The following is a 52,104-nucleotide window of genomic DNA, read 5'->3' as shown; positions in this document are numbered from 1 at the left end:
TTTGAAAACATCCTGACGATTATTCCCTCTTGTTAAGATGTGATAAACATTTTCTTTCGGCGCTATCCTTGCTGTTCTCGGCATGCACAGAATCTATCACATTACATCCTTCTTGTCAAGAAAATAGAACCGTCCCATTTTCTATTCTCATTTTCTATTTTCTACGCGAACGCATTTTCTACGACGAACTGCATGAAGACTATATCATCCCCAGCGGATTTGACAGAAAGGTTGTCTCATCAGTAGCGCATGCAGTTGCTGAAACGGCAAAGAAAACCGGGCTTGCCAGACATTAGAAACTTTAGTTTTTCTTAACAAAAAACTAAAGCAGCCCTGACCTCTCCATTATCTCAGGCACTTTGTCTTCCATGCCGATTGCCATTATATGAACACCATCGCATATTTTTTCTTCCTTCAACTGTTTTATATGCCGTACCGTGATGTTCATGCCTGTGTCAAGCGCTTTTTCTTTGCCTGCCGCCTTAAGCTCATCAATCAACACTTGCGGAACCCTGATTCCGGGAACATTGTTATTAAGGAAGTTCGCCATGCCCACAGATTTCAGGACAACAAAACCCGCAAGAATTTTCACGGGGAATTTCCTTGCATGCTTCATAAAATCTTTGAACTTCTCAATATCATATATCGCCTGTGTCTGGAAAAACTTTGCGCCTGCCCGTATCTTCTTTTCGAACTTTATCAATTGCGGTTCAATCGGGTTTGCCTCAGGCGTTACAACAGCGCCCTGAAAGAAATCAGTTGAGCCTTTCATTTCATTGCCTGACATGTCTTTCCCGTTATTCAATCCGTCAACAATCTTAAGAAGCTGAACTGATTCAACATCATAAACAGGCTTTGCGCCTTTATGGTCTCCCGCTGAGACATGGTCTCCTGTCATGCAGAGCAGATTCTTTATTCCAAGAATGCTTGCGCCAAGCAGGTCTGACTGAAGCCCTATCCTGTTCCTGTCGCGGCAGGTCATCTGGAATATCGGCTCAAGCCCGTGTTCCATTGCAATCTTGGATACAGCCATTGAGCATATACGCATAACAGCGGACTGGTTATCCGTAACATTAACAGCATCCACCTTGCCCTTAAGAATCTCCATGTGGTGTATCATCTCTTTTATATCCGTGCCTTTTGGCGGGCCTACCTCTGCCGTTACAACGAACTTGCCTGAATTCAATATATCTTTAAAGCTCATTTCTTTTTCTCCTCCCTCGCTGTAAGCGCCCTTGGCTTCTGCGATGCTGACCAGTCTTTTGCCTCTATTGTAACCTCACAGAATTCCTGAAGCTTGTCAAGCTTCTTCATCCTCTCGTATATCCTTACCCAGGCGCATTTAATGTCAGGGCTTATCTCGCAATTGCCATCCTTGCAGCCGCCGCAGGGCCCGTTTAAGAGTCCCTTTGGACACGCTGTAATCGGACATATACCGCCTGTTTTGTCAAGAATGCACTTTCCGCACAATGAACATCTCTCATCAAAGAACTGAAGCCTTGTCATATTCCCGAGGAAAAGGCTGTCATTCGAAGGGAAAACAGCTTTGTCCTCATATAAATCTACAGCGGTCTGCGTGCCTGCTCCGCATGACATGACAATAATGCAGTCCGTTTTATCCAGCGCCTCCTTGAACGGCTTTAACTCCACTTTTGTGCCGAGCACCTGACAGCCGGTCTTTGCGACAAATGTTCCTGTAACAGCTTTCCCTTCTGCCTCAAGCGCTTCTTTCATAGCCTTAAGCTCAGGCTCTCCGCCTGTTCCGCACAGTGTTGCGCACTCAGAGCATCCAATCAGGAAAAAACTCCTGTAGTTTTTTACGTTTTCCAACAGATCTTTTAAATCCCGCTTCTTTGTGATAATCATTCTTCCTCCCTGTTACTGCGTGTTACGTTAATTCATAGTCATCCAAAAGGCAGTTTATTATTATAACGGGAATTTCGGGCAAAAATAAATAACTTTCTGCAGGATCTTTTACTCGAATCTTAGCGCATCTATGGGGTCAAGCAGAGAAGCCCTGTATGCAGGGTAAAAACCAAAAAATATTCCGACTAATCCTGAGAAACAAAACGCAAGCACAACATAAAACGGAGATATGATTGTGGGCCACTCTGCAAAAGCAGAGAGTATTTTCGAGCCCCCTACGCCTATGATAATCCCTATAACACCGCCGATTAGTGACAATGTAAGCGCCTCAATAATGAACTGTAGCCTTATGTCCCATGTCCTTGCGCCCACAGCCATTCTTATCCCAATCTCCCTGGTCCTTTCTGTAACCGAGACCAGCATGATGTTCATAATCCCGATTCCTCCTACGAGAAGAGAAACCGATGCAATGGCGCCAAGCAGCAGGGCCATTACCTTTGAGGATTGTTCCTGTGTCTGCATTATCTGCGTAAGATTCCTGACGGTAAAATCATTTTCCTGCTTTGGCCCTATGCGGTGCCTCTGCCTGAGCAATTCATTTATCTGTTTTTCGGCAGCGGCAAGGTCTTCCGTACTCTTTGCCTTAACATGAATTATCCTGACCATGCCGGGAAACTGGGTTCCGAAAAGCTGTTTCTGAGCAACTGTAATAGGGAGTAATATGGTATCGTCCTGATCCGCTCCTGTAAGAGACTGCCCCTTCGGTTCAAGTACACCAATCACAGTAAACGGAACCTTTTTTATCCGCACAACCTGGCCTATCGGATCTATATTGCCAAAAAGGTTGTCCACAACAGTCCGCCCCAGTAAACATACCTTTGCTCCGCTCTTGACCTCCTGCTCGGTAAAAGGCCTGCCTGATGCGAGCTGCCATTCCCTTACATTCAGCATATTGGGTGTTGTGCCCCTTATGCCTGTTGCCCAGTTCTGGTTGCCATAAATTACCTGTGCAACCCCGCCATGCTCAGGAGCAACATCAGCAACTGCAGGGGATTCCTTAAGAATCGCCTCCGTATCGCCCATAGTCAGTGTTGGCAGGGTACCTAACCCCATCCTCACCCCTCCGGGAGAAGTTGAGCCCGGCAGTATTATAAGAAGGTTGCTTCCTATGCTTGCTATCTGGTCTGCTATTTTCTGGCTGGCGCCTTTTCCGACAGCAAGCATCGCAATCACAGCACCAACTCCGATAACAATGCCAAGCATTGTAAGGGCTGAACGCATCTTATTCACCCTTAATGCCCTGAATGATATTTTAAAAGTTGAAGGTATATTAATCATGGTCTTTAACTCTTATTTTTTTATTTGCCTCATCAGTCACAATACAGCCGTCGCGGAATTTTATTATCCGTCTGCTGTATTCCGCTATATCATGCTCATGTGTTATAAGTATTATAGTGATATTTGATTCGGCATTCAGCTTTGTAAAAAGCTCCATTATCTCAGCGCTTGTCTTTGTGTCAAGATTGCCTGTCGGCTCGTCTGCAAGGATTATCGGCGCATTATTCACAAGCGCCCTCGCAACAGCTACTCTCTGCTGCTGGCCTCCGGAAAGCTGATTGGGGAAATGATGCTCCCTTCCCTCCAAGCCGACGCTTTTAAGCGCAGACATTGCCTTCTGCCTTCTTTCTTTTGCTGTGACTCCGTTATAAAGCATGGGAAGCTCAACATTCTCAAGAGCGGACGTCCTTGAAAGAAGATTGAACCCCTGAAAGACAAAACCTATCTTCTTGTTTCTTATAGCAGCGAGTTCATCCCTTCCGAGACTGCCGACATCAGCGCCTTCAAGAAGGTACCTGCCGCTTGTAGGCTTATCAAGGCATCCAAGTATATTCATAAAGGTAGATTTCCCTGACCCTGAAGGGCCCATTATTGCTATGAATTCTCCATTTTCAATACTGATAGAGATTGCACAGAGCGCCTTGACTTCAACATCACCAAGCTGATAGATCTTGGTAATTTCTTGTACATCAATAATCGACATATTAGAACATTCTCGGTGTAGTGGCAGACTTTTGTTTTGTCTTTATCAGAGATTCCACTATCACTTCCTGGCCTTCCTTTATTTCACCTGAGATTAGCTCGGTATAACTTCCGTCACTTACACCAGTAGATACAGATATGCGTTTTGGTTTTCCATTTTCAAGTATCCAGACGTCCGCGCCTTTTTGCCCTGTGCCCTTTTGCTGCGCCTTTTTGCTTTTGTCTTTATCCTTATCAGGCATGGTGAATCTCAAAACAGCATTGGGTATTCTGAGGACCTCTTTCTTTGCCGATATAATTATAGAAACATTTGCCGTCATGCCGGGCTTGAGTTTAAGTTCCTGATTGCCGACCAGAATTACCGCATCATACGTAATAACATTCTGAACATTTATGGGAGCGTTCCTGACCTGCGATACCCTGCCTTTAAAAATAACACCGGGATAAGCGTCAACATTGAACTCAACGTCCTGCCCTTGCTTTACCTTGCCCATGTCAGCCTCGGCCACATTCGTATCTATCTGCATCTTTGTGAGGTCCTGCGCAATAGTGAAAAGAGTCGGCGTCTGAAAACTTGCGGCAACAGTCTGCCCGACATCCACATTCCTTGAAACAACTATGCCGTTAACAGGCGAAATAATTCTTGTATATCTTAGATTGGTTTCTGCAACCTTCAATGACGCCTCTGACTGGGCAATCTGAGCCTTTGACGCATTTATCTGAGCCTTTGACGTCTCATAATTTGTCTCTGCTGTGTCAACCTCGCTTCTGGCAATAAGATCCTTTGAGAAAAGCGCTTTATTCCTCTCCATGGTCCTCTTTGCATCAATAAAAGACGCATCAGCCTTCTCCAGATTTGCCTTGGCGGAAAGCAGATTGGCCCTCGCCTGCTCAACCTGAGCCTCAAATGTCGCAGGGTCAATCTGCGCTATAAGCTGTCCCTTCTTAACAGGCGAATTGAAATCAGCATAAATAGTCTTTATGGTCCCTGAGACCTGAGTGCCGACAAGCACGGTGGTCACCGCATTTACATTCCCTGAAGCAGTAACCATCTCGACTATATCACCCTTGCTGATTTTTTCGGTTCTGAAGTTTAAACCGTTTTCTTTTTTCCTGAATGCAAAAAAGGCAACAATGCCGAGCACAATAACAATTGCGATGCCGATAATAATCTTCTTCATTATCTAACCCCCATTGCTTTTTCAAGGCTTGCAATTGCAACATTGTAGTCTGAGAGAGCCTGAATATGCGACGTTTTTGCATTGCTGTATGCAATCTGAGAGTCCGTAACTTCCACGGGATTCCCCAGTCCTGCCGCGTATCTGCCGTTTGCAAGCTCAAGGTTTTCCTGCGCCTGCCTTACAATAAGCTGTGCAGTGGAAATCCTCTCTTCAGCCTCCCGCAGATTAAGATATGCCTGCTGAACTTCAAGAAGAACACCCTGCCTGAATGATTCCTCCTGAGCCTTAACCACATTCAGCTTGGCCCTTGCCTCCTGCACCTGATAATCGGTCAGATAACCGCTGAATATAGGCAGCGTAATGGTCACGCCTACATTCCAGCCGTCCTGAAGCGGAAGTTTTTCCCCTGACCAGTCATAACCGGCATTGCCTGCCAATGTGGGATAATATCCCTTTTTCGCAAGTTCTACGGAGGACTCCGCAGCAGCCTTCTTTGTGATTACGGACTTAAGATCCGGCCTATTCTCGTATGCCTTATCAATCGCATCCTTGAGCGTTATATTGTATTTCTGATATAGAAGAGCGTCTTCAATCGTGTATTCAGGAGCATTAGGCATGCCCATCGCATTGTCAAGAACAACCTTTGATATCCTGAGGGCATTTTCCGCCTTTATAAGATTAAGCTTTGCATTGCTTAAATCCACATCCGCCTTTGTCACATCAAATTTCGGTTTTGTGCCGGCTTCATAAAATCCTTTTGCCTGCTGAAGGTGCTGATCAAACTGTTTAACAGTCTCCATGGCAACCTCCCTGTTCTGTTTTGACTGTAATAATCCGTAATACGCCTGTTTAACATTTAAGACTACCCTTTCTTTTATATTCCTGAGGTCTGAAGTTGTCGCCTCGCGGTTCAGCGTCTGGATGTCCACTTCGGCTGAGGTCTTTCCAAAATCAAAGATGTTCTGTTTAAGCGTTGCGCTGCTCTTATATTCATCAAGGGAATTATTTGAGGTCTTGGAAACAGGCGAATACTTTTTGTAGCCTGATGACAGGTCTACCTGCGGATAATAATTTGCCTTTGCCTGGCCGATCCTGCTCTGATTTACCTCCACCTCGCCTGTGGCAGCAACGATGTCAGGGTGTTTTTGCAGGGCGATTTCAACACACCTTTTTAAATTGAGAACCTCGCTCGTTTTTATGGCCTCCTCAGCCCCTGCGCTGTAAGGAAGAACTAATAATAGGAGCCCCAATAATATCGGGGCTAAAATAACTCTTCTCATATTTTACCTCCTACCTTTCATGACTGCTGTTTCCATCTTTTTATTTTAACCCAAAAAATACATTTTTATTTAATGCATATCTCCGTGAACTAAACCTCCCTTTGCAGTTTTCATAAATAATACCAGTGGAAGCGTGCAGACCAAAAGCACACCCAACAGATAAAAAGCGTCATTGAAGGAAAGCATGGAAGCCTGCCTGAGCAATTGATGATAGATGGCGCTCAGTCCCGCATCAGCGGACTCGGACGCCGGAACGCCTCTATACTGAAACAATTGGGCTGCCTTTGAAGACGCCGCCTGATAAGCAGTATCAAATGGTGTAAGATGTTCCACTATTCGCACCTGATGAAACTGCGCTCGCCTTGCAATCATGGTTGTGATAAATGCAACGCCGAAGCTTCCGCCAAGATTCCTGAGGAGGTTATAGATAGCCGATGCATTTGCCATATCCTCCTTTTTCACATTTGCCATTGTCATTGTTGTAAGCGGAATAAAGAGAAAACCCATCCCGACGCCGAGCACCACCCTCGGCCATATGATTGTATTGAAATCCGCATTAAGATTAAACAAGGACATTAAATGAGTGGAATAAGCGGCTATGATTATGCCGGAACCGAGCAGTATCTTAGGATTCATCTTTGTCACAAGCATTCCCGCCACGGGCATCGCTATAAGAGTTGCGATCCCTCCGGGACCGAGCACCACTCCCGCAAGGGTCGCGGTATAGCCCATGAGTGTCTGGAGGAATATCGGCAGAAGTACAATGCTGCCGAAGAGATTGAAAAACGCAAAGAACATGACAACATTCCCGGCGTTGAATGAAATGTTCTTGAATGCTCTCAGATTAACTATAGGATGCTCTGCAAAGAACTCAATTATCACAAAAAGAATGAGCGATGACACAGATATTATCGTAAGCCATGTAATAAACCCTGATGAAAACCAGTCCTCCATCTGGCCTTTATCAAGCACTATCTGGAGGCATCCAAGTCCGATTGCAAGAAATGCAAGCCCCCAGTAATCTATCTTCATCTTCATCCCCTTCATATAAGGCGGGTCTGTTATAAAGAATACAGTCATAAGGATTGAGACTATGCCTATGGGTATGTTGATAAAGAATATCCAGTTCCATGACCAGTTATCAGTAATCCAGCCCCCAAGCAAAGGGCCGATAATAGGGCCAAACATTATTCCCACGCCGAATATTGCCATTGCCATGCCGTGCTGCTTCTGCGGAAAGGTCTCAAGGAGTATAGACTGGGAAATAGGCTGAAGAGCGCCGCCGCCGATGCCCTGAAGGATTCTGAAGAACACAAGGCTCTGAAGACTCCAGGCAGAACCGCAAAGCAGGGAACTCAGGGTGAATAATGATATAGAAAAAATCAGATACCTCTTTCTTCCAAAGAACCTGCTGAGCCATCCTGTCATCGGTATTATTATTGCGTTAGAAACAAGATAAGATGTTATGGTCCAGGTTGATTCGTCTATGCCTGCGGAGAGGCTTCCACGGATATGATCCAGGGCGACATTAACAACCGAGGTGTCGATAATCTCTATCAGCGTTGGAAGCATTACTGTCAATGCAATAATCCACTTATTCATTTTTCCACAATTATTGTCGCTTCAACAGACATCCCTATCCTTAAAATGCGCTCCGGGTCAGTCCCCTTATCAAGAATAATTTTTACAGGTATCCTCTGCACAACCTTGACATAATTTCCTGTTGCATTCTCCGGCGGGAACAGTGAAAAGACAGCGCCTGTGCCGGCCATAATGCTTTCAACCCTGCCACTGAATTTTTTGGCTGTATATGTATCAACCTTAATCTCAACCTTCTGGCCCACCCTCACCTTTGCAAGCTGAGTCTCTTTATAGTTTGCCGTAATCCATATATCATCAAGCGGCACAACAGCCATCAAGGGCTGTCCTGCCTGAATATGATTGCCCTGCTCTATTGATTTCTTAGTCACATAACCGTCAGCCGGTGCAATAACCCTTGTATAACTCAGGTTAAGCTCTGCAGTTCCAAGAGACGCCTCTTTCTGTTTTGCCAATGCCTTTTGCGGCTCAATAGAAGCCTCCACCTGTTTTATAAATGCCTTCTGTGTCTCAAGACGAGCCTGCACCTGGCTGAGTTCTTCCCTGGCAGCCTTTACCTGCGCAAATGTAACATCATATCCTGTTTTTATCTTCTCGTATTTTTCTTTCGGAATAATATCTTCTTTGAGGAGATTCTCCGCCCTTTTTAAATCCGTATCTGCCTGCCTCATGTTTGCTTCCTGAAGCTCAAGGTTAGCTTTTGCAGCTCCAAGTGCTGCTTTAAGCTCTTCGAACTGCTGTTTTGCTGTTTGAAGCCTATATTTAATTTCAGATATCTTTGCCTTTTCAGCGTCAAGTCCTGATAATGCCTCTTTTGTACGCAGACCGTAATCTTCAGAATCTATCTCAAAAAGGATATCCCCCTTCCTTACAAGCTGGTTGTCATTGACATATATATTCTTTATTGTCCCCTGCACCTTAGAGGATATGGTATGAATACGGCCGTCAATAAAGGCGTCATCTGTTGTGATATGAGCGCTCTTATATCTGACATAAAAGAAACCTGCGATAATGCATAGGATTAAAATCCCGGCAAAAATAAAGGCGGCAATGGCCTTCTTTTTGTGATTCCCATTTGGTGATATTTTGCCCTCTTCCATTTTTATCCTCTGTAATTCAGTTTACGCTGTGGAGAATCTCTTTATCCTTATTCCTTTTTCTTCCAAACCAGCCGGAAATATTCTTCTGAAAGGCCTCCATGTAAATGTAAAAAACCGGCGTTATATAAAGCGTCATAACCTGTGAAAACAAAAGCCCTCCGACAACGGCAAGTCCGAGAGAACGCCGTGATTCCGCCCCTGCGCCGAACCCGATTGCTATTGGCAGCGTACCCATAAGCGCCGCCATTGTGGTCATCATGATAGGCCTGAAACGGATAACGGCTCCTTCGTAAATGGCGTCCATCGGCTTTTTCCCCTCGTTTCGCTGGGCCTCCAGCGCAAAATCTATCATCATGATTGCGTTCTTCTTCACTATGCCGATAAGCATGATAATACCGACAAAGGCATACAGGTTGAGGTCTTTGCCAAATATTAAGAGAGTGATGAGCGCTCCAAAACCGGCTGACGGCAGGCCTGAGAGAATGGTCAGAGGGTGGATGTAACTTTCGTACAGGATGCCGAGCACAATGTATATCACAACAATGGCGAGGATGAGAAGCATAGCAAGCCCTTTGGTCGAAGCCTGATATACCTGAGCAGTTCCCTGAAAGCCGGTGGTAATGGATATCGGCAAGGCTTTAGCCTCTTTCTCTATTGCTGTCACAGCATCACCCAGCGGGGTGCCGGGCTTGAGGTTAAATGAGATAGTAACGGCATTGATCTGTCCAAGATGGTTAACAGACAAAGGGCCGAGACCTTTTTTGAGAGTCGCCAGCGAGTACAGCGGAACCAGCTGCCCTGTATTCGCACGGACATATAGCAAGCTCAACGCTGGCGGATCCATCCGGTACCGGGGCTCTACCTCCATAATCACTTTGTACTGGTTTGAAGGAGAGTATATTGTTGAGACCTGCCTTGCGCCATATGCAGAGTACAGGGAGTCCTCAATCTGTTGTGCTGTGACGCCGAAGGCTGCTGCTCTATCCCTGTCAATCTCAAGGTTAACCTGCGGATTCTTTATCTGCAGGTCGCTGGTCACGTCCTGAATCATCGTAAGCCCGCGCAATTTCATCTCAAAGTCAGAAGCATGTTTATAAAGTTCATCTGTCTCCGGGCTTTGAAGCACAAACTGGTACTGCGCCTTTGACAGAGTCGCCTCAAGCCGGATAGGCGGCGGGTTCTGCATAAACATCAAAACACCCGGGACTCCCATCACCTTAGGCCGAAGCCCCTGGATTATCTGGTCAGCATTAAGCTTGCGTTCGTGGCGAGGCTTAAGTTTAAGGAACATGAAACCGCTGTTGGAGCCGACACGCATTCCGCCCGCTCCGGCTGACGACATGAAAGCCTCAACATTAGGATCCTCCAGCACGATTTCCGCCAGTTTCTGCTGGTGCCTCTTCATGTCCTCGAATGAGATACCCTGCGCGCCTTCTGTTATGGCGAATATAGCGCCGATGTCATCAGACGGAAGAAGACCGGTAGGCATCTTCGTGAAAAGCCAGACCGTCAGTACTGCCATGACCACGGTAATTACCATCACGGCACGGCGCCGGGCAAGCACTATCTTTAGGGTCTTCTCATAAAAATTGCGCATACCTTCGAAAAACCGCTCCATAATATTGTACAAACGTCCATGCCGCTTTTCGGTTTGCGGCTTGAGAAAACGGCTGCAAAGCATTGGCGTGAGAGTTAGGGAAACAGCGCCCGAAATCAGTATTGAAACCGTGATAGTCACGGCGAACTCATGCAACATCCTTCCAAACATCCCTGCCATAAAAAGAACCGGAATGAAGACCGCCACCAGTGAGAGTGTCATGGAGATGATAGTGAACCCTATTTCCTTTGAACCCCTGAATGCCGCATCCATCGGCTTTTCGCCGTGCTCCATGTGGCGCACAATGTTTTCGAGCATGACTATGGCGTCGTCTACAACAAAGCCCACCGACAGCGTCAGAGCCATCATGGTTATATTGTTAACCGAGAATCCCAGTCCGTACATTGCCGCAAACGTACCGATGATCGAGAGCGGCAGGGCAAGGCTTGGAATGACGGTGGCCGACAGGTTGCGAAGGAAAAGAAAAATTACCAGAATAACCATGGCAATTGTAAGCACCAGAGTGAATTTGACGTCCGCCACTGACGCCCGGATAGATTCCGTGCGGTCGAAGAGAATGTTAAGCTGAACGTTACCCGGCAACTGGCTGCGAAAACCGGGGATTTGATTCTTTATGCTGTCAACAACCTCTATAGTGTTCGTGCCCGGCTGCCGCTGGATAGCTAGAACAATAGCCCTTGTGGATTTACCTCCGGAGCTATACCAAGCCGCAATTTTGTCGTTTTCCACACTGTCGGTGACCTTGGCTATGTCCTGCAGACGAACAGGCGAGCCTTCACGGTACGTTATTATCATCGGCTTAAAAGCCTCTGCATTGTAAAGTTGGCCTATAGCCTGTATGGTGAATGCCTGCTTGTCTCCCTGAAGCCCGCCTGTAGGCAGGTTAATGTTCCACCGTGCCAAAGCGTACGAAACCTCATCTATGCCTATCTTACGGTTCGCGAGAGTCTGAGGGTCCAGTTGAACCCGCACTGCATACTTTTGCGAGCCGTAAACAAGAACCTGCGCCACACCATTTATCATTGATATACGCGGCGCGATAATTGTATCGGCAAACTCATTCACATCCGACAGAGGAAGGGTCGGAGAGCTGAGCGCCAGATATAAAACAGGCTGGTCAGCAGGATTCACCTTGTTGTAGGAAGGCGGACTCGGCATATCCTGTGGCAGTTGGCGCGCAGCCATTGATATTGCCGCCTGGACGTCCTGGGCAGCGGCATCAATGTTGCGCTCCAGAGCGAACTTTAGCGTGATAATCGAGATCCCCTGACCATTGGTAGATGTCATTGCGTCAAGGCCGGAAATCGTCGAAAACTGGCGCTCCAGCGGGGTTGCGACAGCGCTGGCCATAGTCTCAGGACTCGCTCCCGGCAGATTGGAGGTAACCTGTATAGTTGGAAAGTCTATGTTAGGCAGGTCGTTGACCGGTAAAATCCTGTATGCAAAGATTCCGAAAAGCATCACTGCCAGCATGACCAGACTGGTCATAATAGGGCGTTTTATAAACAGGTCTGAAATATTCACTTCACTTTATCTTTTGCAGGATTTGAGATTTTTGAAGATTCTTTCTGACTATTGCTCTTTTGCCCCTGAGCGTTTTTTATCTCTACCTTTGCTCCTGGCATAAGGCGCATTTGGCCGTCAGTAACCACCTCATCACCTGCTGATAGTCCCTTTTCGATAACCGTTACATCTTCATATGTGATGCCCGCGGTAACCGGTCGAAGTTCCGCTGTTCCATCTTTCACAATAAAGACGAATTGCCCCTGCTGTCCTGTCTGTATTGCCTGTGTTGGAACGACTACCGCATCCTGTATGTTTGACAGAGTCATTCGGACCGTGACGAATTGCCCCGGCCAAAGGGCTTTTTCCTTATTACTAAAGGTTGCCTTAAGCTTGATTGTGCCGGTTGCGGTATCCACTGTGTTGTCCATAAAAGACAAAACACCATGAAAAGATTTTTTGTCTTCCTTTGACAAAAATACCTCAACATTTAATTTTCCTGCTGACATGTATTTTTTAATCTCAGGCAGGTATTGCTCAGGCACTGAAAAATTAATATATACAGGCTGTATCTGGTTTATGATTACCATCGGCTTATCGTCATTTGCCTTAACCAGATTCCCTTGATTCACTAAGAGACTGCCTGTTCTGCCTGCGATGGGGGCGTATATTGTGCAGTATTCAACCTGCAAGCGCGCATTTTCTACAACCGCTTTATCCGCCTCCACAGTGGCCTTAAGCGCCTCAGCATTGGCAAAAATCTGTTCATACTGAGAACGGCTGACCAATTCATCGCGTAACAGCTCGGTATAGCGGCGTAAATCCTCATCGGCTTTTTTAGCCAATGCCGTATCACGAACCAGATTAGCCTTGGCAGAGTCAAGCGCCGTCTTATAAAGCCGGGGGTCTATCGTGAAAAGCATATCGCCTTTATTAACATCCTGACCCTCTCTGAAATAAACATGCGTAAGATCGCCCCCAACACGCGCCTTTACAGATACTATTGAATATGCCTCAACATTCCCTATTGCGCGGATCTGAACAGGAACCGTCTTTTTAATCACAGCGCCGACTGTCACAGGCACTACGGGCTTTTTCTCCTGTTGTTGTTCTTTCTTGCTTGAACATGCAGACAAAAAAAATAAACAGTAGACAGTGGACAGCAAACAGCATAATAACAGTATTTTTTTCATAACTGAATCGCTCCTATACGTCTATAGAATAGCTTCCTCACTTCTTCCTCCTGTTTGCTGTTTACCGCTTACTGTCTTCAACAGTATTCCCGCCGCACGTTTCAGCCTTAAATCTGACAACTGATAGTTATATCCTGCATCCGCCAATTGCCTCTCTGCTGTGACAAGAAGTGTGTTTGCATCCATAACATCAATGCTGTTTGCAAGGCCGAATTCAAACTGCTTTGAAACAGCCTTATAGTTGTCCTCTGCAAAAGTTAGCTGTGCCCCGAACTTTTCCATGATTCCCTTTTGAGTTATCAGTTCGAGATAGGCGCTTTCAACCTCGATGTCTATCGACTTCTTTTTATCCTCATATAAAAGCGCTGCCTGTCTCTGCTTTGCCTCTGCCTCTTTTACTTCTGCATCCCTCAACCCTCCCTCAAAAATCGGAATGCTTATCTTAAAACCGCCGTATGCGCTTTCTTTATTGAGAGTTGAAGCAGCAGGGTCTTCGTCTTTTCTCGAATAAACGCCTTCTATTGAAAGCGTGGGCCAGTGAGAGCCTTGTGTATATTTAACCTGTTCCTGTCCGATTTTTTTCTGAAGTTCAAGTCCTTTAAGTTCAACCCGCTCTGACAGAGCGATTGTTTTAAAACAGTTCATTGGTTCCGGCTGGCAGCTAACAGTCACTAAGTCCGGTTCCGGAGACAATAGGTTGTCACCTGAAGGCTGCCGGCTGTCTTTTAAAACAAAATCCCTCGCAATGCCGACAATCCTTGCAAGAACAGCCCTTGCAAGTTCCAGTGCGTTTTTTGCCTTTATCTCCTCGGATTGCGCGCCTGACAACTCTGCCTCTGCCCTCAAAAGCGCAGTCTTTGTCAGCTCACCAACTTTTAATCTTATACTTGCAGCATCCCTGTGCTTTTTTAATCTATCAACGCTTGACTTTGCAATCTCAAGAGCCTTCTTTGCCTTGAGCACTCCATAATAGGCGTCCGAAACGCTAAGAAGGTATTCCTCTTTGACTGCATGGAGGTCATATCTGTTTTTCTCAATATTTCCCTTTGATATATTAAAAGCGGTAAGCTCTCTTCCGCTCAGTGAAAATGACTGGTCAAGTCTCACTCCCCATGATTTCGAATCTTCAGGCTGAATAAGCGTGTTTGAAGAAGAATATTTATCTTCCGTATATCTCGTATAATTTCCAAAACCTGAGAGCTTTGGCATAAGCGCTGCCACCGCTTTATCCTTCCCTTTCTGCGCAATGAACAGGTCTTCCTCTGATATTTTTATTCTCTCAGAACGTTCTAATGCAATTTTATAGAGGTCTTCAAGGCTGTATTCAACTGCATAACAATTTACAGCCGATAAAAAAATAAACAACACTGAAAAAACAATCTTTTTCATGTTTTACTCCTTTTTCAGAAGGCCGTTAAGCAGCAGCTTGCTGCACTCTTCAGGCGAAAAAAGCGCATCAGGCTCTACAACGATACTCAAAACAAAACCCCTTATGACACTGAAGATTATTCTGGCAGTTTCCGGCACATTTACCTTTCGGAATATGTCTGATCGTATCCCCTGCCTGATAATATGCTCTATGAGTCCTCTCTGCTTTTTGAAAAATTTTCTCTTCATCTCAAGGCCGAACGTAAAGCCAAGCTCCCTGCCCTGAAGGAGGATAAGCCCTTTATGTTTTTTTGCATAATTAAGGGTCATCGCCATGAAGGTGCTTATCGCTTCTGCGGGGTCTGTAATATCTTTCACCGACTCCATTGTCTTGACGGCAAAGTCATCCATTTTGCTTTTCATTAGAGTCAGGTAGAGGTCTTCCTTGTTTTTAAAATAAAGATAAAGCCCTCCGATGCTTATATCGGAAGCCTTTGCTATCATCCTCATATTTGCCTTCGCATAGCCGTACTCGGAGAACACCCTCATCGCGGCGTCAAGGATTCTCTTTTTTGACTCTATACCTGAACGCTTGTTCATGTGAACCTATGTTCAGTTTATGGCAAAAAGTATTTTTCTGTCAAGAGAAATTTTTGAGGGGATAGGGAGGCTGAGGTTGGATTGAGGCAAGATTCACGGGTCGATCAGAATAGGGGCTGAAGTCGCAATGAAATGGAGCGAATAGCCCCGCATGGGAACTCAGAACGGCTTAATATATAGCACTGCCATCTTCATTTTTATAAAGGTAGTTTAAGCTTGCCGAAAGACAGACACGGCCTCCTTAGTTAACTGTATTTTTCACGATAACTATTTTCCCAGTTCCATGCAGTCTTAATTATATATTCAAGGTCCTCATATTTAGGCTTCCAGTTAAGTTTCTGTTTTATTTTTGTGTTATCAGCAATCAAGGTTGATGCGTCTCCTTCTCTCCTGCCGGTTTCCTCAACTTCAAAGTCAATGCCGGTTACTTTTTTAGAGGCAGCAATAACCTCGCGAACAGAATATCCGTGTCCATATCCGCAATTAAAGACTTCACTCTTGCCTTTGTCTAAGAGATATTTGAGGGCGAGGATGTGAGCATTCGCAATATCATCAACATGGATGTAATCCCTTATGCAAGTTCCGTCAGTAGTGGGATAATCTGTCCCGAAGACCTGCAACTTCTGAAATTCTCCCTTGGCCGTCTTCAGAGCCCTTGTAATCAAATGCGTTGCTTCTTTGTATGCCTGTCCTATTCTGCACCCGCCATCAGCGCCTGCGGCATTAAAATACCTCAACGATACATAATTAAAATCATTGTCCGCCAGATGCATATCTCTCAAAATCTTTTCTACCATCATTTTTGATGAGCCATAGGGATTAATAGGATTCATCGGCGCACTCTCATTAACCGGCATTGTCTCCGGTATCCCGTAAACAGCGGCAGTAGATGAAAATATAAAGTTTCTTGCGCCGCATGCTATCATAGTTTCCAGAAGATTCAGGGTATTTACAGTATTATTTTGATAATATTTAAGCGGCAATCTGACACTTTCAGGGACAACAATGGATGCGGCAAAATGCATAATGGCATCCGGCTTGAATTTGACAATTGTTTTCTTTAACGTTTCTTTGTCGGAAAGGTCAGCGGCTATCAAGTCACCATATAAAACAGACCACTTGTTACCGGTGGAGAGATTGTCATAGGTTAATATCGCATGCCCTGCCTCTCCCAATGCCTTTACAACATGGCTTCCGATATATCCCGCGCCGCCTGTAACGAGGATTTTCATCTTGGAAGAAATAGTTTCAAATTCCGGCATCACCCAGATCTACTTAACCCTTACAGCCCTGTTCCCTGAATCAAGGATGACTATCCTGGGCTTGAACTTTCTTATGTCCTTGTCTTCAAAGTATCCGTAGCAGAATATTATTACCCTGTCGCCGACAGCGCCCTTTCTTGCCGTAGGCCCGTTCAGGCATATCACGCCTGAATTTTTTCTGCCGGGTATTACATAAGTTTCAAACCTCTCGCCGTTGTTGAGGTTGCTTATCATGACCTGCTCATAGGGAAGGATTCCGGCTTTCTTGAGTATAACCTCATCTATGGTGATGCTGCCCTCATACTCGAGATTTGCCTCTGTCACACTTGCCATGTGTATCTTCGCCCTGAGCATGCACCTTAGCATAATGCCTCCGGCAAGTGAAAAGTTAAAAGTGAAAAGTTAAAAGTTAAAAAACTTATAACTCTTAACTTACAACTCTTAACTCTCAACTCTAAACTCTTAACTTTTTTCATTCTATTATCCTTGGCACCCTGTAAAATTTATCCGTACGGTCAGGAGCATTCGCAAGCGCATCTTCCCTTGATATCGAAGCTCTCTGAACATCGTCGCGCATTACGTTGCTTAATGATACTACATGAGAAGTCGGTTCAACATCTTTTGTATCAAGTTCATTGAGCTTTTCCATATAACTCAGGATACCCTGAAGCTGCGCGCTAAAAGCCTCCCTTTCTTTCCCGGAGACTGACAGCCTTGCAAGTTTTGATATGTATTCAACAGATATTTTCATATCTTCTCAAGGTTTGCAAATCTGAGAGCCAGTCTCTTTACTCCTATAACCGGGAAATTTACCATGACTTTCTGTTCATCTCCATCCCCGTAACATTCCCTTATAACGCCTACGCCCCATTTGGGATGCTTCACCCTGCAGCCGACAACATACAACATCGGTTTTTTAAACTGAACAGTTTTCCTTACCGCAACTGTGAGAGGCTGGGGGCTTGCCGATTTCTCTATGCGCTGGCAGCACTGCTGCGGTATATCGGCAAGAAATCTCGACGGCTCCTGTTCCTGCACCTTTGTGTATAACCTTCTCTTTTTCGTGCCGGTAAGCCACAGCACATCCTTGGCACGCGTCATGCCCACATAGAATAATCTCCGCTCCTCGGATATCTCATCTTCATTCTGAAGCGCCTTGAAATACGGCATTAGGCCGTCTTCAAGCCCGACAACGAAAACAACAGGGAACTCAAGTCCTTTTGTGCTGTGCAGTGTCATGAGCGACACGGAATTCGCTGCATTAACATCATCCATAGCGGTCAAAAGCACGGCCCTGTCGCTAAAACCACCTATATCTTTTCCCTCCGCAGATGCAATGAGTTCATGTATGTTATGAGTTTTATCTTCCTCCATAAAACCCATATATCCTGTTTTTTCAATTATCGCTTTCAGCATGTCAGCGGCTGACCTGTATTCATCAGAAGTGATATGCTCTATGATCTTGACAAATCCGTTGAGTTTTTCCCTTACAGACAAAGCAACGCTGTTTGCCTTTAATATCGTCTTAATCGCAGCAAACAGGCTTAACGATTTATTTTTTGCTTCATGCTCTACCTTTGAAAGCGTTGCAGCGCCTATTCCTCTCGGAGGGCAGTTTATTATCCGTCTGAGGCTTACATTGTCGTCAGGATTCACGGCAAGCCGCATATATGCAATAATATCCTTTATTTCCTTCCGCTGATAGAAACTTATTCCACCCATAACACGATACGGGATCATTTCGTCTTTAAGTGCGTCCTCTATGGCCCTCGCCTGAAAATTTACCCTGTAAAGAACGGCAAAATCCTTATAGCGGCATTCGCCTTTAAGGTAAAGTTCCTTTATCATAGCTGCTATATGTTTTGCCTCGTCTTCCTCTGTATTGAACCAGCAGTGATAGACCTTCTCGCCGCAGCCCCTCTCGGTCCATAACTTCTTTGCCTTCCTGTCCTGATTCCCTGCTATCACAGCGCCTGAGACATCAAGTATGTTCTGTGTTGAGCGATAGTTCTGTTCAAGCTTTATGACCTTGGCCCGCGGGAAATCATTTTCAAAGTTAAGAATATTTCTGACGTCAGCGCCCCTGAATTTATATATGCTCTGGTCGTCGTCGCCTACAACGCAGATATTGTCCCTTGCAGCCAGTAATTTTAACAGGCGGTATTGCGCATAGTTTGTGTCCTGAAATTCGTCAACCAGAACATAATTAAATATAGTCCGGTATTTTTCAAGCAATGCAGGGTTCTCCTCAAAAAGTTTTACCGTGAGCATTATAAGGTCATCAAAATCCAGCGCATTGGACCTCTTGAGTTCATCCTGATATCTCACATACACCTTCGCAAGTTTTTCATCAAAACCGAAACCGTCCGTCTTTGAAAGGAACCTGCTCGGGGTTACGAGTGAAGACTTCAAAGAACTTATCCTGGAAGCAACCCCTTTATACATCGCCTCGTATATCCTGAACTCCTTCAGTATATGCCTTATAAGATTACAATGGTCATCAGCATCGTATATTAAAAAATTATTATTGTATCCTATCGCCTTTATCTCTTTTCTGAGTATCCTATTGCACTGCGAATGGAATGTGCCTATCCATGAACCGTCCATATCCTTTCCGATAAGCAGGGCTATTCTGCGCTTCATCTCATCGGAGGCCTTGTTTGTAAAAGTGACAGCAAATATTGAATGCGGAGAAACCTTGTTTGACTTTGCATAGTACGCAAACTTATGAGTAATGACCCTCGTCTTGCCGCTGCCTGCGCCGGCAAGCACAAGAAGCGGACTTCCTTCATGGAGCACCGCTTCTTTTTGCCTGGGATTCAGGTCGTTCAATAAAATCTCTTTTGACATTACGTCTCCTTCGCTCGCAATGACAGACGAGGAATCCTCGCAATGACAACTTTCTATGTCTATTTTTCGGCATACTGCTTCTAAAACGGATATCACTCAACGGTTACACTTTTAGCCAGATTTCTGGGCTGGTCAACATCGCATCCTCTCAGCACTCCTATATGATACGCAAGAAGCTGCAGCGGAATTGCCATTAAAATTGCCGACAGAAAAGAATTAGTTTCAGGTACAGAAATGCAATAATCGGAACGGCTGCATACCTCTTTATTGCCCTCGTCAGTTACTGTTATGATCCTGCCCCCCCTGCTTCTTACTTCTTCTATATTAGATAGAACCTTATCATAAAGTCTACCCCTCGGCACTAAAAATACAGATGGAAGGACCTCGTCAACAAGCGCTATCGGGCCATGTTTCATCTCTCCTGCAGGATAACCCTCGGCATGAATATAAGATATTTCCTTGAGCTTAAGCGCGCCTTCAAGCGCAATGGGATAATTTATTCCCCGCCCCATATACAAGAAATCATTAACCGTAAATAGTTCTTTTGCTATGCGTTCAATTACATTATCCGCCGCGATAACCTTCTCAACCAGCCCCGGAAGAAAAAGGAGATCCCTGAGCAATCCCATAGCTGAATCACTGTTTACAGTTCCTTTAAGCCTGCCGAGCCCCACTGCAAAGAGATAAAGCCCTACTATCTGCGTGGTGAATGCCTTTGTTGATGCAACGCCTATCTCGGGCCCTGAATGAGTATAGAACACCGCGTCAGCCTCTCTTGATGCAGTGCTGCCGACAACATTGCATATGCTCAGCGTCTTTGCCCCGAGCCTCTTGGCTTCTCTTTGGGCTGCAAGCGTATCTGCTGTTTCTCCTGACTGCGTTATAGCGACTAAAAGGCTGTCCTGCCCAATCACCGGGTTTCTGTATCTGAATTCTGATGCTATATCAACCTCTACAGGAACCCTTGCCAATTCCTCTATCATATATTTTCCGATAAGGGCGGCATGCCATGACGTGCCGCAGGCAACAATGAAAATTTTTTGTGCCTTTCTCAGGTCTTCCTCTTTTATGCCAAACTCATCCATATTCACCTGGCCGCTTTCAGGATAAAACCTCCCTCTTAAGGTATCTGCTATTGCCCTGGGCTGTTCATATATCTCTTTAAGCATAAAATGCTTATAGCCGCCTTTTTCAGCCATAGCAGGGCTCCATGAAACAGAAACGACTTCTTTCTGAACAGGCGCACCGTCAAGGGTTGTCACAACCACGCCGTCACCTGTCATAACCACCATCTCTCCATCATCAAGATATATCACATCTCTTGAATAATTGAGAAAAGCAGGCACATCAGACGCAAGGAAAAATTCTCCGTCGCCAAGACCGACAACAAGCGGGCTGTCTTTTCGTACACCAACGATCTTGCCGCGTTCTTTTTCATTTATCACTGCAAGCGCATATGCGCCCCTGACCTCTTTAAGCGCTTTTCTGACAGCATCTTCCAAAGGATAATCAGCGGCGTATTTTTCTATCAGATGGCATAGAACCTCTGTGTCGGTCTCTGAGGTAAACTTATACCCCTCATCAATCAGTTTCTTTTTAAGCTGTAGATAATTTTCTATTATCCCGTTGTGCACAATTATTATCCCGCCTGACTTGTGAGGATGCGCATTTTCTTCTGAAGGCTTTCCATGAGTCGCCCATCTTGTGTGTCCTATGGCGGTAGTGCTGAACGGTTTGTCGGAGTCTATAATCGCGTACAGGTCTTTAATCTTCCCTGTGCACTTCCTGATCTCTACGCCTCTTTCATTAAAAAATGCAATTCCCGCAGAATCATAGCCCCGGTATTCAAGGCGCTTGAGCCCTTCAAGTATTATTGAAACCGCATTTCTTTTGCCTGTATAGCCTATTATCCCGCACATATCACAAATTATAAAAGTTAAGAGTTAAAAGTGAAGAGTTTAATGAAAATCCCATATTATTTTTTCCTTTTTTTATTAACTTTTAACTCTTAACTCTTAACTTTTTTTTAACTGCCCATCCCTCTATATTCCTCTGTTCTACCCTGCTCACTGAAAGCGACATGGCAGGAACGCATTTGGTAATCGTAGAGCCGGCGCCTACATATGCGCCTTTGCCAACTTTTACAGGCGCAACCAACTGAGTGTCGCTGCCTATAAAAGCGCCGTCTTCTATTGTTGTCCTGTTTTTCTTTTTGCCGTCATAATTGCATGTTATGGTGCCTGCTCCGATATTGACGCCCTTTCCTATAGAAGCGTCACCGAGGTAACTGAGATGAGACGCCTTGGTCCTGTCGCCTATCACAGATTTTTTTATCTCAACAAAATTCCCTATCTTTGCCTCAGATCCGATATCGCATCCCGGCCTTATATGAGCAAAAGGGCCGACCACTGCTTTAGCCCTTACAACAGACCCCTCAATCACAGTAGAGTCCTTCACTACAACTCCATCCTTGATAACGCTGTCAACAATGCGCACATTCGGATATATAGTGCATCCTCTGCCTATTTCGGTCCTGCCTTCAAGACAGACATTAGGATAAATAGTCGTATTCCTTCCTATCGCAACATTGCCTGAGATAAAAATTGAATCGTGGTCAAGAAATGTAATGCCTTTTTTAATCCAGGCATCAGTCAGTCTTTCCCTGAATATTTTTCGTGCCTTCATCAGTTCAGGTATTGTATTAACTCCCATCAGTTCATCCTCAGAGCCTATACAGTAGGCGTTCATTCTATAGCCCTTGTTTCCGGCGATGCCGATAACATCCGTAAGGTAATACTCGCCCTTTGCAATATTAAGCGGAATTTCTTTAAGCAGGGATAATATGCCGGATTCTATGGCATACACTCCGCTGTTAACCTCATTGATTTTTCTCTGAGCCTCTGTCGCATCCTTATCCTCTACGATTGAGTTAATACGGCTATTTCTGTCCCTTAATATTCTTCCGTATGAAGCAGGATTTGCTGCAGCAAAAGAGATAAGAGAAATACCATTCCTGCCTTTTCGATGCAGACTCAGAAATTTCTTCAATGTCTCTGATGTGATGAGGGGGACATCGCCGTTTAATACGAGTATCGTGCCTCCATGTTTGGTGCCTTTCAGCAATGTCTTGGCCCTTAAGAGCGCATCGCCCGTTCCCTTGGGTTTTTTCTGTATTGCAAATAAAATGTTTTCCGGCTTTATTGACTTTTTAATCTCTTTGAAGTTTTTTCCAACCACAGCGATGATTCTGGACGGCCTTAGCTTCTCAGCGGAATCAATCACACACTGCAGCATAGGTTTATCAAAAATCCCATGCAGAACCTTCGGCAAGTGAGAACCCATCCTTTCGCCGCGTCCTGCCGCAAGGATAACCACTGCAAGTTTCATTCCTTTGACTCCAATATCCTGGACGGCGCTGCAATACCGCCTGAAAGTATTATCTTAATACCGTCCTCTATAGGAATATCCGTATAGAAAACATCACCCTCCCCAAGCAAAACTATCTCACCGAGATACAGATTATTCGTAGGAACATAAACTGCCCTGAGGCATGATTCCTTGCCGCTTCTGGATGCTTTTATCGTACACTCTTTGGTCAGGAAGCCGAAGGCATAGGCTCCTTGCCTGGGATACTCAACTATCACAAATTTTTTGAATGAACTGTTGTTTTCAGGCGAGAATGCGTCGACAAGCTGCTTTATTGCCGCATAAATACCCTTGAATACAGGTATTCTGACAACAGCCTTTTCAAAAAACTCTATTAGCTTTTTACCGAATACATTTGTTGATATTATTCCGATAAGAAATATCAAAATTACCGCAGAAATGAATCCGAGGCCATGGACATTGTAGCCCAGTACCTTGTTGTAAAGGGGGCCCAATATGCCGTCCACAAACTCAAAAAACCATACGATGACTAAAACAGTAATTACCGCGGGAATTGAGACAATCAGCCCGGCAAGAAATTTTCTTTTAAGGGTCGCACGAATAGAAGTTACCATGTCGTTGTTTATAATAAATCCACAGGCATTGATATTGCAAGAGTGTTATACATCCCAAATCCCGATTTAGACTTTTCGATGCCTTGTTTTGTCTGTCATTGCGAGAACCCGCAGGGTTTGCGGCAATCTTGTCGTAATAGGCGAGATTGCTTCGCTTCGCTCGCAATGACAATTTTCTAAATCGGGATTCGGGCACATCATCAACCCCATTCATTTATCTTTTTGCAGCCATGCCAAAACCATTTTGAGCTTGCCATAGGAGACGATTTCAGTCCCAAGTAATCGGGATTTTATACCGGACAGTTGAATAAAATCTGCATTTGGAGGAAAGTATCCGGCAATTTTATTGACTTCTTCCATAGACATTAATTCCTCAATGTGAACCAAACCATATTTTATCGCCTGCGCAAAATGCCCTTCAATAGTGCTTACTACAAGATTTCTTTCCCTTGCAATTTCCTCTATGCTTTTGCCCTGTTTGAAATGTTTCAGGGTTTCTTCTACTGTGGTTGACTTTTTCTCTCCCGGAGATTCTTCTTTGAAAATCTGTTGCGGCTCAAGATTATTTTCAAGACAGTATTCGCGTACCAACCCTAACACTTCATCCCCATACTTTTTCACTTTTGCTTTGCCGAATCCTTTTACTTTCAGCAATGCGTCCTTGCTGCCCGGTAAACTCATACACACATTTTTAATAGCATTATTGCTGAAGATGGTATAAAGTGGAAGGTTAGTGGCACTTCCGATTAGCCTTCGCATTTCAGCAATTCTATCATACAATCCGGAGTGTTCTAATTCTTTTGAACTGATATTCCTTATTTGATTCTGAGCATAAGAACTTTGTATTTTTCCATCCCGATATATCGGGACAACTTTTTTCCCGTTCTTTAAGTAATCATTCAGTAAAAAACCGTTTTTGCAGTGATTTATCATACCCAAAATTTCATGGACAATAAAATTGATTTCATTTAAAGAAGTATCAATTTTGCGAGCGGTCTTTTTCGTGTCTGTTGAGAGCGGATGATTAAAGAATTTTTCTTTCCATTTCATAATCTCCGCAGAAAAATAATTTGCCGCATCTTTTATTCTCTTCTGGAGCGGTTGATTTTCTTCCACAACAGGATTTTGATTGCACAGGTCAACCATGCGCTCTTTGAATTTAACAGCCGCCTCGTCCAGCGCCTTTTGCTTTTCGGTCAGTTCCGCAATCCACGAAAAACATTCCGATGGCAGATTCTCTTTCTGTTCATTCAGAATATCATTTAGTTCGCGCAATTCATAAAACCAGTTCTTCCATGTAAAAATATTTTGTAATTCCTGCTGAATATGCTTTTGTCTTGATTCATGAAATTTCTGCTGCAGATTTTTTTCATCATGATTTTTTTCCTGCCAGTCCTTCAGATTCTGATGCGCACCGAGGAACTGCCGGTTAACATGGGAAGTCAGAATCAACCCTTCCAGTGAAGTGCAGCGGCTCAACGCCACATAAACCTGCCCGTTGGCAAAAGCATTTTCCGCATCAATAATCAGTTTATCAAAAGTAAGCCCCTGACTTTTATGAATTGTAATCGCCCAGGCAAGGCGCAGCGGGTATTGCAGGAAACTGCCCAATTCTTCTTCAGTTATTTCGTGCGTGTCAGGATTGAGCGAGTAGTTCACATTTTTCCATTCATGTTTTTTTACTTCTATCTCCTGTTGCTCTCCTTTGCATTTTACTTTTATCATATCCTCGTCAAGCTCTGTGATGACGCCGATTTTTCCGTTAAAATATTTCCCTCCTTCCACATCATTTTTCAGAAACATTATCTGCGCTCCTTCTTTGAGTTCAAGTTCCTGTCCGGCAGGATATAGATTTTCAGGAAAATCACCTTGTATCGATGCATGGTAGGTTTGTGAGTGTGCAGACAGTTTTTGCAGCTTTCTTTTGTTTATCTCATCGGCTTGGTAATTATGGGTTGTGAGCGTAATATATCCTTCATTATCAGCAGGAATAAAATTCCGTTTGAGCCGCGAATTCAGTAAACTAAAATTTTCATTCGTGAGATTGTTATTCCTGATTTCATTCAGCACTTCAATAAAAACATTGTCTTGCTGGCGAAAAATTTCTTTTAGTTCTATCATCACCGGAACATTTTCTCTCAGCACTATGCTGTCAAAGAAGAAAACGGAAGGATAATAGTTTTTCAAAAACTCCCACTCCTGATTTTTCACCACTGGCGGGAGTTGATGCAGGTCGCCAATAAATAAAACCTGTGTGCCGCCAAACGGCTGTTGATGTCTTCTTCTTATGCTTCTTAAAATAGTATCAATCGCATCAACGGTATGCGAAGCCACCATGCTCGATTCATCAATCACAAGCAATTCAAGATTGCGAAGCAGGTTGAGTTTTTCCTTACTATAACGAACCCGCGACAAAAGCGAGTGGCTGTTGACCCCGACAGATGTCGGGGCATTTGCCTGCCCGACTTCGTCATTCAGGCGGGCATCTTTTGACGGGATGAACGGGGCAAACGGCAATTGAAATAACGAATGAAGGGTAACGCCGCCGGCATTGATAGCCGCAACTCCCGTAGGCGCAGCGACAACCATTTTTTTAAAAGAGGTTTGCCGCAAATATTTCAGAAAAGTTGTCTTGCCCGTTCCGGCTTTGCCCGTTAGAAAAATATTCCGATTAGTTTCGGTGACGAAACGATACGCCAGGTCAAATGCTTCGGTATGTTTTATGTTCATCATCGCAGCGGAAGCATATCAATATATTTTAAAAATTGCGGGATCGTATTCTTTTCCGGAATCAAAGATACTTAACCTAATCACTTTCCGATTTTCTCCGCGGCTTCGTCAGGAATATCAAAATTTGCATAGACATTCTGGACATCGTCATGGTCCTCAAGCGCGTCCATAAGCCTAATCATCTGCTCTGCCGCCTTTCCGTCCAGCGCTACATAGTTTTTGGGGAGCATGGTTATTTCAGCAGACTCAACAGGAATATTTGCCTTCTCAATAGCAGCCTTAACATTATTGAAGTCCTCCGGCGCTGTTACTATCTCAAAGTTTCCTTCCTCAGGGTCGTTTTTCATATCCTCAGCCCCTGCATCAAGGGCCGCAGACATTACAGAGTCTTCAGCCGCCTTCGCCTTATTAACCAGAATATAACCCTTTTTATCGAATATCCAGGAAACACATCCTGTTTCACCGAGGCTCCCGCCGTGTTTTGCCATCATATGTCTTATTTCAGGGACGGTTCTGTTTTTGTTATCAGTCAGGACCTCAATCATTAAGGCAACGCCGGAAGGGCCGTATCCTTCATACATGATTTCCTCATATGTAACTCCGGGAAGTTCGCCTGTGCCTTTCATGATAGCCCTCTTGATATTATCATGAGGCATATTTACCTCTTTTGCATTTTCTATGGCAGTGCGCAATCTTGGATTGCCGTCAGGGTCGCCGCCTCCGAACCTTGCCGCAACCGCTATCTCTTTGACGATTTTAGTAAACGCCCTGCCCCTTTTTGCGTCCGTATGAGCTTTTTTATGTTTTATCTGAGACCATTTGGAATGTCCTGACATTATAATCCTCCGGAAGGTAATATTTTATCTTTTTCAATGTTACTTCTTTTGACTATTTTAGCATGTTGTCTGCCGCTGTGGGCAAATTTCTTTTAATAGTCGCTGACCCTATTTTTATTTTCTCTATTTCTATTTTAAGCTCAGTTAGCAGGCAATTTCTCTTTCACTTCGGGAACAAGGTCTGCAACATATCTGTAATGGTTTCGTTTCGGTCTTTCTGTTTCAGGTAAAGTGACTATTCGTGTTGGGTATGGCATTTTGTCAATAATCGCCAAAGCTACCATTTTTTCAATGAAAGTAATCATATTGTAAAGTGTAACATTTAAGTAAGCTGCAAGATTGATCGGTTTTTCGCCTTGTGATTTAATGACGACCCTGCACCTTTCGACATGACAACTCGCGTCTCCCTCGGATTGGAGGACGTCGAATGGAAGTATTTCCCAACGTTCATGCTCGATATAACCACGTATGTCATAAAGCTCTTTTATCCAATTGTTGTCGTACTCGAAAGACTTGCTGTCTGGGTGATCTGCTGGTAGCAATTTGGCAAGATTATTTACAAAAGTCTTGCCTATGTTAAAGGTCTCGCCTCTGATGATACTAATTACCTCTGGAAATTTACGGTAGGCTATGATTATGCGAATCAAAACCTTTTCTGCGATCTCTTTGAGAGTATGGGTCGGATTTTTGTAGATTAAAGCATTCTTCTGGGGCGTTATACCCTTAGGATCATGGTATTGTGAAACTGCGGCATCCTCTGTCTCTACGTAATCAAGAAATGCCTCTTCTGCCTTGGACAAATCAAGAGCTATTTCGATTAATGCTGCGATAGCTTTTTCTTGGATGGGCTTATCTAATCTAAGAAGGCTAACAATATCTTTGAACTGCAAGGCTATGCGCTCAAACAGAGGGGTTTTTGAGCGCCTACCCCATATTTCACCGCCTTTCAGTTTGAACTCGTTTGTTTTTTTATCTCTCTTTAGCTCATGAATACGCTCAACAACACCATTATCATCCTTGGCAGTCCCTATAAAGAGACTGTCTCCAAGTGTGATCATGAAACAAGTCTTGCCACCACCTGTGTCTAGTTCAAACGAATTCCATGCCATATTGTGATCTCATATCCTATGAGCATAACGCCTGAATTCATCCGCCTCTGGCGGAGCGGCTATCAGCATATGCTGGACAGACTCAATCGGCCTTGTTGGACATCAGCTTTGCTCTTATCCATTGCCAAAGCTTTTTTAAATCAAGTGAAATGCCCGATATACTGGGCTTAAGCTCCAATGCGTCAGACAGAGCTGGCGTAGGTGTGGTTTTACCAGACGATAGTGTAGCCTGATTTGCATAAGCGTCGACTATATTCTGTATTTTTTGATCTATATGTTTAATTCGCTCCTCTACATTTACTCTATTAACAGACTGCGGGAAGCCTTTGCCTCTCAATTTTTGATCTATAGCCGACATTCTTTCAAAAACCTTTATCACTACGTCAGCAATACAGTCACGACAGTCTTTAACAGCATCGGAGACTGACGCGTCCATATCAATCGCTTTCTTTCGCGCCGATTCTATCAAAGTCAGAGCAAAAGCAATAAATTCATCGTCAATGTAACCATCCCAGAATACAAGCCTGACTGTTCCACTAAATTCCACCCCTGCAATTGTAATCCTCTCACCGTTACATTTTTCGATATCAACACCTTTTACATTAAAAAATTCCCATGGACTCACTTTTCTTTTGATAAAGTCGTCGCCCGCTCTTTGGACGTCGACTTTAATCAGTTCGTATATTGGAGAGTTGGCCATCTTAATTATTACCGAAAAATTCATCTGCGTCTGTCAGCCGCCCGCATCCATTTTTTGTTTATCTCTTTTTTAAAACTATTTGCAATCCCTTGCACCCATTCTCATTCCCCATATCACAAGCCTTTTGGAAATCAGATATAGCCCTGCCCATATTTCCTTTCATATAATAAACAAGCCCACGACCGGTATAGGCTAAAGCAAGATTTGGATTTATAACAATTGCCCTGTTATAATCCTCAAGCGCCATGTCGTATTGCCCTTTTTTATCATAAGCAGCTCCACGTCCAATATAGGCAATGTAGGCTAAAGCATGATTTGGATTTATAGCTATTGCCCTGCTATAATCCTCAACAACCATGTTATATTGACCTTTGTTTTCATAAGCAAGCCCACGATTATAGTAGGCTTCGGCATCATTCGGATTTATAGCAATTGCCTTGTTGAAATCCTCAATCGCTCTATCAAATTGTCTTTTATTATTATAAGCATTCCCACGATTATAGTAAGCGTCAGCATCATTCGGATTTATAGCAATTGCCTTGCTGAAATCCTCAATCGCTCTGTCGTATTGGACTTGGTTCTTATAAGCAACTCCACGATTATTATAGGCTTCAACAAATTTTGGATTTAGGGTTATTGCGCTTGTATATGCCTCTATTGCAGAATCATGCTCATTTTTCAAAGAATGCTGGTATCCTTTCTCAAACCACTCATTTGCCTGAAATAATCTCTCATCATCAGAAATCTTTGCCTCTACCTGTTTCTTCTCCTTCTCACCCTTTGCCTGTGCTAATTGTTTTTTTAATTCCCCAATCTCCTTCTGGCTCTTGTCATAAGCCTCCTGAATCTTTTTGTAATCATCAACAAATGATTTGTCTTTAGCCTTAACCTTATTTGCCATCGCTTTAATATTATCAGGATTGACCCTTGCCTTTATCTTTACCCAGAAACGAAAGCCGTCGCCGACAATAGTCCTTTTCTTATCAAGTATCTCAACCTCCATAATCCCTGATGACAAAACCTGTATCTCATCTTCTGTTACCTGCATATTCTCCACTTTTGTATAGCTCTCAACATAAGTCCCTGCCTGCTCAAGGGCAACCCGCTTTGCATTAAGCAAGGCCCTGCTCTCTGCAACAGTCGGCGTCTCGCCATCGCCCATATTGTATGCCCCTTCTGAAACAATCTCCTTAACCTGTGTAAAACCATGTGAGGGGTAAAACAAAAGCAAGGCAATTGCAACTACACAAAATAGAGATTGCTTCGCCCCGACTTGTCGGGACTCGCAATGACAGACACGACTAAAGATTGTAAAGATATGTCTCATATCTTTTTCCTCCTTTTTGAGAAAAGCAGTTTTGTACAAATAAATCTGTTTTTAAAAAATTCTATTCATCTATATGATATTCTTTAATCTTTGTCAAAAGCGTTTTGTAACTCACCTGCAGGATTTCTGCCGCCCTGCTTTTATTTCCCTTTGTCTCTTTCAGCGCCTTTATTATTCTCTGAGTCTCAGCAATCCTTAAGGCCTCTCTTGCCGCGTCTTCAAGCGCTCCGTCCATCGGAAGATTCTTCATGTACGATTCAAAGGATAAAGGCCTCAATGATATATGTTCAGGCATTATCACTTTACCGTCGCATAATATTATGGCCCGCTCTATTGTATTTTCAAGCTCTCTGACATTCCCCTTCCACGGATACTCAACCATCATTTCAAGGGCTTCGGCAGAGATAGTCTTCAAAGGCGTCTTGAGTTCGGCGCAGTATTTGTTAAGAAAAAACTCTGCCAGCATAGGAATATCTTCGGCCCTTTCCCTGAGCAGAGGAATCCTGACAGGGAATACGCTTAACCTGTAGAAAAGGTCTTCCCTGAAGGCCTTTTCTGAAACAGCCTTTTCAATATCCCGGTTGCTTGCAGCGATAACCCTTACATCTATCTTTATCGTTTTCAGGCCTCCGAGCCTTTCTATCTCCCCTTCCTGAAGAACCCTTAGCAGCTTAGCCTGAAGCGCGGTATCCATCTCGCCTATCTCATCAAGAAATACAGTGCCTTTATCAGCCAGTTCAAATTTGCCGATTTTTTTGAAATCAGCGCCTGTAAATGCTCCCCTTTCATGCCCGAAAAGTTCTGACTCCAATAGTTCCCTCGGTATGGCAGAACAGTTTATAGGGATAAACGGATATTCCTTTCTCGGGCTAAGGTAATGAATCGCCCTTGCGAACAATTCCTTGCCTGTCCCGCTTTCACCGAGAATCAGGACAGTTGTCTTGCTCGGCGCAACCTTCTGTATCTGCTGGGCCACTTCTGATATTTTTTCGCTTTTGCCTATTATCCTCGGCAGTCCGAGCTGTGATGAAAACTCCTCTTTCATAAGCATATTCTCTGTCATCAGCCTCTGAGTCTCAAGCGCTCTCTTCATAAGCACAAGAAGATGGTCGGTATCAAAAGGCTTTGTAATGAAATCAAATGCGCCTTCTTTAATTGCAAGCACAGCAGTCTCAACAGAGCCAAAAGCAGTCATTACAATTACCGGCATCAAAGGATTATCTTCCTTTGCGGCTATTAATACATCTATGCCGTTTTTTCTGGGAAGTTTTAAATCAGTAAGGACCAGGTCAATCCTGTTTTCTTTTATTTTTTTTATGCCTTCCGGCCCGTCTTTTGCCGTAATAGTCCTGTAGCCCTCAGTCCTGAGGGTCTCCTTAAGCATATCTGACATCGATTCTCTGTCTTCAACTATAAGAATGGTATCCATGTGAAAAGCTATTGCTCCTAACAGTTCTCTACGCTGTCATTGCGAGGGACAATGTCCCGAAGCAATCTCAAGACGAGATTCCTCGCTTCGCTCGGAATGACAAATTAATAATATTTTATCACATCTTTGCATTCGCAAGGGCGTCCTTACACATGCAGTTTCTTGTATGAGGGATGTTGACAAAGGTCCTTTCTAAAAGAGCCTTCACCACTTCTGCGGATTCTGCCATGGTCCTTACGACCTCGGTTGTGGTAAGCCTGTTGCCTGAAATGCCGGCAGCAAAATTTGTGATAACACCTATTCCGGAAAAACATATCGCAAGCTCTCTTGCCAGAGACGCCTCCGGCATGCCTGTCATTCCAACCACATCAGCGCCAAACAAAGAAAACGCCTTTATTTCCGCGGCAGTCTCGAGCCTCGGGCCGTTTACACATATATATGCGGCATCCTCCTTAAGCGCAACCCCTGCCTTTTTACCTGCCGTGAGTAATGCTGTCCGCAGCTCAGGGCAATACGGCTCGGTAAAGTCCACATGCACGATTTCTTCTTCATCATAAAATGTTGATGCCCTGCCCTCTGTCATGTCAATAATCTGATTAAGAATGACAATCGAGCCCGGCTTAAGCTTGGGATTTATTCCCCCGACCGCATTCACGGAAATAATCCTTTCTGCTCCGAGTTCTCTGAACCCCCAGATATTCGCCCTATAGTTAATCTTATGCGGAGCAATGTGATGAGGAGAGCCGTGCCTTGGAAGAAATGCAACCTCTATTCCTGATATCCCGCCAATCCTGTAAGAATCGGAAGGAGCACCAAAAGGAGTTGAGATTCTTTTCTCCTCCTTGATGACAACTCCATCAATCTCATAAACCCCGCTTCCGCCTATAACGCCTATCATATCTTCTCCGGAGACAGCTTTGAAATGCTAATGAAATTTTAACATATAAGGACAATATCTATCGATAAGTAAACGGCATATAGGATTCGAGAGAATTAAGGCTTTTTGATTATATCGTGGGTGCCGACTTTGCGGAGGACATAAAAATCATCTTCTACCTCAAAGGTAAATCTATAATGATAATCAATGTACCCTTCCCATATTCCGTTTGTGCCTCTGATTTGATGCAGATTTAAAGATGGATGTGCCGGGTTCTCCAATAACAATTCTAACTGCTTGTCAACCTTATCCCTTATTACAGCAGGAAGTTTTTTATAGTCTTTTTTGAAAGCGCTGAGGATTCTCAGCTTCTTAGCCACTTCACAGCCTCGTCAGTCTTTTTGAAATCCCTGAACTTCCCCTTCTTCTTCGCCTCAGATGCCTCCCTCTCTCCTTTCTGCCATTCATCTGTCCAGAAATATGCCTGAGACTTGTCAATTACTAAAACTGGTTTTATAACCAAAACGCCGTCTTTTTCCTCAATTTCGAGAGTATCGCCTATCTCGACCTTGAGCTTCCTCCTGACATCTTCTGGTATGACTATCTGATATTTATTTTTTAGCTTGACCAATGACATCCTGTCCTCCTGTTAGAAAGTTTAACTGTTGAACTTATGATACTAAGATTAATAAGATGGAGTCAAGGGAATATTTTACAAATCAGATACCCTTTCTGCACAGTATTTTTTTGGGCAGACATGCAAAACGTCGCCCTCTGCACTTCAGATAATATGCCTGTTCACCTTTTTGTTATGCAATGAGCTTAAGAAAAGAGTCTTTTATTTTGGAGATTATAATGGCAGGGCGCTTTTTCTGCGAAGTTAAATCTGTAAAAGGTATGGGGATGAGAATAATATCGCGCTGTTTAAGCATTATTCCAGATTGCATCATCTACAGGGTTATCCCAGAATTTAAGACTGCTTTCCGCTGCCCGCATCATTTCAAGAGATTCTTCTTCCGGCAAAATTATCACTTGAATCCTTGAACCTTTCGGCAGAGGGACGGAAGGCAATTTAATTGTGCCGTTTTCTTGCACTACAGAATGATATTTTAATGCGTTCATAACTTGCCTCCTTTTAATGTTATTTTACCACAGAAAGACCTTATTCATCTTTTCCCCTCCACTCTATGAGTCGTAGACAATCTCAATCTCCCGCCCTGTGAATGAGGGATGATGTACAGGCTCCTTTTTTTGAAAAACACATGAAAGTATTATTCTTCTAAATATTTTTGTGGCGTCAGTATCTTAAGGTCAAAAGGCAAATTCTTTATATCCAGAAGGTCTTTATCTCCAGTGATGAGAATCTTTGCCTTTGCTGTATGGCAACATTCAAGAAGCATATTATCGTCGGTATCTCTACAGAGTGATAATTTTACAGATGGATAGACAATTCTTGTGTTTGCAACAAAAGAGGCTATTCCGGAAATTAATGCCTTTAACTGGATATGGCTTATCTTCCCCTCGGTTTCAAGTTCCAACGGGGTATCACGATACTCTTCAAGAAGGGCTGGGGATACATATATGTCTGCCTCTTTAAATGCCTTTCTGACAGATTTCTCAGGCACACCGCCAAAGGCAAAGGCAGAAACAAGCACGCCTGTATCAATAACTATCTTACTTCTTTTTTCCGTAGATTCTTCTCCTCACGGTTTTAGCTGCTTTATCAATGTCTTTCATTGTCAATGTGGTCTTTTTAAATGCCTCGCCTGCAACTTTGAAAGCAGCGTTAAGCCTGTCCTCAGGAGAAAGCGCAGAGAGGATAAAATCTTCAGGATTTATTTTTTTTGCTGTAGCAGTGCCCATTTAAACCACCCCCTCACTTTTGTTTCTATATTCTATAATATCACAGTCTATGCTTTTTCTAATCTTCCAACCCAATTCCCCGCCCTCTGCACGCAGATAAGGATTTTATTAGTCTTTGTAATTTTCGTCAGCTTTCCAATTTAAAGAATTGTTGATAATGTATTCTCTTATTTTATTCAATTCTATTTCACTGCGGATAATGTGTTCGTAATAATTTCGCTGCCAGACGGGAATGCCGGAGGTATTTCGCATTTCATTAATACGTCGTGATGAAAATGTTTTGAATGCCCTTATAATTTCTGACAAACCGTGTTGTTTTGGCGTAGGGGCAGGTTTAAAACCTGCCCTGCTTGTGTCCATTTTTTCGGATATTATTTGGGCGGGTTTTAAACCCGCCCCTACATTATTAATCACGATAACCCCATGCATATGATTGGGCATAATGACGAATTCATCCGATTCAATATGTGAATAATGATTCGGCAAATCATCCCAACATTTCATTGCTATTTTCCCATAATCGTTTAAATGCATTTTACCGCCGGCCACAGCCCCCAACAAACATTCTTTGTCTTTTGTGCATATCGTCACAAAATACGCGCCTGCCTGTGAATAATCATAATCCTTCAATCGTATAGAACGGCGGTGATGTATTTCAGGGGTATATTTCATCCTCTCCCTTCCACAACCTCAATCTCCTCCGGTGTGAGGCCGTAGAGGGCGTAAATCAAGCTCATTCACATGCTCCTTGCCTTTTCGAACTTTTTTTCACTGGCTTCATATCGCTGTTGTCTATGATTTTCTTTGGTGATCATGGCGTTTTATTTGCATTGGCTTTCTCATTATATAATTTCAAAAACATTTCTATTGATTTTCTTTCTTCATCTGTCAAAGAACTTTCGTTCTTGAATTTATCAGCTATTCTTTGAATTTCATCGAGATTATATGCCCGACCCAATTTATCTAAATTAAAAGTCATCTGACCATCTGAAATAATCGGACTTTCTCTCAGATGCATAAGAAACACGAGAAATTTCTTAGCGTCATCCCTGATAAGCGCGAAAATATAGTTGTTTACGATTTCTTTATTGTCATCTGTAAATGTCATCCAGTTTGATGCCCATTGGTAGAGAACAAAACCCCAGTCTCTCTCTTCCGGCAGCTCATTAAAAATATCCTTTCCCCCATCGATAAAATGTTCTTTCAATCGTTGTGACACTTTACTCTGTAGTTTTTCAATATCTATAGAATCATAAACACTGAAGATCGAGCCTCCTCGTTCTTTCCGACAAGATAGAACCAAATGAACAGCAAAAGGAAGATTTGGCGTGTTAGTTACCGCTTCCTCTAACATGGCATGAATTTTATTTTTTTCTGTCCTATCATTAATTAACCATAATAAGAGGCTTTGCGCTTTATCATATTCAGAATTCCATGAATCTTCAGTGCCTTTCTTAGAAAACCGACCGGCATTCTTATAAATTGCTCTTACTATGTCATGAATTAAATCTTCGGGTATCTTGTTCATAAATACGATAAGCCTTTTAAAGAATTCCAAGAGCATATCTTTTTCTTGAAGCCCAAAAAGTGTTTTTTCGATAGCACCTTCTTTTTCATCTCTGGCTGTTGAGAACCATAAATCCAAAGTTGTTTCTACAAATCCATCAGATATATCTAAAGGAGAAACTTTTAACATAAAATATTTCCTAAAAGACTCAGGATGGGTAATCCGTTTTTCAGCCCTGTAACTGCCTGCAACATTGTCATGCCCCATTTTACTGGTGTCTAAGGCATTCTTTACTTCAACGAAAAATATAGTCTTCAATAACTCCTTTAGGGTTTCTGCTTCGTTTTCGCTCTTAATTATATCTTCAATATGCTCCTTAATCTTTGAATGCTTTTCATTTTCATCGGAAAAATTAAATGGGGATAAAAAATAAGTTATATCGCTCCACTTCAAAGGGATATAGAACCACGGGTTCCTCCAAATGTCATTATAGACTCGTGGATAGAAGACTCTTATGACTTCCAGAATAAAGAAGTCGTACAAGTGGACTTCTGCCTTGATTGGAGGGAGTGTTGAACGCAAACCGTTCAAATATCTTTTAGCATGACGAAGAGTCTTAAATAGCTTTCTGATTTGCGTCTGATATGTGTAAGGAAACTCTTTCTCGAATTTTTCTATTGTATTTTTGGGGATCTTCATTTCCTTAAAAAGATTATCAATATGAACATCTAAAAACCTATCCACATCTTTTTGTTCAATTACCGGCAAAGGGACAGGCTTTTGAACAATTTTTTCCAAAAATGCAGGGTTGGCATTCAAATCATCTTTGAGATAATTTTGAACCACAACAGGGTCGAAGCTTAACAGAAATATTGTGTTCAGGAATTTTGCATTGAGCCGGACGAGTTTAAAAATGAGCAATGCTTCTTCCGGTTGAAGTCTGTCAACATCGTCGATAAAAATAATAATTTTTTTACCGGTTCTTGATATATATGATTCAACTCTCTGTTTAACTTTTTCTAAAGATTCATCGGAAAACAGAAGGTCAATTTTAAACCCCGCTTGAGACAGTCCCAAAGAGATAAGTTTTTGATATTTTATAAAAGTTCTTTTAATGCCCGAAAAAATATATCTCTCACTTAGAGCATATTCAATCTGGTTATAGAAGGAACTTAAAATAGCTTCCTCATCTTTGAAATACCAAGGGTCATAATTTACAATTAAAAAATCTATATTCTTTTCAACTTTATTTCTAAGCAAGTTAATAACCGAAGATTTGCCCTCACCCCAACTCCCGTAAAGACCAAATACAAAAGAATCGCTAAAAGGAAGATTTGTGATTTCTTTGTATAAATCCTCTGTGAATTTCTCTCGCCCTAATAAATCTTGCTTGTCTGATGATATAGGCTCATCAGACAACGAGTGGATATCAAAATCTTTCGCATCATCGTTTTTTACCTTGTTTTTCCTGATGAAATAACTCGATAAAAACCATCCCAGAAGAACCATAAGATTAATACTTGCGAAAACTTTGAATCCTACTGAAAGACTTGGGACTGACTCGGTTTGAAATAATGCGATCAATAAAATGGAAAAAAAGATAAACAAAGATATGTAATCAGGATAAACAATTTGCGGCGTTTCTAATCCCCAGGTGTTTTTATATTTCTCCCATAGACTTCGTGCCCATCCCCATGAAAATATAGCGCAAAATAACACAAAGGCGGTAATAGCTATAAACGGCTCCTTTGCAGTAGTATTGGAAAAGGTTTTTACAAATTCCAGACTCATTAAGGCAGGAATAATCAAGAACACGAAAAATATTGACACTAATAACGTGCCAATGATGCGGACTATATTCTTATAGATATAGCCCTTTAATTTTTCCATTATTCACACGCTCCTTGCTCTCTCAAGCCAGTTCTTTCCCATCTCATGTAAATCAATCATTTTCTGCCCTCCACAATCTCAATCTCTTCATCCGTCAATCTATATAAATAATTTATAAGCCGCTTGCGGCAGGCGTTCTAAAAGATAATGGCTTGAAAAGATGCCTGAGGTTAGCCAAAGGTCTTTAAACAACGCCGACTGTGTTTTTTTAGAGGATTTAGCCATGTGTTATTAAAACACATTTTATACTAAACCGCCGTATTTTTTCAGCGCCATAGCAGCAGGAAGCGCGGAAGCAAGCAAGCGGGGAAGCAATAAAGTTTCGGAGTATCAAAGCGTCAAAGTGTCAGGGTATCAACGGGCAATAGAGTAGGATGAAAGGGCGCATCATAATGGCAGTCTCTTAAACTTTTTTCTTAATGCTATAATAAATGAAATTGCCGCGCCCGTTGGGCTCGCAATGACAATTCGGGTGAGATTGCCGCGCAATGACAAAAATCGAGGATATTAATGCTGGATAATGAGCTTCTTCTAAAGATTCTCAAAAAGACTCTCTCTTCAGGCGGGGAATACGCGGACGTGTTCGTTGAACACAGAAAGCCTACATCAATACAGCTTGAAGACAATAAGATAGAAAAGATATTCACAGGCGTCGATTCAGGAGTTGGGATAAGGCTGATAGCGGACGGAAAAACTTATTATGCCTTCAGCAACGACATATCCGAAAAGGCATTGTTAGAGCTGGCCGGCAGTTTAAAGGCATTACATCTTGCAAGCGGGAAGTCAGAGGACAAAGACTTTACGCTGGACCTTAGAAAACAGAAACCTAATGTTGATTACGCTATAAAACTTCTTCCTGAAAAAATACCTGTAGGCAGAAAAATAGAACTTGTGAGGACTGCAAACAAGACTGCAAGGGATTTTGATAAAAGGGTAAGACAGGTATTAGTCGGGTACCGCGACTTTGCGCAGAAAGTCCAGATAGCGGCATCTGACGGTTTTACGGCAGAAGACAAGCGTATTCATACGCTTATGGTGGTCCACATAGTGGTATCTGACAACGGCATAATTCAGACAGGATATGAACAGGCAGGAGGCTCTATCGGCTTTGAGCTTTTTGAGAGTGTAACACCGGAAGATATAGCGTTAAAAGCTGTAGAGCGTTCGCTCATGATGCTTAATGCCAGAAGGGCACCGGGCGGAAGGATGCCTGTCGTTATATCATCCGAGGCTGGCGGCACCATGATACACGAAGCAATAGGGCATGGGCTTGAGGCTGACCTTGCACAGCAGGGACTCTCGGTATATTCCCAAAAAATCGGCGAGATAGTCGCATCTCCTTTAGTGACTGTTATTGACGATGCGACGCTTCCAAATAAAAGAGGCTCCTTCCGCTTTGACGACGAAGGCACGCCGGCGCAAAGAACAGTGCTTGTAAAAAACGGGGAGCTTATCGGGTATATGTACGACAGGTTTACAGCTATGCAGGACAAGACAAGCTCAACCGGAAACGGACGCAGAGAGTCATACCGCAACAGGCCGATTCCGCGGATGACAAACACTTTTATCGCTCCCGGTGAATCCAGGCCTGAAGATGTCCTGAAATCAGTTACGGAAGGCATCTTTGTCAAAAAGATGGGCGGAGGCCAGGTTAACACGGTGAACGGCGACTTTGTTTTTGATGTTCAGGAAGGCTATATAATTAAAAATGGAGTTATCGGAGAACCTGTAAGAGGCGCAACGCTTACAGGGAGCGGGCCTGAAATCCTGAAATCTATTGACATGGTTGCTTCTGATCTCGGCTTTTCAATAGGGACCTGCGGCAAAGACAATCAGGGAGCACCGGTATCCGATGCAATGCCGACAATAAGGATCCCTGAAATAGTAGTTGGCGGCGAGGCATAAAAATCATAACCGCACATGTGTTGATAACCACACATCTGATGAATATAAACAACATATATATCACATAACCCCTTGACTTCAAAGATATTTTTTCTGGCATCTTATTTGCATTTATAAATGACATGCGCTTACAAAGAACTATAAAGCGGGAAGTAAGTTTTGCAGGCATTGGGCTTCATACAGGCTCACACGTCACTGTCAAACTAAAGCCATCACCAAGAGACACTGGAATTGTTTTCTACCGGAATGACAAGAATCTCATGATCAGGGCTGACGTGGGCGCTGTAGTTGATACTGCTTTTGCAACAAGTCTGGGCTATAACGGCACCAGGATAAAAACTGTTGAACATATCCTCGCTGCGGCATCAGGATTAGGGATAGATAACCTTATCATTGAACTTGACGGCTCTGAGATACCGATACTTGATGGAAGCTCTACCGAACTGATTGATATAATTCTGAGAGGCGGAATTGCAAAACAAGGCAAGAAAAGGCCATACCTGCGCATTACAAAACCTGTATTTTTTGATGACGGCCATTCGGAAATTGCCGCTTTCCCTTACGACGGCAGAAAACTGACATGCAGGATACAATTCAACCACCACCTCTTAGGCGAGCAAAAATTAAGCATTGACCTGAACGAAGAAACATTTGCAAGAGAAGTTGCTCCGGCAAGGACCTTCGGATTTGTGAAGGATGTTGAGTATCTTAGGGCAAACGGACTTGCAAAAGGCGGGTCTCTTGACAATGCTGTCATCCTTGGAGACAATGGCGTGCTGAACAAATCAGGCCTGAGATTCAAAGATGAATTCGTAAGGCATAAGATACTTGATTTTATTGGTGATCTCTCCCTTATAGGCTTTCCTATATACGGGCATCTCGTAGCGAACAGGACAGGGCATTCCACGAATATAAAATTCGTAAAGAGCCTGCTTTCTGCTGTAGACTGCTGGGAAATCGTGTCTGATACCGAATTTGTACAGGCACAGGCATTGGCATATTCATAAAAAAACGCTGATATTTCAAGGACTTATAAAAAACTACTTGATTTTTTATCTGGAATCAGTATCTTATATAGGTACATCGTTTGTTTTCTAAGTTTAAAAAATAAAAAAGAGGGCTGGAGATTGCACTCCCCAGCCCAAAATACTCTGAAACATTAACCTATTTCTTTTTCTTCTTTGCTGCTTTCTTCTTAGCTGCCATTATAGTTCACCCCCTCTCTGTCCCCCACAGGGGAAAGCTTAAATTTACATCCTGCCTATCAAGGTAATCCTTTTGCCTGATAGCAGTTTTTCCAGATCAACATCACCCTTTTCTTTCCTGTTTTTATACTCAGACTCGTCAATTGCGGTATAGTTAATCTTCTTGCTAAACTTTTCTTCAAGTTCTTTTAACCCTGCGCCTATATTATTGGAAGATGCTCCTATTATAAAAAGGTCAACGCTGCCGACATCCTCACCATCTGCATAAGGGCCGTATAGAAAAGCTGCCTTTGCGCCGGCCAGCCTCACTATTGTCTTAAGCGCGCCCGGCAGGCCAAGGGATTTATCAATGAGGTTCTTAAGCTCTGAAAATAGCGGAGACATCTTATTTGCCTGAAAATATTTAAGATTGGCAACTTTATGGCTGAACAAAATCCCCATCTTCTCGAGATTATCCAACTCTCTTTTAACTCCGGAAGGGTTCTTTCTTATAAGGTTGGCTATTTCCCTGACATAGAACTTTTCATCAGGGTTATTAAGCAGAAGGGCCAGCACGTCAGCCCTTATTGCTGAGGAAAACAACATCTTCAACGAGGTCTCGCCTGTGTGCTGCTTCCCTGTTACTGACTGTTGCTTAACCATCTTGTATTAATTTATATCAGAACAAAACACATTTGTCAACAAAAAAATTAACTTTTTATACAAAAGGATATTTTTTATAATTATAAGAATATAATTCTGATTCGATACATCTCTCTTAAGTCAACGATTAACTGCTCTATTTATACAAACCTATATTCAAAGTAACTCAGTGCAATCCTATTTATAAACAAAACATAAGATTAATGTATACAGAGCAATCTGATTACATGGCAATCCACTGCAAGTTATAGAACAATCGTTCATTTTTAGAGCATATACTGCATATTGTGGCATTTAGGGAAATAGACACAAGTGAGAATGAGATTGCATCGTCCCGAGCCGCTCGGGACTCGCAATGACAATCTTTCTATTCTATATCTGGATTTGGACCCTATCTGCACTTGACATAAATATAAGCAACTCATAAAATTTAACCATGCCAGTTGATGATAAAGTAGTCCTGAGATTCACTGACGGCAAACTGCTTAAGGGGTATTTGAAAGAATTTTCTCAGGAGTCTCCTGAGATTTCATTCAAAAAACTAGACGGGAAAAAGACCCAAACCATCCCTGTCCTGAAACTTAAAGCAATATTCTTTGTGAAGACATTCGAGGGCAATAGCAAACACAAAGAAAAAAAAATATACGGAATCAGGCGGAGTGAAGGCAAAAAAATATTCGTTAAATTCAAAGACGACGAATACATGGTAGGTTATCTTCAGGGCAACGTGCCCTGGAATAAAGGCTTTTTCCTGTCAAAACCCGACAAAGGGAAAGAAGGCTTCTTCCTTGTGCCGGTGGATGAAGACAGCAACAATATAAAAGTTTTTGTTGTATATTCATCTGTTAAGGATATTACGGCAATCCCCTGAATCCATCGTATCAACTATAGAATTATTTATCGGCCATAGGGTATACTTACACATCAGTTTTCACATTTCAGGAGGAACCAATGATACGGCTTAAGGCATTCATTTGCGTATTAATAATTGTAGCGTCATGCGGTGTTTCAAGCGCAGCTATACTTCTCGACAAGGTGATTGCAGTCGTGAATCAGGAAGTCATCACATGGAGTGATTTATATAAGGCAATGGAATTTGAAGCAAGCGATAAAATTAAAGACATAAAAGAAGAGGAAAAGAGAAAGATATTCAAGGAAAATGAGGGGCCCTTCCTTGAAGTCCTTATAGACATGAAATTGCAGATTCAGGCTGCAAAGCAGCGCGGGATAGATGCAGCGGCAGAGGAGATAGCCGAGGCTATAACCGACATAAAGAAAAAATATTCCATGGACGAGCAAACATTGACAGCTTCGCTGAAAAAAGAAGGATTCACCTTAGATGAATACAAGAAAAAACTCTCAGAGCAGATTATATTGAGCAGGGTCGTTTCGCAGGAGGTAAGAAATAAAATAGTAGTTTCTGATGCTGAGATAGCGAAATATATAGAAAAGAGCAAGGATACCCTGATAACTGATGACGCTTACAGGATACGGCAGATCTTTTTCAGGAAGCCCAAAAGCCCCGGTGATAGTGACAGGAAAACAATGGAAGAAAAGGCAGGAACTGTCTATCAGCAGATAAAAGCCGGAGAAGATTTCGCTTCACTTGCCATGAAATATTCCGAAGACCCGTCAGGCAAGGCCGGAGGAGACCTCGGATTTATTAAAAAGGGCCGGATGGCGAAAGAATTCACAGATGTTTTATCCCGGATGAAAACAGGCGATATCAGTCAGCCATTCTGGACTGACATGGGATTGCATATCATTAAGCTCGAAGAAAAGATAGAAAAACAGAGTGCAGCCGCAATAAAAGAATCCGCCAAAAATAAGCTGATTGAACAGCGTTTTTCAGAAAAATACAAATACTGGCTCAGAGAACTAAGAGAAACCGCCTATATTGAAATAAGACTTTAGTTCAGCAAATGTAAAAACGGAGGGCGCTTGATTATGCTGAAAATAGGTGTTCTTGCATCGGGCCGCGGCTCTAATTTTCAGGCAATAATAGATGCGATAGAAAATAAAAATCTCAAAGCCTCAATAGAGATATTGATAACAGATAATCCATCCGCCTTTGCAATAGAACGGGCTAAGAGACATAACATAAAATATATCTTTATAAACCCGAAAGAGTTTGCAACAAAGGACGACTTTTTCAAAAAGATTGCGGACGAACTCAAGACATGCGGCGTTGACCTCGTTATACTCGCAGGATTTATGAAGATTGTAAGAAAACCTCTGATAGACGCATTTCCCAACAGGATAATGAATATCCATCCTGCACTGCTTCCTGCGTTTCCCGGACTTCACGGCCAGAAACAGGCTCTTGACTACGGCGTAAAGATTTCAGGATGCACAGTTCATTTTGTTGATGGGGGCATGGATACAGGGCCGGTAATTATCCAGGCAGCGGTCCCTGTAATGCCTGATGACACGGAAGATACTCTTTCCGAACGCATACTGAGCCTTGAGCACAGGATATATCCCGAAGCAGTACGGCTCTTTTCCGAGGGAAGGCTCGAGATTAAGGGCAGAAAGGTTGCGATAAAAGACCATCCTGTGATCTCATCAAATATCGTTAACCCTCCAAACAGGTCAGAATAGCTGACAGCTAATAGCTCTAATCATGAGAATCTCCGCAGGTCATTTAAAAGGAAAAAAAATAAACTTCAAAAAAGCGCAGAAAACTGCTGCAAAACAGGATACATTAAGACCAACGTCATCCAAGGTAAGAGAGTCTGTTTTCAATATCATAGGCAGCTTAATCGTGGATTCTAAATTCATTGACCTCTACGCAGGCACAGGAGCGGTAGGGACAGAAGCTCTCAGCAGAGGCGCAAGCGCTGTTTTCTTTATAGAGGCTGACAGGAAAAGAGCAGAACAGATAGAGAATACGCTGAAAGACTGCGGATACTCCTCAAAGGCTGATATCATAAGAGGAGAGGCATCCGCCTTCATAGCCAAGGCAGTGAAAGAAGGCTTAAAATTCGACATCGTATTCCTTGACCCTCCTTATCATTCAGGAGAGCTTGAACACATACTTCCAATGCTGTCCAACGGGGAGATGCTTAATGAAGAGGGCATTATTATTGCGGAACACACGTCAAAAAAAAAGCTTCCTGATGAGATAGGAAGGCTTGCTAAAAAGAAAGATTACAAATACGGCGACACTATGCTAACATTGTTCAGAAAGGTTCGGTAAAAAAACGGGACGGAAGGCTGTATCCAAAATAAAGGGATAAAAAAATATGGAATGTGTCCCCATTAAAATTCATAAGGATTAATAAACTTCATCATGAGAGCCGATATCGAGGAGATGAACAATGTCATCATATAGCTTAAATACAACCCTTAATTCATATGTTAATGAACACGCATATTTGCCCTTGAGTTCTCCTGTAAGAGCATGCGTATGCAGTGCAGGGTCAAGGGGATTGTCGGCGAGTTTATTAAGTAGTTCTGTATATGGCCCTTTGAGCTGCGGATTCTTCTTTGCAATCTTTTTGGCCTTTTTTAGATATGTTGGCGAATACTCAAGCCTTCGTTTCATTAAAAACAGCCTTTACAGCATCCTCTACAGATTCAAAGCGGATAGGCGGTTCTTTTTCGGCCTTCAGCACCTGCTCAACCAGTTCTTTGCGCCTGCGCTCTCTATCGGCAAGATAGGCAGCAAAGTCTCTGACCTCGCGAGCAGCAGATTCAGGAAGCTGGGAAAGGATATCCTTTATATGTTCTATTTCGTTAATTGTAGTGTTCATAGATACATTATAGCACAAGTTAGGAGAAAGGCAGGATAGGAAAATGAAACGAACAGCGATTTATCCGGGAACCTTTGACCCTATAACAAACGGCCACATAGACCTCGTAAAAAGAGGGATGAGGATATTTGATGAGGTCATCATCGCCATTGCAACAGCACAGAAAAAACAGCCCCTATTTACTATCAGCGAACGGTTGAGACTGATAAAGGATGCTGTCAGGGGCTTAAAAAATGTTAAAGTTGAGGCATTCAGCGGCTTGCTGGTTGAGTATGTAGAATCAAAAAAAGGCATTGCGGTCATAAGAGGACTGCGGGCTGTGTCTGATTTTGAATATGAACTTCAGATGGCGCTTATGAACAGGAGGCTGGCAGTTGGAATAGAAACTGTTTTTATGATGCCTTCAGAAGAATACTCGTTCCTGACATCCACAATTGTAAAAGAAGTCGCATCATTCGGCGGCTCGGTAAAAGGGCTTGTCCCTGAAGCAGTGGAAAATGCATTAAGGAGAAAATTCAAAAGATGATAACGATTGAGGATTTTGCAAAAGTTGAACTGAAGACTGGAAAAGTGCTTGAGGCGCAAAGGGTAGAGAAATCAAACAAGCTGATTGTTATGAAGGTTGACACTGGAGAAGAAAGGCAGATAGTAGCAGGCATAGGCAAGGCATACACGCCTGAAGAACTCATAGGCAAAAGCATTGTGGTAGTTACAAACATGCAGCCTGCAAAGCTCATGGGAGTAGAGTCTCATGGAATGCTCCTTGCGGCATCTGATGACGAGGGGAACCTCTCTGTAATTACTCCGGAGAAAGAGATAAAAGCAGGAGCAAGGGTAAAGTAAATTAAGGCTTGAAAGATATCCTGCCCAGGTAATATAATTTTATATGGATGCCAAGTATTGTCTATGCTGCAATGAAATGGTGCCTTACAACTACATAGAAAGGTACGAGAGAAAAGAACTGACCTGTGTATACTGCGGATTCACTCTGGACGTGCAGAAACTTTGGGAGACCCCCAAAATAAATAAAGGGTATGCGCTTATTGCAGAGGACTCAAAGTATGTGAAGGATATAATCATCTCTGTACTCAAATCAAAAAAAATTTCAAAAGAAATAATGTCTTTTGTCAATGGCTTTGAACTCGTAACTGCATACTCAAAACTGCTCTCTGATAAGGCATTAATAGATATAGTAATAATCGACCTCAATATGCCAATCATGGACGGCATTACAGCAGCGAGAACAATCCGTGCAATTGAAACCCAGCATGGAGTGACGGCCACCCCTATAGTGTTCTTTTCTGCTGCGAAAGCAGACGATTCGCTCAAGGCTCAGATAGAGTTGCTGTCTCCTGCAAGTTATATGAATAAAGGTTCTGACCCTCATCCTGACAGGCTCGCTGAAAGGGTGGAACAGCTTGTAGGATATCTTATAGAGATGTATGCAAAAAATAGCCCCGATATTTTCTGATTGAAAAAAGCGGCTACTGCTGAAAAGCAGGCAGCGTCTATTTTTCCCCCTGCAAAAAATCAAGCCTGAACGCGCATAGCGCGTTAGCGCCATAGGCGGATAGCACCGAGCCAGCTATATTTCATACTCCTCTCCCTTTGAAGGGACATGAGTAACAAATCCGTACTTTTCTTTTATCATCCCTGAAAATGCAAGCGATGTTTCCTCTTCTCCATGAACCACAAAGACCTGCGGACTATCTTTGAATGATGCGAGCCATTCAAGGAGTTCCTTCTGGTCAGCATGAGCAGAGAATCCGCCGAGTGTATATATCCCTGCCTTCATTGCTATCTCTTCCCCAAAGATACGCACAACTCTTGCTCCGTCAACAATCCTCCTGCCGAGCGTGCCTCTTGCCTGAAATCCTGAAAATATAATACTGCATTCAGGCCTCCAGAGGTTATGTTTCAGATGATGTCCTATTCTTCCGCCTTCGCACATACCGCTTCCAGCAATAATTATCGCATGGGATTTAATCTTATTCAGCGCAATGGATTCATCAACAGAATTGGTAAACCTGAGCCTGATGCTGTCTCCCACCGAGCCGGCGCTGAGAATCCTTTTTGCCTCCTCATCAAAACACTCAGGGTGCGCAAGATATGTCTTTGTCGCTTGCTCAGCCAAAGGGCTGTCAATATAAACATTGATTTTATAGAGCCTTCCTTCGCGCACAAGCCTGTTAAGCACATACAGGAGATCCTGCGTCCTTCCAATTGCAAAGGCAGGGATAATAACATTTCCGCCTTTTTTGAATGTCACTTTTATAACTTCCACAAGTTCGTCTATAGTCTCCGGCATGCCTTTGTGGAGCCTGTTGCCGTAAGTTGATTCCATGACAACATATTCAGCCTCTGTTGCAAGCGACGGGTCCTTTATTATCGGGTTTCCTTTTCTTCCGATGTCTCCTGAGAATATTATTTTTTTCTCTTTATGCCCGTCCTGAAACCATATCTCCAGACTGCCTGAACCGAGAATGTGTCCTGCATCAAGGAATCTGTACTTAATGCCCTTTCCTGTATGCTCAATCTTTCCATAAGAAACTTTTTTGAAAAAAGGAATGGATGCCTTAACGTCATTAACGGTATAAAGCGGAAGCACCGGTTCTTTACCTGCCCTTAACGCCCTTCTCGTATGCCATTCAGAATCAGTTTCTTGAATATGCGCTGAATCATAAAGCATCAGTTCTGCAAGGTCTGCAGTCGCAGATGTTGTAACTATCTTCCCACTGAAACCGTCTTTGACAAGCTTTGGGATAAGCCCGCTGTGGTCAATATGGGCGTGCGTAAGAAACAGATAGTCTATTTTCGAAGGATTAAACAAAAAAGGCGCTCTGTTAATGTCATAGGAGTCTTCCCCCTGAAACATGCCGCAGTCAACAAGCATCTTGATTTCCGATGTCCGGATATAAAAGCATGAGCCTGTAACGGTTCTAACGCCGCCAAGGAATTGTATTTTCACCTTACCACCTCACTTGTTTAAGTTTAAAACAGCCTCTGCTGCTAAAGCCTGGTAATCTTGACCTTGGATATTTTTCTGTCTTCCATCTCAAGTATGAGGAACCTGAGGTTGTGATACCTGACCTGCTCGCCGACCTTCGGAAGCCTTCTGAAAAGCCCGAACACAAATCCGCCGATTGTATGGAAGTCTTCGCTTACAAGTTCAGATCCTACGAGTTCATTAATCTCGTCAAGCCCTGTCTGCCCCGCAACTATGGACGTCCTTTCATCTATAATCTCAACTTCCTTTTCTCCTTCCATTGCCTCAAATTCATCCTGAAGGCCTCCGACTATTTCCTCCATTATATCCTCAAGCGTTATAAGCCCGGCGGTACCGCCATATTCATCCATAACTATAGCTATCTGGAATTTGTTCTTCTGCATCTCATCAAGAAGTTCTGTCACCATCTTATTTTCAGGAATATAATAAGCCTCACGCACAATCTCTGTTATAGGCGTATAGTTCTGTATTTTACCCTGCGCCATCTGTTTCACTATGTCCTTCACATAAAGGATTCCGGTAACGCTGTCTATATTCTCCTTTACGACAGGGTAGCGTGAATAACCCTCTTCCAATACAAGCTTCAGGGCATCGCCGACTGTTGAATCATCAGGTATGGAGACTATCTCTGTGCGCGGCACCATCGCCTCTGTTACAACCTTATCTCCGAATTCAAAAACTTTATGAAGCATCTGCTTCTCTTCTTCTTCAAGAGTCCCCTCTTCTTCGCCTATATTTATCATCGTCTTTATCTCCTCTTCTGTTACAAAAGGGGATACAGACTTTTTCTTGCCTCCCAACATCCTGATTATAAGATTAGACGTGATTTTAAATATCCAAACAAGTGGTGAAATCAGCCTGATATAAAACCCAACAGGCCTTGCAAGCAATAAAGAGACTTTTTCTGAATGAGCAACCGCAAATGTCTTTGGCGCAAGTTCTCCGAATACAACGGTAAGGAATGTCATGACAATTGTGGCTATTATTATCCCATTTTCACCGAAATATTTAAGCGATAGGGCAGTTCCTATAGATGTCGCAAGGACAGTGAATAGGTTGCCTGATAATATTACGGCGCTGAAGAACTTATCGTGCTCATCCAGTATCTTCTGCACAGCCCTTGCCCTGCTGTCACCTTTTTCCAGAAGGCTTCTTATCCTTATCTTGTTTACAGCGATAAAGGATGACTCTGAACCTGAAAGGATGGCGATGGCTACGAGCGAAAGCGCAATAATAAGTATTGAATATATACTGTGCGGTTCCATAATTATAAGTTAAAAGTTAAGAGTTGAGAGTTAAGAGTTTCAGAATTTATCATTTTTTTAAACTTTTCACTTTAAACTTTCAACTTCTTAATGACCGCATCAGCCACCTCTGATGTCTTGGCAGCAGTCGGGTCATCGGGCTTTGGTTTCATGTCATAGGTTACGTGTCTGCCTTCTTCTATAACAGAGGCGATTGCAGCCTCAAGTCTTTGTGCGGCATCTGTTTCACCTATATGCCTCAGCATCATCACTCCTGAAAGCATCATAGCAAACGGATTCATCTTATTCAATCCTTTATATTTGGGTGCGCTTCCGTGTGTCGGTTCAAATACCGCCATCTCATTTCCTATATTTGCCCCTGGCGCAAGCCCCAATCCTCCTATAAGCCCGGCAGCAAGGTCTGAAACAATATCCCCATAAAGATTCGGCAGCACAATGACATCATACAACTCTGGCTTTTGTACAAGCTGCATGCACATATTGTCAATAATCCTGTCTTCAAACTCTATGTCATTGTATCCGGAAGCAACATTTCTTGCTGTTTCAAGAAAAAGCCCGTCTGAATATTTCATTATATTTGCCTTGTGAACAGCAGTGACCTTCTTTCTTTTATTTTTCCTCGCATATTCAAATGCAAATCTCACTATTCTTTCACTGCCGTAAACAGAGATCGGTTTTATGCTTATGCCAGAATCCTGTCTTATGTTCTTACCTGTTGCTGTTTTCACGAAGTCGATCAACTGTTTTGTCTCTTCCTTGTCCTTCTGAAACTCTATGCCTGCATAAAGGTCTTCCGTGTTTTCCCTCACAATAACGAGGTCGATATCCTCATATCTTGTTCTTGCGCCTTTAAAGCTCCTGCAAGGCCTCAGGCAGCTGTAAAGGTCAAGCGCCTGCCTCAACGTAACATTAACGCTCCTGAAACCCGTGCCGACAGGTGTTGTTACAGGCCCTTTAATTGCGATTTTATTTTTCCTGATGGAATCAATTATCCGATCAGGCAACGGATTGCCCTCTTTCTGATAAACATCCTCTCCGGCATCGTGCACTTCCCATTTAATCGAAACGCCTGTTGCTTCAATCACGCGCCTTGTTGCTTCGGCTATTTCAGGCCCAACACCATCACCTGGAATTAAAGTTATTGTGTACATAGCGAATTCCCTTGTGTAGAGAATGTCATTCCCACCCCTTTTGTCATTCCCGCGAAAGCGGGAATCCAGAAGATGTTATTATACTATAAAACAAAAGCATGGATTCCTGCCTGCGCAGGAATGACAGATGAGAACAATGTTCAGAAGAATTCTCAGAGAAAGGAATCACGGATTTGACGTCAATATCTTTCTTGCGATATCAGGATACTGGGCTATAAATCTCAGCTCGTCGTCAGTCATCGGTTTTTGCGTATGCAGGTTAGCGTACTGGACAAGTTCAAGAACCTTTCTTGCTTCATTGTCATCATGGAAGTGGATTCCGAGTTTGTCATAAACATGCCTGAAGCCCTTAACCCCGCCGTATTCGCCTGTTGTTATGATCCTTCCTGTCTCAAGGAGTTCCGGTTCGCCCCTGCCTACATCCTCAGGGTCATAAAGCTCGTAATTTCTCCTGTCTTTTAAGGCTCCGTCAGCATGAATGCCCGACTCGTGCGCAAACGCATTTGAACCCACGCCCGGCTGATTTATAGGTATTGGAAGATTAAAGGCATAGGATGCATATTTTGCAATTCTCCATGACTTTTTCAGATCCACATGTTCATCAAGATGAACCTTCCGGCTTAAGCCGTGTGAAAACTTAAGAGCAAGGATAGTTGATACCAGGTCGCAGTTGCCACAGCGCTCTCCATACCCGTTTATTGTTGTATTTATATAGGCGTCAATCCCGCTGTCTATCGAGGCCTGCGCACCGGCCACAGATACCGCTTCTGCCATACCGAGGTCATTGTGGCAGTGCATCTCTATCGGAAACTTTGTTGCCAGCGCAAGCGCCTTTATCCTCTCGTAGATTGTTATTGGATCATCAGAACCGACTGTATCACAGTATCTAAACCTGTCCGCGCCTGCTTCCTTGCCAGCCGCTGCAAACCCTATCAGCCTGTCCAGTTCTGTCCTGGATGCATCCTCGGCATTGAGCCCTACGGTCTCAGCGCCTGATTCCTTTGCAAGCTTCACGGCTTCAATCGTTGTTTTCAGAATGTCCTTGAAGGTCTTCCTTCCCTGGAATTTCCCCTGTATCATTATCTCTGATGTTGACATAGAGATATTCAGGTGTTTTATGTCAGGGCAGTTTTTGAATGTAAGCTTTATGTCTTCAGGAATTGCCCTGCACCAGCCCTCGAGATGAATTCGCTTAATAGCGCCTGCCTTAACAAGTTCAAGATTACCGTTTATATAATTCACTTCATGCTTGAGCGTAGGGAAGCCTATCTCGCTCTGATACACTCCCATCTCATCGAGATAAATATTAAGCATCGTCTTGGAAAGCTTCGGCAGAAGTATCCTTGATGTCTGAACACCGTCTCTGTTTGTAACATCGATAAGATAAACTTTATTTTTCATATTGCAAACCTCATTGCCAATTAAGTTTTGAAATTCCGGCAATT

Annotated in this window: 49 protein-coding genes; 9 read left to right on the top strand and 40 right to left on the bottom strand. The window is 43.2% G+C overall.

Annotated elements, in window-relative coordinates; translation table 11 throughout:
- Positions 1-322: 322 nt before the first annotated feature.
- The 33 genes from HY035_11165 to HY035_11005 all read right to left on the bottom strand — a co-directional run bounded on the left by HY035_11165 (position 323) and on the right by HY035_11005 (position 37,729).
- On the bottom strand, positions 323-1,204 hold the full coding sequence (locus HY035_11165) for a methylenetetrahydrofolate reductase (protein ID MBI3378940.1): 882 nt from the start codon (positions 1,202-1,204) through the stop codon (positions 323-325).
- A complete protein-coding gene (locus tag HY035_11160; protein MBI3378939.1) occupies positions 1,201-1,866 on the bottom strand; it encodes a methylenetetrahydrofolate reductase C-terminal domain-containing protein in 666 nt (221 codons plus the stop codon). Before HY035_11160 ends, HY035_11165 begins: the two co-directional genes overlap by 4 nt.
- A gap of 108 nt (positions 1,867-1,974) precedes the next feature.
- Entirely contained in the window at positions 1,975-3,204 is a 1,230-nt protein-coding gene (locus HY035_11155; protein ID MBI3378938.1) for an ABC transporter permease, read from the bottom strand.
- Entirely contained in the window at positions 3,197-3,901 is a 705-nt protein-coding gene (locus HY035_11150) for an ABC transporter ATP-binding protein (GenBank protein ID MBI3378937.1), read from the bottom strand. The genes HY035_11155 and HY035_11150 overlap by 8 nt, the downstream gene beginning before the upstream one ends.
- A gap of 7 nt (positions 3,902-3,908) precedes the next feature.
- Positions 3,909-5,087 (bottom strand): efflux RND transporter periplasmic adaptor subunit, encoded by a 1,179-nt coding sequence (locus HY035_11145; protein ID MBI3378936.1) that lies wholly within the window; start codon positions 5,085-5,087, stop codon positions 3,909-3,911.
- On the bottom strand, positions 5,087-6,367 hold the full coding sequence (locus HY035_11140; GenBank protein ID MBI3378935.1) for a TolC family protein: 1,281 nt from the start codon (positions 6,365-6,367) through the stop codon (positions 5,087-5,089). The genes HY035_11145 and HY035_11140 overlap by 1 nt, the downstream gene beginning before the upstream one ends.
- A gap of 69 nt (positions 6,368-6,436) precedes the next feature.
- Entirely contained in the window at positions 6,437-7,969 is a 1,533-nt protein-coding gene (locus HY035_11135) for a DHA2 family efflux MFS transporter permease subunit (protein MBI3378934.1), read from the bottom strand.
- Complete coding sequence (locus HY035_11130) at positions 7,966-9,066, bottom strand: HlyD family secretion protein (protein ID MBI3378933.1); 1,101 nt, start codon at positions 9,064-9,066, stop codon at positions 7,966-7,968. Before HY035_11130 ends, HY035_11135 begins: the two co-directional genes overlap by 4 nt.
- A gap of 16 nt (positions 9,067-9,082) precedes the next feature.
- Positions 9,083-12,208, bottom strand: a complete 3,126-nt coding sequence (locus HY035_11125) for an efflux RND transporter permease subunit (GenBank protein MBI3378932.1) — start codon at positions 12,206-12,208, stop codon at positions 9,083-9,085.
- Positions 12,205-13,380, bottom strand: coding sequence for an efflux RND transporter periplasmic adaptor subunit (locus HY035_11120; GenBank protein MBI3378931.1), 1,176 nt, complete (start codon positions 13,378-13,380; stop codon positions 12,205-12,207). Before HY035_11120 ends, HY035_11125 begins: the two co-directional genes overlap by 4 nt.
- A 21-nt stretch (positions 13,381-13,401) precedes the next feature.
- Positions 13,402-14,769, bottom strand: coding sequence for a TolC family protein (locus tag HY035_11115; protein MBI3378930.1), 1,368 nt, complete (start codon positions 14,767-14,769; stop codon positions 13,402-13,404).
- A gap of 3 nt (positions 14,770-14,772) precedes the next feature.
- Positions 14,773-15,348, bottom strand: a complete 576-nt coding sequence (locus HY035_11110; protein ID MBI3378929.1) for a TetR/AcrR family transcriptional regulator — start codon at positions 15,346-15,348, stop codon at positions 14,773-14,775.
- A 245-nt stretch (positions 15,349-15,593) separates the two neighbouring features.
- A complete protein-coding gene (galE, locus tag HY035_11105; GenBank protein ID MBI3378928.1) occupies positions 15,594-16,580 on the bottom strand; it encodes a UDP-glucose 4-epimerase GalE in 987 nt (328 codons plus the stop codon).
- A gap of 39 nt (positions 16,581-16,619) precedes the next feature.
- Positions 16,620-16,976, bottom strand: a complete 357-nt coding sequence (locus HY035_11100) for an aspartate 1-decarboxylase (GenBank protein MBI3378927.1) — start codon at positions 16,974-16,976, stop codon at positions 16,620-16,622.
- A gap of 106 nt (positions 16,977-17,082) precedes the next feature.
- Positions 17,083-17,361, bottom strand: a complete 279-nt coding sequence (gene gatC / locus HY035_11095) for an Asp-tRNA(Asn)/Glu-tRNA(Gln) amidotransferase subunit GatC (GenBank protein MBI3378926.1) — start codon at positions 17,359-17,361, stop codon at positions 17,083-17,085.
- Complete coding sequence (locus tag HY035_11090; GenBank protein MBI3378925.1) at positions 17,358-19,460, bottom strand: UvrD-helicase domain-containing protein; 2,103 nt, start codon at positions 19,458-19,460, stop codon at positions 17,358-17,360. The genes gatC and HY035_11090 overlap by 4 nt, the downstream gene beginning before the upstream one ends.
- Positions 19,461-19,552: 92 nt before the next feature.
- Positions 19,553-21,379, bottom strand: coding sequence for a glutamine--fructose-6-phosphate transaminase (isomerizing) (gene glmS / locus HY035_11085; protein MBI3378924.1), 1,827 nt, complete (start codon positions 21,377-21,379; stop codon positions 19,553-19,555).
- Positions 21,380-21,461: 82 nt separating this feature from the next.
- Complete coding sequence (glmU, locus tag HY035_11080; protein ID MBI3378923.1) at positions 21,462-22,847, bottom strand: bifunctional UDP-N-acetylglucosamine diphosphorylase/glucosamine-1-phosphate N-acetyltransferase GlmU; 1,386 nt, start codon at positions 22,845-22,847, stop codon at positions 21,462-21,464.
- Positions 22,844-23,461 carry a DUF502 domain-containing protein gene (locus HY035_11075; protein ID MBI3378922.1) on the bottom strand — a complete coding sequence of 206 codons (618 nt, stop codon included), beginning with the start codon at positions 23,459-23,461 and terminating at the stop codon, positions 22,844-22,846. Before HY035_11075 ends, glmU begins: the two co-directional genes overlap by 4 nt.
- A 210-nt stretch (positions 23,462-23,671) precedes the next feature.
- Positions 23,672-26,194 (bottom strand): AAA family ATPase, encoded by a 2,523-nt coding sequence (locus HY035_11070; GenBank protein MBI3378921.1) that lies wholly within the window; start codon positions 26,192-26,194, stop codon positions 23,672-23,674.
- Positions 26,195-26,271: 77 nt separating this feature from the next.
- Positions 26,272-27,027 carry a YebC/PmpR family DNA-binding transcriptional regulator gene (locus HY035_11065; protein MBI3378920.1) on the bottom strand — a complete coding sequence of 252 codons (756 nt, stop codon included), beginning with the start codon at positions 27,025-27,027 and terminating at the stop codon, positions 26,272-26,274.
- A gap of 140 nt (positions 27,028-27,167) precedes the next feature.
- The gene (locus HY035_11060; GenBank protein MBI3378919.1) at positions 27,168-28,136 is read right to left on the bottom strand and encodes a hypothetical protein; all 969 of its coding nucleotides are present in this window, start codon (positions 28,134-28,136) and stop codon (positions 27,168-27,170) included.
- 82 nt (positions 28,137-28,218) lie between these two features.
- Positions 28,219-28,860, bottom strand: a complete 642-nt coding sequence (locus tag HY035_11055) for a hypothetical protein (protein MBI3378918.1) — start codon at positions 28,858-28,860, stop codon at positions 28,219-28,221.
- A 34-nt stretch (positions 28,861-28,894) separates the two neighbouring features.
- A complete protein-coding gene (locus HY035_11050; protein MBI3378917.1) occupies positions 28,895-30,163 on the bottom strand; it encodes a tetratricopeptide repeat protein in 1,269 nt (422 codons plus the stop codon).
- Positions 30,164-30,224: 61 nt separating this feature from the next.
- Positions 30,225-31,592, bottom strand: a complete 1,368-nt coding sequence (locus HY035_11045; GenBank protein ID MBI3378916.1) for a sigma-54-dependent Fis family transcriptional regulator — start codon at positions 31,590-31,592, stop codon at positions 30,225-30,227.
- Between the two features lie 118 nt (positions 31,593-31,710).
- Positions 31,711-32,490: an S-methyl-5'-thioadenosine phosphorylase gene (gene mtnP, locus HY035_11040; GenBank protein MBI3378915.1), complete on the bottom strand. Its 780-nt coding sequence runs from the start codon at positions 32,488-32,490 to the stop codon at positions 31,711-31,713.
- 95 nt (positions 32,491-32,585) lie between these two features.
- Positions 32,586-32,849, bottom strand: coding sequence for a hypothetical protein (locus tag HY035_11035; GenBank protein ID MBI3378914.1), 264 nt, complete (start codon positions 32,847-32,849; stop codon positions 32,586-32,588).
- Entirely contained in the window at positions 32,834-33,106 is a 273-nt protein-coding gene (locus HY035_11030) for an AbrB/MazE/SpoVT family DNA-binding domain-containing protein (GenBank protein MBI3378913.1), read from the bottom strand. Before HY035_11030 ends, HY035_11035 begins: the two co-directional genes overlap by 16 nt.
- Before the next feature lie 287 nt (positions 33,107-33,393).
- Positions 33,394-33,591, bottom strand: coding sequence for a hypothetical protein (locus HY035_11025; GenBank protein MBI3378912.1), 198 nt, complete (start codon positions 33,589-33,591; stop codon positions 33,394-33,396).
- A 149-nt stretch (positions 33,592-33,740) separates the two neighbouring features.
- Entirely contained in the window at positions 33,741-34,124 is a 384-nt protein-coding gene (locus HY035_11020; GenBank protein ID MBI3378911.1) for a putative toxin-antitoxin system toxin component, PIN family, read from the bottom strand.
- Positions 34,125-34,143: 19 nt separating this feature from the next.
- Entirely contained in the window at positions 34,144-34,332 is a 189-nt protein-coding gene (locus HY035_11015; protein ID MBI3378910.1) for a hypothetical protein, read from the bottom strand.
- 108 nt (positions 34,333-34,440) lie between these two features.
- On the bottom strand, positions 34,441-35,004 hold the full coding sequence (locus tag HY035_11010; protein ID MBI3378909.1) for a transposase: 564 nt from the start codon (positions 35,002-35,004) through the stop codon (positions 34,441-34,443).
- 139 nt (positions 35,005-35,143) lie between these two features.
- A complete protein-coding gene (locus HY035_11005) occupies positions 35,144-37,729 on the bottom strand; it encodes a hypothetical protein (protein ID MBI3378908.1) in 2,586 nt (861 codons plus the stop codon).
- 510 nt (positions 37,730-38,239) lie between these two features.
- Between HY035_11005 and HY035_11000 the strand changes: the two genes are divergently transcribed.
- Entirely contained in the window at positions 38,240-39,634 is a 1,395-nt protein-coding gene (locus HY035_11000; GenBank protein ID MBI3378907.1) for a TldD/PmbA family protein, read from the top strand.
- Positions 39,635-39,756: 122 nt separating this feature from the next.
- Entirely contained in the window at positions 39,757-40,641 is an 885-nt protein-coding gene (locus tag HY035_10995; protein MBI3378906.1) for a UDP-3-O-acyl-N-acetylglucosamine deacetylase, read from the top strand.
- Between the two features lie 243 nt (positions 40,642-40,884).
- Here HY035_10995 and HY035_10990 read toward each other — a convergent pair whose 3' ends face one another.
- Positions 40,885-41,481, bottom strand: coding sequence for a winged helix-turn-helix transcriptional regulator (locus HY035_10990; GenBank protein ID MBI3378905.1), 597 nt, complete (start codon positions 41,479-41,481; stop codon positions 40,885-40,887).
- Between the two features lie 436 nt (positions 41,482-41,917).
- Between HY035_10990 and HY035_10985 the strand changes: the two genes are divergently transcribed.
- The 4 genes from HY035_10985 (at position 41,918) to rsmD (ending at position 44,680) form a co-directional block, all read left to right on the top strand.
- A complete protein-coding gene (locus HY035_10985; GenBank protein ID MBI3378904.1) occupies positions 41,918-42,352 on the top strand; it encodes a hypothetical protein in 435 nt (144 codons plus the stop codon).
- An 80-nt stretch (positions 42,353-42,432) separates the two neighbouring features.
- On the top strand, positions 42,433-43,395 hold the full coding sequence (locus HY035_10980) for a peptidylprolyl isomerase (protein ID MBI3378903.1): 963 nt from the start codon (positions 42,433-42,435) through the stop codon (positions 43,393-43,395).
- Between the two features lie 33 nt (positions 43,396-43,428).
- Entirely contained in the window at positions 43,429-44,082 is a 654-nt protein-coding gene (locus tag HY035_10975) for a phosphoribosylglycinamide formyltransferase (protein MBI3378902.1), read from the top strand.
- 22 nt (positions 44,083-44,104) lie between these two features.
- On the top strand, positions 44,105-44,680 hold the full coding sequence (gene rsmD / locus HY035_10970; protein MBI3378901.1) for a 16S rRNA (guanine(966)-N(2))-methyltransferase RsmD: 576 nt from the start codon (positions 44,105-44,107) through the stop codon (positions 44,678-44,680).
- Between the two features lie 78 nt (positions 44,681-44,758).
- Here rsmD and HY035_10965 read toward each other — a convergent pair whose 3' ends face one another.
- Positions 44,759-45,028, bottom strand: coding sequence for a type II toxin-antitoxin system mRNA interferase toxin, RelE/StbE family (locus HY035_10965; GenBank protein ID MBI3378900.1), 270 nt, complete (start codon positions 45,026-45,028; stop codon positions 44,759-44,761).
- Positions 45,012-45,236 carry a hypothetical protein gene (locus HY035_10960; GenBank protein MBI3378899.1) on the bottom strand — a complete coding sequence of 75 codons (225 nt, stop codon included), beginning with the start codon at positions 45,234-45,236 and terminating at the stop codon, positions 45,012-45,014. Before HY035_10960 ends, HY035_10965 begins: the two co-directional genes overlap by 17 nt.
- Positions 45,237-45,279: 43 nt before the next feature.
- Here HY035_10960 and coaD point away from each other — a divergent pair, with 43 nt between their 5' ends.
- Genes coaD through HY035_10945 form a run of 3 tightly spaced genes read left to right on the top strand, consistent with a single transcriptional unit; the run spans position 45,280 to position 46,707 of the window.
- Positions 45,280-45,762, top strand: a complete 483-nt coding sequence (coaD, locus tag HY035_10955; protein ID MBI3378898.1) for a pantetheine-phosphate adenylyltransferase — start codon at positions 45,280-45,282, stop codon at positions 45,760-45,762.
- A complete protein-coding gene (metG, locus tag HY035_10950; protein MBI3378897.1) occupies positions 45,759-46,079 on the top strand; it encodes a methionine--tRNA ligase subunit beta in 321 nt (106 codons plus the stop codon). Before coaD ends, metG begins: the two co-directional genes overlap by 4 nt.
- 43 nt (positions 46,080-46,122) lie before the next feature.
- Positions 46,123-46,707 (top strand): response regulator, encoded by a 585-nt coding sequence (locus tag HY035_10945; GenBank protein ID MBI3378896.1) that lies wholly within the window; start codon positions 46,123-46,125, stop codon positions 46,705-46,707.
- A gap of 114 nt (positions 46,708-46,821) precedes the next feature.
- On the opposite strand, the gene HY035_10940 is transcribed toward HY035_10945, so the two are convergent.
- The 4 genes from HY035_10940 to HY035_10925 form a co-directional block, all read right to left on the bottom strand.
- The gene (locus HY035_10940) at positions 46,822-48,204 is read right to left on the bottom strand and encodes an MBL fold metallo-hydrolase (protein MBI3378895.1); all 1,383 of its coding nucleotides are present in this window, start codon (positions 48,202-48,204) and stop codon (positions 46,822-46,824) included.
- A gap of 41 nt (positions 48,205-48,245) precedes the next feature.
- Positions 48,246-49,508, bottom strand: a complete 1,263-nt coding sequence (locus tag HY035_10935) for an HlyC/CorC family transporter (GenBank protein ID MBI3378894.1) — start codon at positions 49,506-49,508, stop codon at positions 48,246-48,248.
- A 71-nt stretch (positions 49,509-49,579) separates the two neighbouring features.
- On the bottom strand, positions 49,580-50,659 hold the full coding sequence (locus tag HY035_10930; protein ID MBI3378893.1) for an isocitrate/isopropylmalate dehydrogenase family protein: 1,080 nt from the start codon (positions 50,657-50,659) through the stop codon (positions 49,580-49,582).
- 165 nt (positions 50,660-50,824) lie between these two features.
- The gene (locus tag HY035_10925; protein MBI3378892.1) at positions 50,825-52,060 is read right to left on the bottom strand and encodes a homocitrate synthase; all 1,236 of its coding nucleotides are present in this window, start codon (positions 52,058-52,060) and stop codon (positions 50,825-50,827) included.
- Positions 52,061-52,104 lie beyond the last annotated feature (44 nt).

The organism is Nitrospirota bacterium, from assembly GCA_016195565.1.
Lineage (GTDB): Bacteria > Nitrospirota > Thermodesulfovibrionia > Thermodesulfovibrionales > UBA1546 > UBA1546.
Note: the sequence above shows the minus strand (reverse complement) of the source record. Positions and strands in the feature narration are given on the sequence as shown.

Excerpts from the sequence above, each read along its gene's own strand:
- HY035_11165 (MBI3378940.1), bottom strand. The coding sequence starts at position 1,204 with ATGAGCTTTAAAGATATATTGAATTCAGGCAAGTTCGTTGTAACGGCA.
- HY035_11160 (MBI3378939.1), bottom strand. The coding sequence starts at position 1,866 with ATGATTATCACAAAGAAGCGGGATTTAAAAGATCTGTTGGAAAACGTA.
- HY035_11155 (MBI3378938.1), bottom strand. The coding sequence starts at position 3,204 with ATGATTAATATACCTTCAACTTTTAAAATATCATTCAGGGCATTAAGG.
- HY035_11145 (MBI3378936.1), bottom strand. The coding sequence starts at position 5,087 with ATGAAGAAGATTATTATCGGCATCGCAATTGTTATTGTGCTCGGCATT.
- HY035_11140 (MBI3378935.1), bottom strand. The coding sequence starts at position 6,367 with ATGAGAAGAGTTATTTTAGCCCCGATATTATTGGGGCTCCTATTATTA.
- HY035_11135 (MBI3378934.1), bottom strand. The coding sequence starts at position 7,969 with ATGAATAAGTGGATTATTGCATTGACAGTAATGCTTCCAACGCTGATA.
- HY035_11130 (MBI3378933.1), bottom strand. The coding sequence starts at position 9,066 with ATGGAAGAGGGCAAAATATCACCAAATGGGAATCACAAAAAGAAGGCC.
- HY035_11120 (MBI3378931.1), bottom strand. The coding sequence starts at position 13,380 with ATGAAAAAAATACTGTTATTATGCTGTTTGCTGTCCACTGTCTACTGT.
- HY035_11115 (MBI3378930.1), bottom strand. The coding sequence starts at position 14,769 with ATGAAAAAGATTGTTTTTTCAGTGTTGTTTATTTTTTTATCGGCTGTA.
- HY035_11110 (MBI3378929.1), bottom strand. The coding sequence starts at position 15,348 with ATGAACAAGCGTTCAGGTATAGAGTCAAAAAAGAGAATCCTTGACGCC.
- galE (MBI3378928.1), bottom strand. The coding sequence starts at position 16,580 with ATGAAAATCCTCGTTACAGGCGGCGCGGGATATATCGGAAGCCATGTT.
- HY035_11100 (MBI3378927.1), bottom strand. The coding sequence starts at position 16,976 with ATGCTAAGGTGCATGCTCAGGGCGAAGATACACATGGCAAGTGTGACA.
- gatC (MBI3378926.1), bottom strand. The coding sequence starts at position 17,361 with ATGAAAATATCTGTTGAATACATATCAAAACTTGCAAGGCTGTCAGTC.
- HY035_11090 (MBI3378925.1), bottom strand. The coding sequence starts at position 19,460 with ATGTCAAAAGAGATTTTATTGAACGACCTGAATCCCAGGCAAAAAGAA.
- glmS (MBI3378924.1), bottom strand. The coding sequence starts at position 21,379 with ATGTGCGGGATAATAGGCTATACAGGCAAAAGAAATGCGGTTTCAATA.
- glmU (MBI3378923.1), bottom strand. The coding sequence starts at position 22,847 with ATGAAACTTGCAGTGGTTATCCTTGCGGCAGGACGCGGCGAAAGGATG.
- HY035_11075 (MBI3378922.1), bottom strand. The coding sequence starts at position 23,461 with ATGGTAACTTCTATTCGTGCGACCCTTAAAAGAAAATTTCTTGCCGGG.
- HY035_11070 (MBI3378921.1), bottom strand. The coding sequence starts at position 26,194 with ATGATGAACATAAAACATACCGAAGCATTTGACCTGGCGTATCGTTTC.
- HY035_11065 (MBI3378920.1), bottom strand. The coding sequence starts at position 27,027 with ATGTCAGGACATTCCAAATGGTCTCAGATAAAACATAAAAAAGCTCAT.
- HY035_11060 (MBI3378919.1), bottom strand. The coding sequence starts at position 28,136 with ATGGCATGGAATTCGTTTGAACTAGACACAGGTGGTGGCAAGACTTGT.
- HY035_11055 (MBI3378918.1), bottom strand. The coding sequence starts at position 28,860 with ATGAATTTTTCGGTAATAATTAAGATGGCCAACTCTCCAATATACGAA.
- HY035_11050 (MBI3378917.1), bottom strand. The coding sequence starts at position 30,163 with ATGAGACATATCTTTACAATCTTTAGTCGTGTCTGTCATTGCGAGTCC.
- HY035_11045 (MBI3378916.1), bottom strand. The coding sequence starts at position 31,592 with ATGGATACCATTCTTATAGTTGAAGACAGAGAATCGATGTCAGATATG.
- mtnP (MBI3378915.1), bottom strand. The coding sequence starts at position 32,490 with ATGATAGGCGTTATAGGCGGAAGCGGGGTTTATGAGATTGATGGAGTT.
- HY035_11030 (MBI3378913.1), bottom strand. The coding sequence starts at position 33,106 with ATGTCATTGGTCAAGCTAAAAAATAAATATCAGATAGTCATACCAGAA.
- HY035_11025 (MBI3378912.1), bottom strand. The coding sequence starts at position 33,591 with ATGAACGCATTAAAATATCATTCTGTAGTGCAAGAAAACGGCACAATT.
- HY035_11015 (MBI3378910.1), bottom strand. The coding sequence starts at position 34,332 with ATGGGCACTGCTACAGCAAAAAAAATAAATCCTGAAGATTTTATCCTC.
- HY035_11010 (MBI3378909.1), bottom strand. The coding sequence starts at position 35,004 with ATGAAATATACCCCTGAAATACATCACCGCCGTTCTATACGATTGAAG.
- HY035_11005 (MBI3378908.1), bottom strand. The coding sequence starts at position 37,729 with ATGGAAAAATTAAAGGGCTATATCTATAAGAATATAGTCCGCATCATT.
- HY035_11000 (MBI3378907.1), top strand. The coding sequence starts at position 38,240 with ATGCTGGATAATGAGCTTCTTCTAAAGATTCTCAAAAAGACTCTCTCT.
- HY035_10995 (MBI3378906.1), top strand. The coding sequence starts at position 39,757 with ATGCGCTTACAAAGAACTATAAAGCGGGAAGTAAGTTTTGCAGGCATT.
- HY035_10990 (MBI3378905.1), bottom strand. The coding sequence starts at position 41,481 with ATGGTTAAGCAACAGTCAGTAACAGGGAAGCAGCACACAGGCGAGACC.
- HY035_10985 (MBI3378904.1), top strand. The coding sequence starts at position 41,918 with ATGCCAGTTGATGATAAAGTAGTCCTGAGATTCACTGACGGCAAACTG.
- HY035_10980 (MBI3378903.1), top strand. The coding sequence starts at position 42,433 with ATGATACGGCTTAAGGCATTCATTTGCGTATTAATAATTGTAGCGTCA.
- HY035_10975 (MBI3378902.1), top strand. The coding sequence starts at position 43,429 with ATGCTGAAAATAGGTGTTCTTGCATCGGGCCGCGGCTCTAATTTTCAG.
- rsmD (MBI3378901.1), top strand. The coding sequence starts at position 44,105 with ATGAGAATCTCCGCAGGTCATTTAAAAGGAAAAAAAATAAACTTCAAA.
- HY035_10965 (MBI3378900.1), bottom strand. The coding sequence starts at position 45,028 with ATGAAACGAAGGCTTGAGTATTCGCCAACATATCTAAAAAAGGCCAAA.
- HY035_10960 (MBI3378899.1), bottom strand. The coding sequence starts at position 45,236 with ATGAACACTACAATTAACGAAATAGAACATATAAAGGATATCCTTTCC.
- coaD (MBI3378898.1), top strand. The coding sequence starts at position 45,280 with ATGAAACGAACAGCGATTTATCCGGGAACCTTTGACCCTATAACAAAC.
- metG (MBI3378897.1), top strand. The coding sequence starts at position 45,759 with ATGATAACGATTGAGGATTTTGCAAAAGTTGAACTGAAGACTGGAAAA.
- HY035_10945 (MBI3378896.1), top strand. The coding sequence starts at position 46,123 with ATGGATGCCAAGTATTGTCTATGCTGCAATGAAATGGTGCCTTACAAC.
- HY035_10935 (MBI3378894.1), bottom strand. The coding sequence starts at position 49,508 with ATGGAACCGCACAGTATATATTCAATACTTATTATTGCGCTTTCGCTC.
- HY035_10930 (MBI3378893.1), bottom strand. The coding sequence starts at position 50,659 with ATGTACACAATAACTTTAATTCCAGGTGATGGTGTTGGGCCTGAAATA.
- HY035_10925 (MBI3378892.1), bottom strand. The coding sequence starts at position 52,060 with ATGAAAAATAAAGTTTATCTTATCGATGTTACAAACAGAGACGGTGTT.